General features: G+C 62.9%; 36 protein-coding genes and 1 riboswitch. Of the genes, 18 read left to right on the top strand and 18 right to left on the bottom strand.

Annotated elements, in window-relative coordinates:
• Nucleotides 1-261 precede the first annotated feature (261 nt).
• Entirely contained in the window at nucleotides 262-1017 is a 756-nt protein-coding gene (locus MOD31_RS20935) for a ZIP family metal transporter (RefSeq protein ID WP_142937486.1), read from the top strand.
• A 46-nt stretch (nucleotides 1018-1063) separates the two neighbouring features.
• On the opposite strand, the gene MOD31_RS20930 is transcribed toward MOD31_RS20935, so the two are convergent.
• Nucleotides 1064-2338 carry a hypothetical protein gene (locus MOD31_RS20930; protein WP_250821587.1) on the bottom strand — a complete coding sequence of 425 codons (1275 nt, stop codon included), beginning with the start codon at nucleotides 2336-2338 and terminating at the stop codon, nucleotides 1064-1066.
• A gap of 313 nt (nucleotides 2339-2651) precedes the next feature.
• Between MOD31_RS20930 and MOD31_RS20925 the strand changes: the two genes are divergently transcribed.
• From MOD31_RS20925 to cls, 3 genes are read left to right on the top strand one after another with little or no spacing between them, the layout of a single operon-like run.
• The gene (locus tag MOD31_RS20925; protein WP_142937484.1) at nucleotides 2652-3029 is read left to right on the top strand and encodes a PLDc N-terminal domain-containing protein; all 378 of its coding nucleotides are present in this window, start codon (nucleotides 2652-2654) and stop codon (nucleotides 3027-3029) included.
• A 44-nt stretch (nucleotides 3030-3073) separates the two neighbouring features.
• Nucleotides 3074-4138: an AI-2E family transporter gene (locus tag MOD31_RS20920; RefSeq protein WP_250821586.1), complete on the top strand. Its 1065-nt coding sequence runs from the start codon at nucleotides 3074-3076 to the stop codon at nucleotides 4136-4138.
• A 6-nt stretch (nucleotides 4139-4144) separates the two neighbouring features.
• The gene (gene cls / locus MOD31_RS20915) at nucleotides 4145-5611 is read left to right on the top strand and encodes a cardiolipin synthase (RefSeq protein ID WP_223941210.1); all 1467 of its coding nucleotides are present in this window, start codon (nucleotides 4145-4147) and stop codon (nucleotides 5609-5611) included.
• Between the two features lie 10 nt (nucleotides 5612-5621).
• On the opposite strand, the gene MOD31_RS20910 is transcribed toward cls, so the two are convergent.
• Nucleotides 5622-6218 (bottom strand): DedA family protein, encoded by a 597-nt coding sequence (locus tag MOD31_RS20910; protein WP_165450157.1) that lies wholly within the window; start codon nucleotides 6216-6218, stop codon nucleotides 5622-5624.
• Nucleotides 6219-6425: 207 nt separating this feature from the next.
• On the opposite strand from MOD31_RS20910, the gene MOD31_RS20905 reads away from it, so the two are divergent.
• The 4 genes from MOD31_RS20905 (at nucleotide 6426) to MOD31_RS20890 (ending at nucleotide 14228) form a co-directional block, all read left to right on the top strand.
• Complete coding sequence (locus MOD31_RS20905; protein ID WP_250821585.1) at nucleotides 6426-8984, top strand: LuxR C-terminal-related transcriptional regulator; 2559 nt, start codon at nucleotides 6426-6428, stop codon at nucleotides 8982-8984.
• 115 nt (nucleotides 8985-9099) lie between these two features.
• Nucleotides 9100-10902, top strand: coding sequence for an SLC13 family permease (locus tag MOD31_RS20900; protein ID WP_250821584.1), 1803 nt, complete (start codon nucleotides 9100-9102; stop codon nucleotides 10900-10902).
• Between the two features lie 45 nt (nucleotides 10903-10947).
• Nucleotides 10948-12720: an MFS transporter gene (locus MOD31_RS20895; protein WP_250821583.1), complete on the top strand. Its 1773-nt coding sequence runs from the start codon at nucleotides 10948-10950 to the stop codon at nucleotides 12718-12720.
• Complete coding sequence (locus tag MOD31_RS20890; RefSeq protein ID WP_250821582.1) at nucleotides 12717-14228, top strand: leucyl aminopeptidase; 1512 nt, start codon at nucleotides 12717-12719, stop codon at nucleotides 14226-14228. Before MOD31_RS20895 ends, MOD31_RS20890 begins: the two co-directional genes overlap by 4 nt.
• A gap of 70 nt (nucleotides 14229-14298) precedes the next feature.
• Here the strand turns inward: MOD31_RS20890 and MOD31_RS20885 are convergent, their stop codons facing one another.
• From MOD31_RS20885 to MOD31_RS20810, 16 genes are all read right to left on the bottom strand, one after another.
• Nucleotides 14299-14559: a GlsB/YeaQ/YmgE family stress response membrane protein gene (locus MOD31_RS20885; RefSeq protein ID WP_142937478.1), complete on the bottom strand. Its 261-nt coding sequence runs from the start codon at nucleotides 14557-14559 to the stop codon at nucleotides 14299-14301.
• 75 nt (nucleotides 14560-14634) lie between these two features.
• Nucleotides 14635-15615 carry a serine/threonine-protein kinase gene (locus MOD31_RS20880; RefSeq protein WP_250821581.1) on the bottom strand — a complete coding sequence of 327 codons (981 nt, stop codon included), beginning with the start codon at nucleotides 15613-15615 and terminating at the stop codon, nucleotides 14635-14637.
• Nucleotides 15612-15977, bottom strand: coding sequence for a hypothetical protein (locus tag MOD31_RS20875; RefSeq protein WP_223941216.1), 366 nt, complete (start codon nucleotides 15975-15977; stop codon nucleotides 15612-15614). Before MOD31_RS20875 ends, MOD31_RS20880 begins: the two co-directional genes overlap by 4 nt.
• A gap of 116 nt (nucleotides 15978-16093) precedes the next feature.
• Complete coding sequence (locus MOD31_RS20870) at nucleotides 16094-16591, bottom strand: MarR family winged helix-turn-helix transcriptional regulator (RefSeq protein WP_223941217.1); 498 nt, start codon at nucleotides 16589-16591, stop codon at nucleotides 16094-16096.
• Between the two features lie 96 nt (nucleotides 16592-16687).
• Nucleotides 16688-17752: an FUSC family protein gene (locus tag MOD31_RS20865; protein WP_223941218.1), complete on the bottom strand. Its 1065-nt coding sequence runs from the start codon at nucleotides 17750-17752 to the stop codon at nucleotides 16688-16690.
• A gap of 166 nt (nucleotides 17753-17918) precedes the next feature.
• Complete coding sequence (locus tag MOD31_RS20860; protein WP_250821580.1) at nucleotides 17919-19157, bottom strand: Ig-like domain-containing protein; 1239 nt, start codon at nucleotides 19155-19157, stop codon at nucleotides 17919-17921.
• A complete protein-coding gene (locus tag MOD31_RS20855) occupies nucleotides 19154-19669 on the bottom strand; it encodes a hypothetical protein (protein ID WP_142937473.1) in 516 nt (171 codons plus the stop codon). Before MOD31_RS20855 ends, MOD31_RS20860 begins: the two co-directional genes overlap by 4 nt.
• A 1-nt stretch (nucleotide 19670) precedes the next feature.
• Nucleotides 19671-20522 carry a hypothetical protein gene (locus tag MOD31_RS20850; protein WP_250821579.1) on the bottom strand — a complete coding sequence of 284 codons (852 nt, stop codon included), beginning with the start codon at nucleotides 20520-20522 and terminating at the stop codon, nucleotides 19671-19673.
• Between the two features lie 86 nt (nucleotides 20523-20608).
• Nucleotides 20609-21061, bottom strand: a complete 453-nt coding sequence (locus MOD31_RS20845) for a hypothetical protein (RefSeq protein ID WP_250821578.1) — start codon at nucleotides 21059-21061, stop codon at nucleotides 20609-20611.
• Nucleotides 21062-21590: 529 nt separating this feature from the next.
• Entirely contained in the window at nucleotides 21591-22610 is a 1020-nt protein-coding gene (lipA, locus tag MOD31_RS20840; RefSeq protein WP_250821577.1) for a lipoyl synthase, read from the bottom strand.
• A 103-nt stretch (nucleotides 22611-22713) separates the two neighbouring features.
• Complete coding sequence (locus MOD31_RS20835; protein ID WP_250821576.1) at nucleotides 22714-24114, bottom strand: L-serine ammonia-lyase; 1401 nt, start codon at nucleotides 24112-24114, stop codon at nucleotides 22714-22716.
• Nucleotides 24115-24451: 337 nt separating this feature from the next.
• Nucleotides 24452-25774 carry a serine hydroxymethyltransferase gene (glyA, locus tag MOD31_RS20830; protein ID WP_308196392.1) on the bottom strand — a complete coding sequence of 441 codons (1323 nt, stop codon included), beginning with the start codon at nucleotides 25772-25774 and terminating at the stop codon, nucleotides 24452-24454.
• Nucleotides 25771-26154 carry a glycine cleavage system protein GcvH gene (gcvH, locus tag MOD31_RS20825; protein WP_017197389.1) on the bottom strand — a complete coding sequence of 128 codons (384 nt, stop codon included), beginning with the start codon at nucleotides 26152-26154 and terminating at the stop codon, nucleotides 25771-25773. Before gcvH ends, glyA begins: the two co-directional genes overlap by 4 nt.
• Before the next feature lie 84 nt (nucleotides 26155-26238).
• A complete protein-coding gene (gene gcvT / locus MOD31_RS20820; RefSeq protein WP_250821575.1) occupies nucleotides 26239-27384 on the bottom strand; it encodes a glycine cleavage system aminomethyltransferase GcvT in 1146 nt (381 codons plus the stop codon).
• 11 nt (nucleotides 27385-27395) lie between these two features.
• A complete protein-coding gene (gcvP, locus tag MOD31_RS20815) occupies nucleotides 27396-30248 on the bottom strand; it encodes an aminomethyl-transferring glycine dehydrogenase (protein ID WP_250821574.1) in 2853 nt (950 codons plus the stop codon).
• Nucleotides 30249-30397: 149 nt separating this feature from the next.
• Nucleotides 30398-30496, bottom strand: a riboswitch (glycine riboswitch).
• Nucleotides 30497-30570: 74 nt separating this feature from the next.
• Nucleotides 30571-32100, bottom strand: a complete 1530-nt coding sequence (locus tag MOD31_RS20810) for a PucR family transcriptional regulator (RefSeq protein WP_250821573.1) — start codon at nucleotides 32098-32100, stop codon at nucleotides 30571-30573.
• A gap of 163 nt (nucleotides 32101-32263) precedes the next feature.
• Between MOD31_RS20810 and MOD31_RS20805 the strand changes: the two genes are divergently transcribed.
• The 10 genes from MOD31_RS20805 to MOD31_RS20760 all read left to right on the top strand — a co-directional run bounded on the left by MOD31_RS20805 (nucleotide 32264) and on the right by MOD31_RS20760 (nucleotide 41681).
• Nucleotides 32264-33646, top strand: coding sequence for an MFS transporter (locus MOD31_RS20805; RefSeq protein WP_142937460.1), 1383 nt, complete (start codon nucleotides 32264-32266; stop codon nucleotides 33644-33646).
• Nucleotides 33643-34638, top strand: a complete 996-nt coding sequence (gene speB, locus MOD31_RS20800) for an agmatinase (RefSeq protein WP_142937459.1) — start codon at nucleotides 33643-33645, stop codon at nucleotides 34636-34638. Before MOD31_RS20805 ends, speB begins: the two co-directional genes overlap by 4 nt.
• Before the next feature lie 132 nt (nucleotides 34639-34770).
• Nucleotides 34771-35235 carry a large conductance mechanosensitive channel protein MscL gene (gene mscL, locus MOD31_RS20795; RefSeq protein ID WP_166841890.1) on the top strand — a complete coding sequence of 155 codons (465 nt, stop codon included), beginning with the start codon at nucleotides 34771-34773 and terminating at the stop codon, nucleotides 35233-35235.
• Between the two features lie 169 nt (nucleotides 35236-35404).
• Nucleotides 35405-36283 (top strand): amino acid-binding protein, encoded by an 879-nt coding sequence (locus MOD31_RS20790; RefSeq protein WP_166841891.1) that lies wholly within the window; start codon nucleotides 35405-35407, stop codon nucleotides 36281-36283.
• Nucleotides 36284-36548: 265 nt separating this feature from the next.
• Entirely contained in the window at nucleotides 36549-37898 is a 1350-nt protein-coding gene (locus tag MOD31_RS20785; protein WP_223941225.1) for an MFS transporter, read from the top strand.
• A 104-nt stretch (nucleotides 37899-38002) separates the two neighbouring features.
• On the top strand, nucleotides 38003-38686 hold the full coding sequence (locus MOD31_RS20780) for a GntR family transcriptional regulator (protein ID WP_142937456.1): 684 nt from the start codon (nucleotides 38003-38005) through the stop codon (nucleotides 38684-38686).
• Nucleotides 38683-39492 (top strand): aspartate/glutamate racemase family protein, encoded by an 810-nt coding sequence (locus tag MOD31_RS20775; protein WP_142937455.1) that lies wholly within the window; start codon nucleotides 38683-38685, stop codon nucleotides 39490-39492. The genes MOD31_RS20780 and MOD31_RS20775 overlap by 4 nt, the downstream gene beginning before the upstream one ends.
• 28 nt (nucleotides 39493-39520) lie before the next feature.
• Nucleotides 39521-40273 (top strand): amidohydrolase family protein, encoded by a 753-nt coding sequence (locus MOD31_RS20770; protein ID WP_250821572.1) that lies wholly within the window; start codon nucleotides 39521-39523, stop codon nucleotides 40271-40273.
• Nucleotides 40237-40938 carry a dihydroorotase family protein gene (locus MOD31_RS20765; RefSeq protein ID WP_250821571.1) on the top strand — a complete coding sequence of 234 codons (702 nt, stop codon included), beginning with the start codon at nucleotides 40237-40239 and terminating at the stop codon, nucleotides 40936-40938. Before MOD31_RS20770 ends, MOD31_RS20765 begins: the two co-directional genes overlap by 37 nt.
• 8 nt (nucleotides 40939-40946) lie before the next feature.
• Nucleotides 40947-41681: an aspartate/glutamate racemase family protein gene (locus MOD31_RS20760; protein ID WP_142937453.1), complete on the top strand. Its 735-nt coding sequence runs from the start codon at nucleotides 40947-40949 to the stop codon at nucleotides 41679-41681.
• Nucleotides 41682-41741: the final 60 nt, after the last annotated feature.

Genomic DNA, 41741 nt, shown 5'->3' with positions numbered 1-41741 from the left:
CCGTGAGACCGGCCGGCCGTTCGTTTCCAGCCTGTGTGGCTGACAAGAACTACTGTGCCGGGCCCGGATCAAGAACAAATCCTGCATACCCGCAACACTTCCTCAGGAAAACCTCAAGACTCCCGCAGCCCAATACAACCCAGCCCAGTCCAGCCCAACCCAGCCGGACCCCGGGCAATCTACGCACGTCGGGATAGCCCATCGAACCCCATGTGCAACACTTCTTGATGCACATGAACGGCCAATGGAAGGGTGGGACTCATGCCAATGTGGTTGCAGGCCTTGATGTGGGGAACACTTGCCGGTGGCGCTTTGGTCCTCGGAGCGGGCATAGCGTGGATCTGGAAAGTGCCGGCCAAAATCGTGTCCACGGTGATGGCATTCGGCGCCGGCGTCCTGATCTCTGCATTGTCGTTCGAACTTGTGGATGAAGCCGTTGAGGGCGGCGGACTGATCCCCACCATCTTTGGCTTCCTTTTGGGAGCGGTGATCTTTGTGGGCTCCAACGTCTTGCTGGCCCGGGCTGGAGCCAAGCATCGGAAACGTTCCGGTGGACCTCAGCCCTCGGAGAAGGACTCCCCGGGAAGCGGCACGGCCATCGCAGTAGGGGCACTTATTGACGGCATCCCGGAATCAGTGGTCCTTGGTGTTGGCCTTCTCGCCGGCGGAGCAGTGAGTCCGGCCATGCTCGCCGCCGTCTTCATATCCAACGTCCCGGAAGGCCTCTCCAGCACAGCAGGCATGAAGAAGGCCGGACGCAGCCCCGCCTACGTCTTTGGCACCTGGGCCGGCATTGCAGTGTTCAGCGGGCTTGCTGCCCTGCTGGGATACACCGCCTTGGAAAATGCACCGGAGAGCGTGATCGCGTTTATCACGGCCATTGCCGCTGGCGGAATCCTCGCCATGCTCGCGGACACCATGATTCCCGAGGCCTTCGAGGAGCACCATAATCTGACCGGGCTAACGGCCGCCGTGGGATTCCTGAGTGCGTTCACGATTCATCACGTCGGCGGCTAAACACCGGCCGGGTTGGCTCCACGTCACTTGGGCGGGGACACAGGAACTACGGCAGCAGCCCAATCAGGGGCAAGGCGACCGCCGTCGAGATTGCCATGGCGGCCGTGTTGCCGATGACGGGATGGAAGCCGGTGGGCAGCCGCGCGGAAATCGCCTTTGCTATCGGCGGTGCCAGGATGGCACCTATCACGGCACCACCCACCATTCCCTGCGAGGAGCCGCCGTACGCGAGGACTGCCGCCGGGGCAACCGACACAACGGACGCGTAGGTGGCCGCCCATCCGCCCTCGCGGTACCAGCCCCGCCACAGCGTGACACCGATGGCCGAGGTCAGTGCCTGGGCAAACAGTATGTGCGGCAGCAGGCCGGTCCCGTACGACGGCAGTCCCGGGTTCAGGACAAATGCCGCGGCCACAGCAAGGATTACACCGGCGCCGGCGAGCTCGTTGGCGAAGAAATGAGTTTCCGTGAAGTCCTTGAGGACCCGCCGCGCAGCCCAAACGGCGTCGGCGGGAACGCGCCGGTTGAGGCTCGACGGCGGCAGCTCCGCTTGCGTGGCAGGGCGAACCTCCCGAGCCTCCCGCAGGACAAGCCACGGCAGACGCCGGGCTATCAGGAATGAGATGACCGAGCCCACTGACATGGCGAGCACGCTTGCCACCACAGCCGGCAGGGCAAGCGGGGCTGAAACAGTGGGGATAAACAGCAACGCCAACGGTGTGGTGGTAGCTGCACCCAGGATCGCTCCGGTGATGCAGGTCCGCCAACCAGCCCCGTACAGCAGGACCATAGCGGGAGCGACGCAAACGAACGGAACGAACGTTGGCTGCCACCCGTCGTCGAGCACCCAACCGAACACCAGGTTGGACAGCAACAAACTCATCGAAGCGGAAGCCAAAACCCAGGGCCACAGCCCGGAATCGTAGCTAAGTGTGCCGACCCACTTCACACCGCGGCGGCCAACGCACCACGCTAACGCGGCACCCGTGAGCAGTCCGACCGCTCCGAGATCGGACTTGTAGAACAGCGGCTCGGTCATGTCACCGAGGAACCAGCGCACCGCGGCCAGAGCGGAACCGATGGTTTCCTGCGCCCAGCCGGCGTAACCGGGACCCACTCGCGGAGAATGCTCCGCGAGCATGTGGAGGAGGAGTGCGATCACGCCGATGAGTGCCACCATTCCGAAGGCTCCCAGAGCGGTGCCGGCCGCGGAGCGCTCGGGGCTGCGCTCGGGGCTGCGTTCGGCGTTGCCTTCGGGCGTCGGTCCCGGCGAATGTTGCGACTGCGGGAGGGCGTTGTCGGCTGCGAAAGAGTGCGTCATTGGTGGCCCTATGCGTGCGGATTGGCGTGGCTCTGAGCAGCGTAGCGGACCTCCGGATGCGAGCTGCAGCCACGGCGCTACGGGGGATTTGTGACCGGCAGCGGGCACGTATCAATCCGTCAGTCGTCCAACGCCATCAACCCGCTCACCCTTAGTGGGTGATCTTTCTACCCATTCGATACCGATCCACCGAAGGCACGCGCGCTGGGGGCGCGGGCGAATCGAGAATGGTGGTGTGGTCCAGCCGGGGAGCGAATCCCCAGCCGGAGGACGGCGGTCCAGCCCCGGGCCGAACGAACGATGGGAAGACACCATGAGCTTTTTGGAATCGTTGTGGAGCATCATTGTTGCGTTTTTCTTTGTTGCCTATTTGATCCTCCTCTTTCAGATCATCTCCGATCTTCTCCGCGATAAAGCCCTGAGTGGTGGCGTAAAAGCATTGTGGATCCTATGCCTGTTCGTGGCTCCTTTCATCTCCGCATTGATCTACGTGATCATGCGTGGAAAGGGCATGGCTCTGCGTAGTGAGATTCGGGTCAGGGAATCGGTGGAAGAGGCGGAGAACTACATCCGCGACGTCGCCGGAGCCCCCTCCCCCACCCAACAAATCGAAGCGGCCAAAGCGCTGCTTGCCGCTGGAGACATTAACGAAGCCGAGTACGCTCGCCTCAAGGAGATCGCTTTGGCCTGACCCAGGCTACGGTCTGCTCTTCACGTACAGCCGAAAGGGACCGCATGACGCGATTGAAGGCATTCCCCCTGTTGGAAGGCGGACCGTTCCGCTTCGGCCTCATCGCGGCGCTCGGTGTACTGGTAGCCCTGGCTTTGGGCTCCGCAGTCATCACATTGCGGTATTCGCTGACCTTGATCTTTGCCGCATTGTTCATCTCCCTGGGCCTCTATCCCCTGGTTCGTTGGCTGGAACGGTGGAAATTCTCCCGCGGCGGCGCAGTCCTTGCCGTGGCGGTTGGCTTCCTGCTGCTGGTGGCCGTGCTGATACGGTTCATCGTCCCCATCCTGGTGGAGGAAGGCGCAGCGCTGGTCAGTTTGCTGCCATCTAGTTTCGAAGCAGTCAGTGAACAGGAATGGTTCCTGGAATTTAACGGAACCTTAGGAGGAGCGCTGACCCCGCTCTTGGAGTGGCTGGAAACCTCGGCGGCGGATCCCAATGTTTGGCTCGCCATTGGCGGGGGTGCCGTGCAGGTGGGCTACAACGTGGTGAATGGCACCTTCGCCGTAATTTTTGTTGTTGTCCTGACCCTCTATTTTGTGGCTGGGCACGAAATGATGAAAGCCAGCCTTTACTCCCTGGTTCCCGCATCACGACGGGAATCATTCGCGGAGATAACCGACACAATTGTTGCTTCGGTGGGTAAATACCTCAGCGGCATGTCCATCCTTGCGTTGTTCAATGCGATCTTCACCTTCATTCTCCTGTCTGTTGCAGGAGTCAGGTACGCGGCGGTCCTCGCCGTCCTGGCGTTCCCCATCACCCTCATACCTTTGGTGGGCAGCGCCATCAGCACGTCAATCATTACCGTGGTGTCACTTTTCACCTCTCCCTCGACGGCCCTTGTGGTCTTCCTCGTCATGCTGGCGTACATGCAAGTGGAAGCCTACGTGCTCACCCCACGCATAGTGGGAAAGGCGATCAGCATCCCAGGCTCCCTGGTCCTCATTGGCGCGATGGTGGGCGGGACGCTCCTGGGCCTGCTGGGGGCGCTGATAGCTTGCCCCACCACGGCCTCTATTCTGCTGATCATCAAAAAGGTGGTCATACCGCAGCAGAACGCCAAGTAGCGCGGCATGCAAGGACTACTGAACGACGCCGATGCTGTCGCCTGGATCTTGTTGGCGCTCCACATTGTGCTCGGATCAATCGCGGCAGTGATGGTCTCCGCAAACAGGCGGCCGTCCTCTGCCATTGCCTGGGTGCTGGCGATCATCTTCATCCCCTACTTGGGAATGGTGGCATTCCTGCTGGTGGGCCGCGGCAAACTTCCCAAGGCCAGGCGCGATAAGCAGCGCGCCGTCAACGAGCTCATGCTGGCACGGACGCCTGGCCTCTCAGCAGTGAGCCACAGTGAGGACTGGCCCGCCTGGCTGCGCTCCGCCGTCGAACTTAACCTCCGGCTGGGCGCGCTGCCCATGGTGGGCGGCAACCGGGCCGAATTACTGGAGGACTACAAGGGATGTTTTGATCGCATGATCGAGGACATCGATGCCGCCACGGAGTACGTGCACGTGGAGTTCTACATCTTGGCGTTGGACCCCACAACTGAGCCGTTCTTCGAGGCCATGGCCAGGGCTTGCCGGCGGGGAGTTCCGGTCCGCGTCCTCTTCGACCATTTGGCAGCGGTCCGCGACCCCACGTATCGGGACATGCTGAGCGCTTTTGATGGGATGGGCGCCGAATGGCATGCCATGCTCCCCTTGCGTCCTTTCAAAGGACAGTGGCAGCGCCCGGATCTGCGCAATCATCGCAAGCTGGTGGTAGTGGACGGCAGCGTGGGATACACGGGCTCGCAAAACCTCATTGATGCGTCCTATAACAAGAAAAGCAACATCAAGCGGGGCCTCCAATGGCACGAATTGATGGTGCGGTTGGAAGGCCCCGTGGTGCGGGAACTGGACGCAGTGTTCGTCACTGACTGGTACAGCGAATCCGAGACACTGCTGCCGTTGGACACTTCGCCGGTGGTCCTTGGTTCCGCACCCGAGCTCATCGACGCACAGGTCCTTCCCAGTGGCCCCAGCTTCGACAATGACAACAACCTCAAGCTCTACACCACACTCATCTACAAGGCCGAGCACCGCGTCAGCATCACCAGCCCATACTTCGTACCGGACGAGGCCATCCAGTTGGCCATCATCACAGCAGCCTCCCGTGGCCTCAACGTGGAGCTCTTCGTCTCGGAAGTGGGCGACCAAGCCATGGTCTACCACGCACAGCGTTCCTACTACGAGGTTCTACTGCGGGCAGGCGTCCGAATTTACCTGTACAAGGCACCGCAAGTCCTGCATGCCAAGCACTTCACCGTGGACTACGACGTCGCTGTGATCGGCTCGAGCAATATGGATGTCCGATCCTTCAGCCTCAACATGGAAGTTTCCGTACTGGTTCATGGACGCTCAATAGTCGACCAAATGCGGGCAGTCGAGGACAGCTACCGCGCGGCCAGCACGGAGTTGCTGCTGGAGGATTGGCTCCGCCGGCCAGTAGGCCACAAGGCACTGGATAACCTGGCGCGGTTGACGTCCTCGCTTCAGTAACGTGGCTTGGTTAGTCATCCAACTGCAGATACCAGGTCACTCCAGCGCTGATGGCCCGGCCCAGAAGCAATGAGAACGCTATGGCAATCACCACGGCGAACTCAGTGGAAAGCCCGGGCAGGAGCCCGGAGAGGGCACCAATACCCACGGAGTATGCGGACCACACGATGCCTGCCACCACCGAATACAGGACGAACCTCCCCCGTGGAACCGGGGTGATCGCGCTGGCCACGTTCATGGTCAGCCGCCCCATAGGCACGAACCTGGACGTCAGGACCCACGAGGCCGCATGCTTGGCCAAGCGTTCCCGGGATGCGTGCAGAGCCTTCTGGGGGCGGGGACCCTGAAGCATCCTCCAGTTGGCCATATCCCGGCGACGGACCAATTCGTAGGCGCCCACGTCGCCGGCCACGGCACCGGCGAGCATGGCTGCGAACAACAGGAACGCGTTGGGGAGGTTATCCGTGGCCGCGAGCGCACCCAAGGCCACGAACAATGACGTCGTGGGAATCGGCGGGAAGATGGCCGAGAGCGCAACAAAGATCGCCCCAAGCGGGTAGACCCACCCGGAGTCCGCGGCACTCATGATGTCCTTGAAAAACTGCATGGTGAAACCCCTCTCGCGGGCCTTCTCCAAGCGTCTCACGGCCGCCAAGATCATCCTTACGTCCCATGGCCGCCACGCGGATCGTCTATACCGGGTGAATCCTCGAAGCCCCGCCCCTACACTGAAGGTGTGGACGACCTAGGTGGTACCCGCCCGGACCTCTTAAGCCCGAAGCCAACTGCGGTCCCACGGCCGCCCTTGGCATTGATGGCACGCCCCCGACTCGTGGCCAAGCTTGATTGCACGGCCAGCACCGTGCTGATCTGCGCCCCCGCAGGGTACGGAAAAACAGTGCTCTTGAGCCAGTGGCTGGACGGTCAGTTGCACGACGTCGCGTGGCTCGGCCCCGACCAACACAACAGGGAAGCCCTATGGCCCGCCATATTGGGGGCGCTCCGGCGATGCCCTGCCGTTCCACCGGGCGCTTTGGAGCAATTTTCCGGAGCCGAAGACTGTGCTGTGGACGTCCTGGGAGATCTTGCCCAAGTACTGACTGCATCCGGCACCACCATTCGTCTGGTGATCGACGGCGTGGACGGCTTTGCTCCGGTTGAACGAGATTACTGGATACCCGCATTGCTCAACCAAGCGGGCCTGCCCCTTCAACTGGCCCTCGCTTTCCGGGACAGCTCTGCGGTTGACCCGGGACCTGCCCGGCTGAGCGGACGCGTCATTGAGTTGGGCGCGAAAGACCTGGCTTTCACTGTGAACGACATCAACGTACTGGCAGCAAGGACAACCACCCTGGTGGGGGTGCAGCAACTGCCTGAGCTTTTCAGGCAGACCCAGGGGTGGCCGGCCTGTGTGGTCCTCGCCTTGCGTTATCTTCGCGAGGCTGCCAATCCGGACGCCGCTCTGGGAGACCTCGCTGCCAACGACCGGCAGCTCTCCGATTACCTGGACCACCAGATCCTCAGTGCTCTTTCCCGTGAGGAACGGCATGTACTGTCCAGTTCCAGCGTGTGCCGCGAGGTGGTTGCGGCACAGGCCAACATCCTTGCTGGCAACACGAACGCCGGCTGCATCCTCTCGCGCCTGGCCGATGACAAGGGAATCGTTGAGTCGTCAGGCATCGGGCGGAATGTCTTCCTGGTCCACCCTCTGATCCGCGGCTATTTCAAAACCAGGCTGGCCCGGAAGCACCCCGACGAACTACTGCGCTTCAGCCGGATTGCTGCGCGGTGGCATGAGTGTGCCGGCGAGCCTGTTGCGGCGCTCAGGCACGCCATGGACTCCGCGGACAATGATCTGATCATCGACGTCCTTGAACGGCATGGCGCGGCGCTCTTGGGGTCGGGTGAAGTGGTGCACGTCCGCCGTGCGATTGCTGCTTTGCCTGACGCCCTCTTCGCTGTGAATCCCAAACTCTGCGTGGTTGCCGCACTGGCCTATGTTGAAAGCCGTCAGCCCACCACCGCTACCCGTTATTTAGCTGCGGCTAACCGGCATCGGACTGCCGACCCTCCTGCCGAACTCCGAGAGCTGCAGGCTCTGGCAAAAGCGCGACTTTCCTGGTTCAGCGACGCGTGGGAGAGCCATGACCCGCAGGCCACCGTGGATCACGCTGCGCTCCGTTTCTCGGGGCACAGCGACGTCCGTATCGAGGCGAGGATGGTTACGGTCACTGCCGCGTTGGTGGAAGGCAGCTATGGGATTGCCGAGAACGAAGCTTCCGCAGCCCTCATCGAAGCCAGCGAGGCAGGCAACGCTTACCTCGCCGGCAAGGTCTATCTCAAACTGGCAGCCATGTATTCGCTGCAAGGCCAGCTCCGCCGTGCCGGTGAAGTTCTGCGGCTCTCAGAGGAAAAGCTGCCGAGACAACTGTGGACGGCCGGCGCCGGAAGGTCTGCTGGCGCACTCATGCATGCCTCGGCCGCGCTCCTCCGTGCTGAACCGAACAAGGCCCTGCAGTTTGCCGCGGCAGGCCTTTCCGAACTCGGACAACTCGGGTCTTCCTCCACGGGAGTCGGGGGTGCCATGCGAGCCACGCTGGAGATCATTACAGCATGCGCGCACCTGGATTCCGGGAACAGGCGCAACGCCCTTGGCGACCTGCGGCAAGCCAGGCTGCGGATCAGCAGGGACCATGTCTTTGCCCGGCCGCTGGCTGCCAGCATCGCTGTGATAGAGCACACCGCTGCACTGGCATTTGGCCATGCCGACCAAGCCCGTGAGGTGTTGGAATGGGCGGAAGAGCGAATTCCAGGAACGGGTGAACTTTGCCTCCTGCGTGCTCAGGGGCCAGCCGGGATCAGCCGCTTCGACGCTGCTTCGGACCGCCTCAGGCCATTGCACGCCGGCACAATAACGCCGCTGCTGGAATGGACCAGGCTCCACGTGACCGTTCTGGAATGCTCCATGGCCCTACGAACCGGACGACGCACACTGGCCGGCAAACTCCTGGAAGAAGCCCTCCACACGGCAGCCGAACTGGACGTCCTCCGACCCCTGGCCATCGCTCCCCGGGAAGTGATGGACTTCCTGGTGGAAAGGGTAGGCGCCTATGGGCCGCGAGAGGCCCTGGCCCAGCGGCTGCTGACTTTACGGCCGCCCACTGACACCCGGCAAGCGCAGTCGTTGACTCCCCGGGAACGGGAGGTCCTCGCTCTCCTTCCATCGCATTTGTCGCAGGAACAGATGGCAGCGGAACTCCACTTGTCCGTGAACACGGTGAAGACTCACATTCGCATTATCTATTCGAAGCTGGGGGCCGGTTCACGGCATGACGCGGTGGCAGCGGCCTATAAGACCGGATATTTACCCTAGCCGTGACCTCGGAAAACGCCCATCACTCACCTGTTTGGGGTGACCCTGCGGCGGGAACACGGATCTAGTCTGAGAGAATGCTGGCCAAAGATCCTGCGGGTTACCGAAGGCACTCATGACAGACGTCGCCCTCACGTTGCTGGTGCTCGTCGTGGTGATTGCGGCGTTCGTGTGGAACCGCCTGCCGGTTGAGGTAGTGGCACTCGGAGCGGCCTTGGCCTTGTATGGCACCGGCATTGTGGGGTTGGACGATACGTTTGCCGGTTTCGGGAGCGGGACCGTGGTGTTGATTGCGGCGCTGTTCGTGGTGGCGGAGGCCATTGATGCCGCAGGCGTTACTACGTGGTTGGGAAGCCTGCTCATCAGGTTTTCGGGGACGAGCCGGACCCGGCTGATGGTGTTGATGATGGTTCTTACGGCCCTATTAACGGCACTCATCAGTGTCAATGGGGCAGTTGCCGCGCTGCTTCCCATGGTGGTTGTGCTGGCGGTTCGCCTGGGCAGGCGGCCTTCCGAGCTGTTGATGCCCATGGCCTTTGCCGCTCACGCGGGTTCACTGCTGATCCTGACCGGTTCACCGGTGAACATCCTCATTCTCAATGCGGCGCTGGACACTACCGGAACGGGGATCGGGTTCTTCGAGTTCGGGCTGGTGGGGCTTCCGCTGTTGTTGGGAACCATCGGTTTGACCCTTTGGCTGGGGCCACGGCTTTTGCCCACCAGGACCCCTGAGGCACTCCCAAAGGATCTGGGTTCCCATGGTGTGACGCTCATGAACCATTATCTGGATGGCGATGGGTTGAGCCGGCTCAGCATCCCCGCCGGCTCGGCCTTGGTGGGCCAGCCGGTTGCGTGTCTTCAGGACGAGCACGACGGCGGTCATCTCCACCTCATCAGCGTTCAGGACCCGGCCGGCAAGCCGTCCGAGAGCGATGTGTTCGAAGGGGGCGATGAGATTGTGGTGCGAGGGGGACAGCAAACCATCAACGCCCTTGCCGCCCGGTATGGCCTGAAACAAGACGACGACGCGACGTGCGGGCTCATCAGCAGCAGCTACGGAGTAGCCGAGGTGGTGGTCGCACCCCGTTCGGACCTCGTTGGCACGGAGGCTTACCCCGGCATGGTCACCGAAAGCGGCGACCTGGTGGTGCTGGCCCACCATCATCCGGGCGAGCCGGAATCGTCGGGACGCACTCTCATCACCGCCGGAGACAGGCTGCTTCTGCAGGGAACCTGGTCTGCCTTGGACCAGCACACAGTGGATCACAACGTCTTGCTGGTGGACTCGCCGGATACCATCCGCAGGCAGACCGTCCCGTTGGGGCCCCGCGCCACACCGGCGCTGATCGTCGTCGGCGTCATGGTTGTCCTGTTGGCCACCAATCTCGTCCCTGCGCCGGTCGCCGCGCTCCTGGCCGCGCTGGCCATGGTGGTACTCCGCGTGGTAACTGTTCAGCAGGCCCACCGTTCCATGGCGTGGACCACGCTCATCCTGGTGGCAGGAATGATCCCGTTGTCCACGGCGATCACCTCGACGGGCACTGCGGAGATCCTGGCTGAAGGCATGGTGTCCGTAGTGGGAGATGGCGGCCCGTTGTTGTTGCTGGTGGGACTGTTCGTGGTCACCGCCGTCCTGGGGCAGTTGATCAGCAACACGGCCACGGCGCTGATCATCATCCCCATTGCCCTGTCCGTGGCGCAGGAGTCCTCCATCAACCCCTACGCAGTGCTGATGTGTGTGTCGGTGGCGTCCTCCGCTGCCTTACTGACGCCGGTGGCGACTCCGGCCAACATGATGATCATGCAACCGGCAGGCTATCGGTTCGGCGACTACTGGAAGTTCGGGCTGGCGATCATGGCCCTCTACGCAGCTGTGGCCATCCTGTTGGTGCCCGTGATCTGGCCGCTTCAGAACTAGCACCAATAAACCCATGCAACCAACAGAGCACACCAGGAGCAAGACATGGCCAGTGAGCGCACCACCAAAGAAACCCCACCACCCGTCAAGGCGGCTTCCTGGCTGCCCCTGATCGTGGTGGTCCTCACCCAGATCCAGGCATCGTTCGCCGTCAACGCTTTGACGGTTTCAATGCAAGGCATCACTACCGACCTGGACACTGCGGCTACATCCGTGGGCACTGCCATCACTGCCGGAACGTTTTCAATGGCGGCCTTCATCCTGTTGGGAGCGAAGCTGGGCGCGCGGTTCGGAACGCGCAAGGTGTTCCAGATCGCCGTGGCCATCCATGCGGCCGCCATGGCGGGTGTGGCACTGAGTCTCAGTCCCGCAATGCTGTTCATTGCCCAGGCTTCTTCAGGCGCGGTGATTGCACTGATCGCACCGGCCCTCACGGTCTTCATCGCCACCAATTACAAGGACCAGCAACAAGCCAAAGCCATCGGGCTCCTGGCCGCGGCCATCCCGGCAGCGGGTGTTTTGGCGCTGCTCATTGCCGGCTGGTTCGCAACCACCATCGGCTGGCGTTACTCGTTCGGACTCATGGTGGTCCTTGGTGCCATCAACCTGCTGCTGAGTTTCAGGCTCAAGACTGTCCCGGCGCAACCGAACCTGAAGATCGACTGGACGGGGTCGATCATCGCCGCGGTGGCCGTCATTCTGCTGAGCTTCGGTTTCAGCGGCCTGTCCTCCTGGGGTACGTGGTTCGCCACCAGCCAGGCACCCTTCGAGATCCTCGGCCTCTCACCCGCGCCACTCCTGATCATCCTGGGGCTCATCATGTGCCAGGTGTTCTTCACGTGGATCAGGAAGCGCCAGGATGCCAAGCTTCCGCGGATCTTCGACCTCAGGGTGCTCGCTTCCAGTTCCGAGCTCGCAGTCACGGCGTGCATGGCCATCATGCTGTTTGTTGGTACGGCCGCAAACTTCCTGATCCCCCTGTATATACAGATCGTTCAGGGCCGTTCCAGCATTGAGACCTCGTTTTCGATCATCCCTTACACCCTGTCGATCTTCCTCGCGAGCACCTTTGTGGCTTTCCTGTACGACAAATTCCCGCCACGTGTCATCGCCCAGGGCGGCTTCGTGGTGGTGGCCGGCGCACTCATCCTGCTCGCCTTCACCATCCGCAATGACTGGGGTCAGATCTTCGTGGTGCTGGGGCTGATTCTGCTGGGACTTGGCCAAGGCGCAATCGTCGCCTTGGTGTTCAACACGCTGCTCAGCGCGGTTCCCCGCGAGTTGGCCGGCGACGTCGGAGCTTGGCGCGGGCTGGTCCATAACCTCTCCGGCAGTGTGGGCATCGCGGTGGCGAGCGCGTTCGCCGTCGGAATGTTGTCCAGCCTGATAGCCAGCGGCGCCGCCGCGCATCCGGAGGTGTCCCAGGAGTTGATCTACAAGGTGAACATCAACGAGGCCGATTTCATGACCAATGCCCAAGTTGAAGGCGTCATCGGCGACCGGGTCAGCAGTCCCGCCGAGTTGGAGGCCGCGATCGAAGTCAATGAGGAAGCTCGCCTTCGGGCCCTGCAGATCTCCCTCCTCGGGTTGTCCGGGCTTGCCTTGCTGGCGATTGTCCCGGCAGGCCGCATGCCCGGACGCATGAAGGGTGACCTCCCTGAGCAACTCGAACCGGACGATCCGGATGCCATCCCGGAACCCGGCCTCCCGGCGGACCAAGCGGTTATGGCGCATCCCACCACTACAGCGGCGCAAGGCACCACGGCGGCTCAAACCACTACAGCGGCTCAAACCACTACAGAACAGGCGAAACGGTGAATCACGAACCCTACAAACTCATCCCTGAAGGTTTCACGGCTGTCCCGTCCCTTGAGGCCGACGAACCGGAGCTGCACTTCGTGGACGGCTTTGGCCAGCTGGATGCCCTTGCCGTGGTTGTCCCCTCCGAGGGTGAGGTTCCGGCGTCCGTCGGACTGCACCGGGAAACCTTGGAAAGTGCGGGCTTCGACGGCAAACCCGGAACCACGCTGCAGTTGGCAAACGCCTCGGGCACGCTGGTGGTTGCGGTCGGCGGCGGCAAACCCGGCTCATTGGACGCTGACGGCTGGCGGAAGGCCGCCGCGGCGTTGGTTCGCGCCACGCAGCGCCACGCGCGGATTGGATTTGAGCTTTCCGATACTGCGGGAATCGATGCCGAGCACCTGGGGCAGGTTTTGGCCGAGGGCGTGCTGCTGGCCCGCTACCGCTACGACACACTAAAGAGCAAGGCCAAGCCAACGGCTCTGAGCGAGGTGCAGTTCCTCGCCCCGGGCGTAGACACAGCCGCAGCGGAACGGGGGCTGACCACGGGTCGGGTGAAGGTCCGCGCCACCAACATAGCCCGCGATTTGTGCAATGCACCGCCGAGCCACCTGACGGCTGCGGGTTTGGGCGAGGTGTCGCAGGAGCTTGCCAATCGGTTCGGTTTCACGGTGGAGGAGTTCAACAAGCAACAACTCATCGACCTCAGGTGCGGCGGCCTGCTCGGCGTCAATGCCGGCAGCGCCCAAGAGCCCCGCATGATCAAGCTCAGCTACCGACCGGAGGGATCGCCAACAGGACACCTCGGATTGGTGGGCAAGGGCATCATGTACGACTCCGGCGGCGTCAGCCTGAAACCGAGCGACCCCATGCACCTGCTCATGAAAATGGACATGGGCGGGGCGGCAGCGGTCTTGGCCGTTTTCACCGCTCTCCGTGACCTCGGCTGCAAGGCCGCCGTTACCGGGTTTCTGATGTGCACGGACAATATGCCCTCCGGTTCGGCGTACAAGTTAGGAGATGTCCTCACCACCCGCAGCGGCCTCACCATCGAGGTGAAGAATACCGACGCCGAAGGTCGCCTCGTGATGTGCGATGCCATGACGCTGGCGGTGGAGGACGACGTGGACGGCATTGTGGATATAGCCACCCTCACCGGCGCCGCACTGATGTCCTTGGGGCAGCTCACCGCTCCGGTGTTCGGGAACGATCAACGCCTGGTGGACCTGGTGCTTGAGTCCGGGAGCCGTGCTGACGAGCAGGTGTGGCAGCTTCCCCTGGAGCGGGCCTACCGTCCCCAGCTGGATTCCGACGTTGCTGATATCTCCAATCTGGGCGGACCCTACGCGGGGTCCACCACAGCTGCGCTGTTCTTGGCCGAGTTCGTTGGGGAGACCCCTTGGGCGCACATCGACATTGCCGGCACCATGCAGTCGGACAAGGACGACTTGTGGAGAAGCAAAGGTGCCACTGGCTTCGGCGCCCGCCTCTTGATCGACCTGGCCCTCGGCTACCCGGCGGGGTGAGGTGCGGAGGGCAGCAAAGAGGCCCCCCACTGCAGAACGTGCAGCGGCGGGGCCTCTTGGGCTTGGGCAGTTACGCCTTCTTGCGCGTGAACAGTCCCCAGATGATGAGGACCAGCAGTGCGCCACCGATTGCCAGCAGCCACGTGGAAAGCGACCAGAACTCGTTGATGCCCACCTTGAAGAGTGCGCTGCCGATCCAACCACCCAGCACGGCGCCAACGACGCCAAGGAGGATGGTGGTGATCCAGCCGCCGCCCTGCTTACCGGGCATGATGGCCTTTGCGATGGCGCCGGCAATCAAACCCAAGACGATCCAACCAATGATTCCCATTTTTCATTCTCTCTTTCCTGAAGGAGGCCCCAGTTCGGCACGGGGACGTGTGCCGCTATCTGCCTGATTGTTTGGCTACCAGCTGAGGCGTCGGAGCATGCCGACGGTTTGGCTGGCAGACGGCCTGCTGGCAGGGCGGGGATCAGTCATGGCGTGAAGCACCATGGACCAGCGCCGCCGCACCGTGCCGGGAATTCGGGGTTCCCCAAGAGTCCTTGCCACCATGGACTCCAAGGGTGTGCCTGGGAACGCTTTGGTCCCGGTCAGGCATTCGAGCGCAACCAAACCCAGTGAGTAGATGTCGCTGGCGGTGGTGGATGCTTCGCCGCACACCTCCTCGGGGCTGAGGTAGTGAGGTGTGCCCGAAGAAGAGTTGGGCGCCGCGTGGCGTCCGTTGAGCGCGATTCCGAAGTCGGTCAGTTTCGCAATTCCCGGCCCTTGCGGGTCGGAAGCGAAGTCCACCAGGATATTGCCGGGTTTGATGTCATTGTGGACGATTCCCCTGCGATGAACGTGGGCCAAGGCACGGGCAATGTCCGTCATCCAGGCAGCCGTTTGTTCAGGGGAAGCCGGGTTATGGTGCATGATCCCGCGCAAATCCTTGCCGCCCACCAGCTCCAGCACCACGTAACTGCGGCTTTCCTGATGGTGGATTCCTGCGTCGCGGGAGTCTCCCGAGTCCAAGACCCTGACAATGTTTTTGTGCCGCAGCCGTCCGTGGATTTCCAGCTCTCGCCGGAAAGGGGCGTTATCCGCTGAATCCGTGGACCTGAAAATCTTGACCGCAACCGCTTTGCCGGTAGCCAGGTCCCAGGCCTCATTGACGTAAGCCTCCGAGCCTCCGCCCAGTTGGGTGCCGAGCCGGTAGCGGCCTCCAAGGACCACGTCCGGTTGGCTGTCACTTGAGGCTACGGCGATTGCGGCGGGAGTCCCGGCGACGATGCTCGTGGACGTTGCTGTTGCGACTGCCGTGGTTGATGTTTCCCTCTTAGCGGCGCGTTCGGTACAGACGGCCCCGCGATCAGCGCGGACGGCCGCCCGTTCAAGGAGCGTCACTTGAGGAGGAGGTCGACTTCGGTGACCGGGACTCCGGTCACCTCGGCCAGAGCGCGAGGGTCGACACCGGCGTCGACCGCTTTTTTGAACGCCAGCTCCAGCGTGTTCTGCGCAATTGCCAGTTCATGCTGCAGGCTCTGGCGGCGGAGAGCCGCGATCCAGACGCCACTCACGGGGTCCAAAGCGTCGATGTCCATGCGGAAGCCGCACCCGCAGGCCCATTCTGGCCAGATCGGCTCCACTGCGACCCACTGCATGGAGTCGTAGGATGGTCCGGCGGAGATTGCCATATGCGAACCGCAGTGCACGGGTCCACTGGGAATTGTCTGTTCCGTGACGGTATCCACGGTGTTTTCAGCCACTGGTTTAGAACTTGGTTCACGCAGCGCGACTGTCATCGTTCTCTCCCACACATTCCCTAGTAAGTAGCTTGGCTATCTAGTTATATGTGTACTTACTACTTAATGTCCAGTCCGGATTATTTGGCCACGCTGTCTATGGCTCCGCGCATTCGCCGCAGGAAGTCCACCACTACTGCCGATTCCTCGGGATCCAGGGTCTCGGCGACCTCCATCATCCGGGCATGCATGTCACCCAGGGTGCTACGAACTTCCTGATCGGACCCGGGTGTGGGCTTGAGAATAAGGGCGCGCCGATCAGTTGGATGCGGCTCACGGGTGACGTAGCCGGAACGGACCAAGCGGTCCACCAGGGACGTCATGGAGGCAGACGTCATCCCCAAACGCACCGTCAGCTCCTTGGGGCCCACGTCCCTTCCAGCGCGCTCGGCCTCCAGCAGATACCTCAATGCCATGAGGTCCGTCTCACCCATGCCCATGGCCGCCTGGGTTCGACGACGCATGTCAGCCTCGGCCGTGCGATAGTCCCTCAGTGCATTCAACACGTCAACAGCACCCATCCGCTTGCGGCTTTCCAGCCCGTACCAATAGCCCTGACGTTCACTTTTGTCGCTCATCACCGGTCCTTTGGTAGACATGTATCTAGATTGTCTAAGCAATTGATACTAAGTGATTTGCCCGGGCGGCGCTGACCGCATCCTTTTTTCCTGAGGCTAAGCGCCCGAATTTGCCGCCCGTAAACGCCGCCAAACAGCCGGCGCCACTACCACGGCAACACCGACGGCGGCGCCAATGACGGTCTCGATGATGCGGTCCCGCAGCAGCAAAGCAGGATCCACCGGCGCGGCCAGCAGAGTAGCAATCAACGCCAACGGCGTCACGAAGACCTGGGCCACCAGATACTGGCGTGCAATGAACATCTCCGCCCCGAACTGGCACGCTGCAATGACCAAAACCATGGCCCACGGCGCGGGATTCAGCCAGAGAATGCCAGCGAGCAAGACCAGCCCAATCACCGTTCCTGCGATCCTTTGAATGCCACGGCTCACCCTGTGCCGTGTGGAGTGACCCACCAACGGAACAACAGCTGCCACCATGGCCCAGTACGTATGCCCGAACCCCAGCCGTTCCCCCACCAACGTAGCGATGGTTCCCGCCAGCCCTGCGGCCACCAAGTAGCCGGCACCCTCAAGCCAGATGGCACGCTTTTCGGCCGCAGTGTGACGAATGGGCGGGGGCCGCTTCCACGGAGTCCGGTGGCTCTTGAGGATCCGCGATGACATACCGATCAGCAGGCACAACACGGTAGTGGCCACCGCCACCAGCATGGCTTCCCAGAGGGGAGGCTGAGCCGTGATCGAGGCAATGGCAGCGAAGGCGAAGATGTGAAACAAGGAGCCACCGGGCCGGAGCCGCCACGCTGCAACCACCACGGAGCAGGCGCCGGCAACCAGTGTGGTCGCTGCCGTGAGTAGCCAGGAGTATGCTGCACCATCCATGCCCCCTGCTTGCGCCAGGCGGGCAACCATCGTGGCCAGAAGAATAATGAGAAGCATGAAGCCGCCGGCGCGCAACTGACTGCGGAAGCGCACGCTGTGAGGTTCGTTCCTGCCGTAAATACCGGTGAACGCCCCGAACGAAGCAAACACGGCCAGATCCAGCCGCCCCAGCAGCGTCAACGTAATCAACGGAACAAACACACCTACAGCGCAGCGGAGTGCGGGATGGTGGTCCTTGTTTCCAGGACCCATCGTGAACATTTCCGCTACAGCCTTCAAGGGGCGGCTCGCCTTTCGTCGCAGGATCAAACGTACGACGGCGGCGCTGGCGTCCGCTTCAAGGTTACGCCCGGCATTTAGGGCTACCCGGGTATTGGGCGCAGATAGTGCCCCTCATCACGTGTACGAGGGGCACTATCTTTGAAACATGGCCGGGACCCTGGGACTAGAAGTTTGACGCTGCTCCAGCCAACGGGGTTGTCGCCAGTAGGTTGCCGGCCAAGTCCGTGATTCCAGATGCGGGCGTGTACGTCGCCGCTAGCGCGCTTCGATTTGCGTTGCTTGGGGTGCCCGAAACAGTTGCACCCAAGGTGATGGTGAGTGTTTTTGCCGTGGCATCCCAACCCAGGGTTGACCCGGAGTACGTCAGGACTCCTGGTGACGGCCCGTAGATGGCTCCCAGATCCACGCTGCCCACCGTAAGTGTCGGCGAGCTGCCGGCGCTGACCGTGAGCACGTTGCCTGAGTTGATACTGACCGTCACATTTTGGGTAGGTGATCCACCCGGCGAATCAGTCCATGCGGTGTTGACTGTACTGACTTTAAGAACCTCGGAGTACGTCAGCGTCACGGTATCGCCCGGGTCGATCTTCCCATCCCTGCTCCCACCGTTGTTCAGTCTGACGCCCGTAACCTTGGGCGCTGTTGCGTCCTTTGATGAGGTCGCAGACCCTGCGAGGCTGACGTTTCCTGCTGCGTCCGTTGCCCTCGCAGAATAGGTGATGGTTCCGTCACCGAAGCCACGGAGATCAACCACTGCAGCCGTCCACTTGCCAGAGCTGTCGGTGCCTATTTGTTGGATTTTGGGCTGCGCTCCTGCGCCGGAGATGGTCAGGGTGATCGTCGAGTTCGGTTCGGCTGCGCCCTTGACCAGAACTTCCGCAGCAGTTGTCCCGTTAAGGGCGGCGGGTGCGTTCACACTGGGCGCGTCCGGCGCAGTGGTGTCCGTAACCGGAGTGGTTGCGTTGCTGCGAAGGCTTTCGGCTCCTTGCCAGAGGGACAGCAGGGGAGTCACCGCGTAGTACCAGGTCCCGGCCGGGACGCCAACTTCAACGCAGCTCAATGCTGCAACGGTTGCGCTGCAGCTGCCCGTTGCCGGAACCTTCGTCCCGCCGGTCGCCGTACTGTAGCGGGAGATGCTGTAGCCGGTTACGGACCGTCCTGCCGCCGTCGTACTAGCGGTCCAGGCGACCGTCACGCTGGTGCCGGAAACGGTAGTAGTTGGCCTCGCGCCTTGGCTAAGGGCATCAGCTTTTGCCACTCCGGAGCCGGCACTGACCGAACCCCAGAAAGCAACGGCAGCGGGCCCTCCCCAGGAGACGAAGAGGATTCCCACCACGATTAAGGCAATGCGATGCCACCGGCCAAAGGTGCCGATGTTGGTGGTCTGACGATGCCGACTCACTTCCGCACCTCCATGGTGACGGGAACAGTGAACTGGGCGCCCTGGCAGGCAGACGGCGAAGCAGCGCTCATGCTTGCCGCCCCCTGAAGCGTGAGCGGGATGGAGCTGTTTGCCTGAATAGTTATCGGCGGTGACAAAGGAATGGGAGGCGGCGTGAAGGTGACGCCTGTGGTGGCACAACCTGGGTGGGCTGCGTCGGCGGTGACGGCACCATTGCCCGCGATGCCATAAATGGTCACCGCGTGGGAATTGGGGTTTGTGGCTCGCAAGATGACGTCGGCGGTCCCACCGGGTGCAAGGCTGGTTTGCAGGGTATCGCCCGGAATGAGCGCGTCCACCGTGACGGTCTGCATGGTGCCATTCGTTGCTGATCCACTGCCAGTTCCGCTGGTAGCCCAGTAGGCGTACGCGGTCCCTGCGCCGCCCAGGATGCAGAGGGCCACGGTGGCAGCGGCTGTTCGTGCCAGGCGTCCTGTGTTTGGAGTGCGCGGAGTTCGGGCTGTCGCAGTCATGTCAGTTCGCCTGTCCCGTGCCGGAGTACGTGAGCTTGAGGGTCGCGCCTTTGCAACCATCCTGAAGCTGGGCGGTGTCCAGCATTTTGAGCTGCGGCCACTTCCCTGGCGGCACGTTCAAGCGTGAAAGTGAACTGGTGCCCGGCTCAACGGTGAGTGGGTATGACCCTGTGTATTGGGCGATGTGGTAGTCCGCGGCCGTGCACGGTAGGTTAGCGGCCACAGCGGCGGGCGTCCTGACCACTTGGCTGATCTGCACGCTCAAGTTCGTCACCGCGATGCTCTTGTTGTTGGTGTTGTTGATCTGCAGGTCCACTCCGCGGGAGACCCCCGGGGCCAGGAGCCCGACGACGGAACCGGAAACTCCGAAGTTCCGTTTGACCTCCAAAACCTGCAGCTGTCCCGGTGCCGTGTTGGACATGGTTGTCCCGCTGCTGGCCTTGATGGTGAAGTCGGTCTTCGTGGCCGGCGTCGTGGTTGCCGTGGCAACGGTCAGCGTCACCTGTGCGGTGCTACCGGACGTGAGGTTGACCAACGACGGCGACTGGCTGGCAGTCGCTCCTGCCGGCAGTCCCGCGACCGCGAAGGTCACCGGGCCGGCGAAGCCCCCGGTGGATGTCGCAGCCACCGTGAACGTGACGGACTGCCCCTGGTCCACGGTGCGGCTGGAGGGTGACAGCGTCACGGTCATTCCCTTGCTGTCCTTCGCCTGGTTCCCTTGCGAGGTCCCCTGCCCGCTGCTTGCCGCGAGGGCCGCCACCGGGACGAAAGCAACTACGAGCGCAAGTATCAGCGCGCGGAGTGGCACTCGTGTTCGGTGGAACGGCGTTGTTCGCGTTGGCCGGTGGTCCATGGAAGCTCTTTTCGGACGTGTTCGGTGCTGCGGGCAGAAATGCGTAGGCCGGGGACCACTGGCAAAGTGGTCCCCGGCGCGCGACCTTAGACGCTGCCGACGGTGATCGTTACCACCGCGGACTTGCAGGCGTCCTGGTTCACCGTTTCGTCCTTGAATTTCAGGACGCCGGCGCCCACGGATGTTCCTGTGGTGTTGGCCGCGACCGGGCTGTTGCTGGTGACGGCCGTGACCTGGAACCACTCCGGAAGACAGCCAGCCACGTTTGTGGTCACGCTGGCGGTGAGGGCGCCCACCACGGTGCTGGAAGTGGTCGAATTGTCGGCCGTGTAGGCAACATCAACCTGGTTGCCCGGCGCGAGTCCTCCTGCGAAGTTAGCGTGAAGGGTGACCGTTCCGCCGCCGGCCGAGTTGGTTGCCGTGCCGTTGCCTGAACCGGTGGTGGTCCAGTAGGCGTAGGCGGCTCCGCCACCCACTGCTACCAATGCCACACCTGCGACGGCTGCGGTGACCCGGCTCTTCTTGGAAAGCTTGCGCATGATAAGACTCCTTGGTTGATCTACGTCCCGGGGAGCCGCGTCGCAACCCCCAAGCATCCGATCGTTGTTGTCGGATGAAGCGATGTCCCCAATGGTTCAGTCAGCGCAAGTGCCGTGGCTAGGTTTCCGGGTACCTCTCTTTTCATTCGAACAGGGAGTCGAAAGATACCCACCTGTGCGATGCCGGTACTTAGTTTTTCCGCCTCACTACTTGGCCCCCCGCAGGTATACCCAGCTTCGGCGGTGCGTCGAGTACTCACCTTCCCCGGGCTGTGTCCAAAATATGGACACAGCCGTCGCCGCCGCCAACGCCCGAACCGTGGCGCGAGTGCGCGAATATTGTGCTCGTCTTGAGCAAAAACTGCGCTGGTGTTCGATTGTGTCGGCTCCTTGACGGACAGTTTTACTAGTGTCTAGGACTCACGCCCGACGGCGGCCGGTCGCCCCTGAGAGGCAACCGACCGCCGTCGTACTTCTGCTGTTGTGATGGCCAGCAACGTGGTGGCCAGCGAAATGCTTGTGCGGGTGTTTAGCCGTGTGCGGCGAGGATGGTGGAGGCTTCCTGGCGAGTGGTGCCGGAGTCCTGGATGCCCTCGGCGATGTGGGCGAGCTCGTCGGGGATGTCCCGGCCTTTCTTCCGCATCGCGGTTGCCCAGAGGCGCCCGGCCCGGTACGAGGACCGCACCAAGGGTCCGGACATGACGCCGAGGAACCCGATTTCTTCGGCCTCGTGCTGGAGGTCCACGAACTCCTGCGGCTTGACCCACCGGTCCACCGGCAAGTGACGCTCGGACGGGCGCAGGTACTGGGTGATCGTGATCAGGTCACAGCCGGCCTGGTGCAGGTCACGCAGGGCTTCGGAGATTTCCTCGTGGGTCTCGCCCATGCCCAGGATCAGGTTGGACTTGGTCACCATGCCCAAATCCCGGCCCTGGGTGATCACGTCCAGGGACCTCTCGTACCGGAACGCCGGACGGATGCGCTTGAAAATCCTCGGCACGGTCTCCACGTTATGGGCGAACACCTCGGGCTTGGAATCACAGATCGCCGCGATGTGCTCGGGCTTGCCGGAGAAATCAGGGATCAGCAACTCCACCCCCGTACCCGGGTTCAGCTCATGGATCTTCCGGACCGTTTCGGCGTACAGCCACACACCTTCATCGGCCAGGTCATCACGGGCTACCCCGGTCACCGTGGCGTAGCGCAACTGCATCGCTTGGACACTGCGGGCCACCTTGGTGGGTTCGAACATGTCCACCGGGGACGGTTTACCCGTATCGATCTGGCAGAAATCACAACGCCGGGTGCACTCGGACCCGCCGATCAGGAACGTCGCTTCCTTGTCTTCCCAGCACTCAAAAATGTTCGGGCAGCCGGCCTCCTCACACACCGTGTGCAGGCCTTCCTTCTTCACCAGGTTCTTGAGCTGGACAAACTCCGGCCCCATCTGGACCTTGGCCTTGATCCACTCAGGCTTACGTTCAACCGGGACCGCCGAGTTCCGCTGCTCAACGCGCAGCAACTTACGGCCTTCAGGTGCGAGTGTCATGACGTTCCTTTGTGTTGATTTCCAAGGTGTGAGGCCTGCTCTGCACGTTCAGCGTGCGTTTTAGGGCGCAGAGCGGGCCTCGCAATGCATGGTGGTGTGCCACTTAGCATTCGACGACGTTGACGGCCAGGCCGCCCATCGCGGTTTCCTTATACTTATGGGACATGTCCTTGCCCGTCTCCCGCATGGTCACGATCACCTCGTCCAACGACACCCGATGCGTCCCATCCCCCCACAACGCCATCTTCGCCGCGTTGATGGCCTTCGCCGCCGCGATCGCGTTCCGCTCAATACACGGAATCTGCACCAACCCCCCGATCGGATCACACGTCAGCCCCAAATTATGCTCCATGGCGATCTCCGCCGCGTTCTCCACCTGACCCGGCGTACCGCCCATCACTTCAGCCAACCCGGCAGCAGCCATGGACGACGCCGACCCCACCTCACCCTGACACCCCACCTCAGCACCCGAAATGGACGCCTGCTCCTTATACAACACACCCACAGCACCGGCAGCCAGCAGGAACTTCACCACCACATCATCCCGGTCCTGCTGGGTAGCTTTGTCCATGCCCGGGGCGTAGTTCAACGCGTAATACAACACCGCCGGAATAATGCCCGCCGCACCATTAGTCGGCGCCGTCACCACCCGGCCACCGGAAGCGTTCTCCTCATTGACCGCCAACGCGATCAAATTCACCCACTCCTGCCAATACTTCGGATCATTCCGGTCCTTGTCCTCCTTCAGGAGCCGCTCCAACCAATCAGGAGAACGACGACGAACCTTCAAACCCCCGGGCAACACACCCTCACGCTTCAACGACGTTTCAACACAGGCCTCCATCACGGCCCAGATATGCAGAAGACCCTCACGGATCTCCTCCTCAGACCTGCTGGCACGCTCATTGATGAACATGATGTCGCTAATGCCCAACCCCTTGGACGAACACCGGCCCATCAACTCCGCCGCCGTCCTAAACGGCAACGGCAACTCCTTCTTCGACTCCTCAAGATCCTCCAGAGCCGCGTCTTCCTCACCCTCCCGAACAATGAACCCACCACCCACCGAAAAGAACGTCGCCTCCCTGAGAACGTTCCCCTCAGCATCACAGACCTGAAACTTCATCCCATTCGTATGCCGCGGCAACACCGTCAACGGATGAAGAACCATATCCTCCAGGGTGTAGTCGAGGAGGATCCCGCCGGCCAGATTGAGCTTGCCCGTGTCAGCAATGGATGCCAGCCGCTCCTCTACCTCAGCGGGCAGGATCTTTTCGGGGTCGAAGCCCTCAAGTCCAAGCAAGACAGCTGTGAACGTCCCGTGTCCCTTGCCCGTGGCGGCCAAGGAGCCGTAGAGATCAACCCGCAAGCCTGCAACGGATTCGAGCACCCCGGACTCACGGAGCTCCCGGGCAAACACCGCCCCAGCCCGCATCGGCCCCACAGTATGAGAACTCGACGGGCCAATACCCACAGTAAACAGATCAAAGACCCCAACGGCCATGGTCATTTCCTAACGACGTACAACGAATAGAACCCGCCCCGCCCCCAACAAACGGAGCGGACCCTCAAACCCCAAACACCAACCACCAACCACGAGCCCGACTGCCCCCTCCGACGCCGCCCCTCGGCACCGCGCCTCGCCATTCCGGGGGTTCGCTGCCCAACATGCCGTTCGCACGGCATACTGCGCAGGGAACCCCCGAATCGGCCAGGAATAATCTCCCAAGCAAACGGACAAGCGCGCCCGGCCCCAACACTGGTGAGTGGAACGTCGGCCCCTGTGGACCTGGCAACCCGAGCGAATCCAACAGGCGAACCCGAGGGGCGAACCCGCCGGGCTACTGCGAGAGGTTAGCGACACCCGGGTACAGCGGGTGCGCCTTCGCAAGAACATCAACCCGGCGCCTCAACCCGGAAAGGTCGGCATCGGCGTCGGCGATCAACACTTCGGCGATGATGTCCGCGACCTCCCGGAAGGCTGCTTCGCCGAATCCGCGCGTAGCCAACGCCGGGGTGCCGATGCGGAGGCCGGAGGTGACCATGGGCGGGCGCGGGTCGAACGGGACGGCGTTGCGGTTGACGGTGATATCGATCGCGGCAAGCCGGTCTTCGGCTTGTTGGCCGTTGAGTTCGCAGTTGCGCAGGTCCACGAGGACCAGGTGCACATCTGTTCCACCGGACACCACGGAGATGCCCTTGGCTGCCACATCTTCCTGGATCAGGCGCTCGGCGAGGATGCGGGAACCGGCCAGGACGCGTTCCTGGCGCTCACGGAACTCCTCCGAAGCGGCAATCTTGAACGCGACAGCCTTGCCCGCGATGACGTGCTCAAGTGGTCCGCCCTGCTGGCCCGGGAACACGGCCGAGTTGATCTTCTTGGCGATGTCGGCGTCGTTGGAGAGGATGATGCCGCCGCGCGGACCGGCGAGGGTCTTGTGCGTGGTGGACGTGGTGACGTGCGCGTGCGGGACCGGGGACGGGTGCAGCCCGGCGGCCACCAGCCCGGCGAAGTGGGCCATATCCACCATCAGGTAAGCGCCCACAGAATCAGCGATCCGGCGGAATTCAGCGAAGTCCAGCTGCCGCGCGTATGCGGACCAGCCGGCAACGATCAGTGCCGGTTTGTGTTCCTGCGCCAGGCGCTCAACCTCGGCCATGTCCACGGTGTGCGTATCCTCGCGAACGCCGTACGGGACCACGTTGTAGAGCTTGCCGGAGAAGTTGATGCGCATGCCGTGCGTCAGGTGCCCGCCGTGGGCGAGGTTCAACCCCATGATGGTGTCGCCGGGCTTGATCAGCGCGTGCATCACCGAGGCGTTGGCCTGCGCTCCGGAGTGCGGCTGCACGTTCGCGTACCCGGCCCCGAACAAGGACTTGATCCGGTCGATGGCCAGCTGCTCGATCACGTCTACGTGCTCGCAGCCACCGTAGTAACGCTTGCCCGGGTAACCTTCGGCGTACTTATTGGTCAACACCGAGCCCTGAGCCTGCATCACAGCGACGGCTGTGTGGTTCTCGGACGCGATCATTTCCAGGCCGTCGCGCTGGCGACCCAGTTCGTCGTCGATCTTCGCAGCGATCTCGGGGTCCAGCTCGGCGAGCTGTGCGTCCAACGACGCCGACACCACCTGCTGGTAGTCAGTTACAGATACCGGGTTCACAGTTCTCCACCGTTCGTTGCAGCGTATTCTTCGGCCGACATGAGCGGCCCTTCTTCCGTTGCGGCCACCTTGAACAGCCAGCCTGCACCGTAGGGATCGTTGTTGATGAGCGCCGGATCGCTGACAACGGCGTCGTTGATCTCGGTCACCTCCCCCGTCACGGGCGAGTACAGATCGGACACGGACTTGGTGGATTCCACCTCGCCGCAGGTCTCCCCCGCGGTCACAGTGGAACCAACCTCGGGCAGGTCCACATACACAATGTCGCCCAAGGCATCAGCGGCAACCGCGGAAATCCCGATCCCCACCGGCCCGTCCCCATCGACGGCAACCCACTCGTGCTCAGCCGAGTACTTCAATTCAGCAACTACCTTGCTCATTTCAATTCCTTCTCTCTCTTCGAGTTTTTGTACAGTTGATGCCCTCAAAAGGGCCTCATCGGGGCGTTATGTGTACAAAAACTCCTATTTTTGGCGCTTGTAGAACGGCAGCTGAACAACCTCGAAGGCTTCTGCCTTGCCGCGGAGGTCGACGTCCACCATCGTGCCGGGTTTTGAATGTTCGACGTCGACATACGCCAACGCGATCGGGTAGCCGAGCGTGGGGCTTGGCTGGCCGGAGGTGACTTCGCCGATCAGGGAACCGTCCTTGAGGACGGAGTAGTGTCCGCGGGCAGCTCGACGACCGGTGCCCTTGAGGCCCACGAGCTTCTGGCCGAGGGTGGATCCGACGCCCGCGGCCTTGATAGCCGTGAGCGCGTCGCGGCCCACAAAGTCGCTTTCCTTGGCCAGGGAAACGACGGGGCCCAGGCCTGCGGCGTAGGCGTTGATGTGGCGGGAGAGCTCGTTGCCGTAGAGGGGCATTCCTGCTTCCAGGCGCAGGGAGTCACGGGCTGCGAGTCCGGCGGGGATAAGTCCGTGGCCTTCGCCTGCCTCGAGGAATGCTTCCCAGAGGCCAGGCGCATCGACGTTCGGGACGTAGATCTCGAAGCCGTCCTCGCCGGTGTAGCCAGTGCGGGCAAGAAGCAGGTCCTGGGTGCCGCCGTCGAAAGTAATGCCCACCTCCGCGGCCGCGTAGTACTTCAATTCAGTGACCAGGGCGTGCTGTTCGGCCGGGACGAGGGTCAGCAGGATGGCCTCGGCGTTGGGACCCTGTACGGCGATCAGTGAGGTCTGGGCTGAGGCGTTGTCCACCACGACGTCGAAGCCGGCTGCGCGCGCCAGCAGCTCCGAAGCAACCACCTCCGCGTTGCCCGCGTTGGGGACCACCAGGTACCTGTCCACGCCTTCTTCGGAGGGGCGGCGGTACGTAATGAGGTCGTCGATGATGCCGCCGTCGGCGTTGCAGATCAGTGAGTACTTGGCTTTGCCCACCGCGATGGCGGACAGCTTGCCCACCAGCGCGTAGTCCAGGAAAGCAGCCGCGTCGGGGCCGGACACCCAGACTTCTCCCATGTGGGAGAGGTCGAACAGGCCTGCCGACTTGCGGACTGCGTGGTGCTCGGCGAGCTCGGATTCGTATTTGAGGGGCATCTGCCAGCCGCCGAAGTCGGTGAAGGACGCGCCGGCCTTTTTGTGTTGCTCGTAGAGAGCGGTGTAGTTCTCAGACATGTGGGGAGTCCTTAGTTTTCAAAATCTTCGAGGGGCGGGCAGGAGCACACGAGGTTGCGGTCACCGGCGGCGCCGTCGATGCGGCCAACAGGAGGGAAGTACTTGTCCTGCTTGAGGTGGTGGACCGGGAAGGCGGCCTGCTCACGCGGGTAGTCACGGTCCCAGTCGGAACTCACGACGGCGGCAGCCGTGTGCGGCGCGTTGCGCAGCGGCGACTTCTCAACAGTGAAATCACCACCGGCCACCTGTTCGATCTCGGCACGGATGGTGATCATGGCTTCGATGAAGCGGTCGATCTCGGCAAGGTCTTCCGACTCCGTGGGCTCCACCATGAGCGTCCCCGCAACCGGGAACGCGAGCGTGGGAGCGTGGAAGCCAAAGTCGATGAGGCGCTTGGCAACGTCCTCGGCCGTGACACCCGTGCGTGCGGTCAGCTCGCGGAGGTCCAGGATGCACTCGTGGGCTACCAGTCCGCCCTCGCCCGTGTACAAAACCGGGAAGTGCTCATCCAGGCGGGAGGCAACGTAATTGGCTGCGAGCAGCGCGGACTTGGTGGCTTCGGTGAGACCCTGGCCGCCCATGAGCTTCACGTACGCCCAGGAAATCGGCAGAACGCCGGCAGAACCATAGCGGGACGCCGAGATGGCCACCCCGTGTCCTTCCTCGTGCGTCGCTTTGTTCGCATCGCCTGGCATGAACGGAGCCAGGTGTGCCTTCGCAGCAACAGGGCCAACGCCCGGTCCACCGCCACCGTGCGGGATGCAGAAGGTCTTGTGCAGGTTCAGGTGGGACACGTCGCCGCCGAACTTTCCCGGCTGGGCCAAGCCAACCAGGGCGTTGAGGTTGGCGCCGTCAACGTAGACCTGGCCGCCGGCTGCGTGGATCGCGTCGCAAACCTCGCGGACGTCGGCGTCGTACACACCGTGCGTGGACGGGTACGTGATCATGATGCAGGACAGCACGTCCTTGTTGGCCTCGATCTTGGCCGTCAGATCGGCATGATCAATAGTGCCGTCGGCAGCCGTAGCCACCACAACAACCTTCATGCCGGCCAGCACAGCCGAGGCAGCATTGGTCCCATGAGCCGAAGCAGGGATCAAGCAGACAGTGCGCTGCTCGTCGCCACGGGACAGGTGGTAGCCGCGGATCGCCAGCAAGCCGGCCAGCTCGCCCTGCGAACCGGCATTGGGCTGGATGGAGACCTGGTCGTAGCCGGTGATCTCCGTGAGGTCGGCCTCGAGGTCGGTGATCAGTTCACGCCAACCGGCCGTCTGGTGGTCGGGAGCGAACGGGTGGATGGAAGCGAACTCCGGCCACGAGATCGCTTCCATCTCGGCGGTCGCGTTGAGCTTCATGGTGCACGAGCCCAGCGGGATCATGGTTCGGTCCAGCGCGAGGTCCCGATCGGACAGCTTGCGGATATAGCGCAACAGCTGCGTCTCGGAACGGTGCGTATTGAACACCGGATGCTGCAGAAAATCGGAGGTGCGGACCACTTCAGAGGGCAGTTCGAACCCTGCGGCGTCCCTTACTGGACCGGCACCAAAGGCGACGGCCACCGCGGAGAGGACCTCCGGCGTCGTGGTTTCATCAACGGAAACGCCAACGGTGTCCGCGTCGATGAGCCGCAGGTTGATGCCGCGGGCTTCGGCGGCGGCGATGACCTTGTCAGCTTTGCCGGGAACGCGGACGGTGAGGGTGTCGAAGAAGGCCTCGGAGACGAGTTCGCGGCCGGCCTTCTGCAGTGCTGTAGCCAAAACACGGGCGTGCCCGTGGACTGTTTCGGCGATCGCCTTCAGGCCTTCGGGACCGTGGTACACGGCGTACATCGAGGCGACGATCGCGAGCAGAGCCTGAGCGGTGCAGATGTTGGACGTGGCCTTCTCGCGGCGGATGTGCTGCTCGCGGGTCTGGAGTGCCAGGCGGTAGGCAGGAACGCCGGCGTTGTCCTTGGAGACGCCCACGATGCGGCCGGGAAGCGTGCGCTCCATGCCTTCGCGGACGGCCATGTAGGCAGCGTGCGGGCCGCCGAAGAACAGCGGCACACCGAAGCGTTGCGCGGTTCCGACGGCGATGTCCGCACCTTGTTCACCCGGGGGCGTGATGAGGGTGAGCGCCAGAAGGTCGGCGGCAACCGTTACCAGGGCGCCGCGTTCCTTCGCGTCGGCAATGACGCCGGAGTGGTTGAAGACTCGGCCCGAAACGCCCGGCTGCTGCAGGACGACGCCATTGATGTCGCCGTCGGGAAGTCCGGCCGACAGGTCCGCGATCTCAACCTCAAAGCCCAACGCCTCGGCACGTCCCTTCACGATCGCGATGGTCTGCGGGAGGAGGTCGGAGTCCAGGACAGTCTTGCCGTCCTTGGCAGCCTTGTTCTTGTTGGCCCGGCGCATCAGCAACACGGCCTCGGCAACGGCGGTGGCTTCATCCAGCAACGAAGCGTTGGCAACAGGCAGCCCCGTGAGGTCCTGCACCATGGTCTGGAAATTCAGGAGTGCTTCAAGGCGGCCCTGGGAAATTTCCGGCTGGTACGGGGTGTAGGCCGTGTACCAAGCGGGAGCTTCGAGGATGTTGCGGCGGATAACCGGGGGCGTGACGGTGTCGTAGTAGCCCTGGCCGATCATCTGCACGGCGGTCTTGTTCTTCGAAGCCAGCTTGCGCAACTCTGTGAGGACCTGCACCTCGGTGAGGGCATCGTTCAGCTTCAGCGCTGTGTCCTGGCGGATGGAATCGGGGACCGCGACGTCCACCAAGCCGTCGACAGAGTCGTAGCCGATGGCCTTGAGCATGGTGTCAACGTCGGCCTGGCGACGGGCGCCGATATGCCGGTCCGCGAAGGCGGTGGGGGTTGATTTAACAGTCAAGAGGAACTCCATGATTCAGGCGCCCACTGAGCGCCACGATGATGTGGGGTTCCTCCCCGCTCTGTATTGGACCTGAGAGATTCCGCAGGGATGGTCTCCTGCTTGCACCGTCGGTGAGCCCGGTTGCCCGGACTGCTTTCCAGAGTTGCCTAACCGCGGCGGTACATGGGCCTGAGAGATTCCTGGGGAGGATTTGCTCCTACGGCGCCTGACTGGATGTACCGGCAGGACTCTCCCGCCGCAGATCAAAAGCGTTGCGCCACCTGAGTGACACGCTTCACACCATAGCGGGTAGTTTCGAAAAAGCGCAAGCAAGGTGCGGCTACTGGTGCATGGTCTCGTGAATCTGCAACGCGAACCAGAGTTGCGCCACCGTGGAGGTCTCACCCATGTCCAGCCCCGTCAGCTCACCGATTTTTCGTATGCGGTAGATGATTGTTTGCCGGTGCGCGAACAGGGCGGCAGCCGTCTTTTGCCAGGAACGCTGCGAGTTCAGATAGGTCCGCAAGGTGACGATGAGATCGCCGTCCTGGCTCTGCTCGTAGTCAAAAATTGGGCCCAGCAGTCGCCGGACCAGCGCCGTTCCTTCCTCAAAACCCGTCATGCCCAACCACGATGGTCCCTGCGCATAGTGGGCGACGTCCAGCTTGTTGGCCTTGGCCGAGCCGAGAGCCCAAAGGGACTCCTGAAGAGCCCGTTGCAGCCCCGCAACGGCGGCCGGGGCACTGATGCCGATGACGGTTTCCGCGCCGGCGCAGTGCGCCAGGACGTCGTCGTCCGCATCAGCTGGGACCACCACATGCAGCCTGTTGTTCCGCTTCAAGGACGCTGACGCAACCCCGTGCCGCCACAGTTCGATGTGCACGCCAGCCAGCCCACCGCCGTCGTCCGCTTGCTTGACAGCGTCCAATTCCCTGGCAGCGTCCGCCGACATGGAGGCGAGCACGAAATCCCGGGCCGGCACCTCAAAAGCCGTCAGCCGGCTCTCCATCTCGGCCACTCCGAGGCGTCCCTCCATGGCCTGCATCAGGAACTCGCCGGCCAGCCGGTGGCGGCCTTCCAACGACAGGACGATGCGCGAAAGCTGCAGTCCCAGCACGGTCGCGGCATGGAGAAGTACGACGGCGTCCGGGTGCGGTTCGCTGTTGGGCAGCACCACCAGAAGCGCGTTTGCATGGGTGGGAATGTCCATGGTCAGCACGTGCCTGCCGCGGATCCGGTGCCACTGGAAGTTCTTGCCGGCCACAGAGACCCGGCCGGGAAGCGGGGCCCATTCGTCGGCCAGGAAGTCCGGGAGCCGCTGACCTTCGGGATGCCACGGATGCAGGCAGCGGCGGTCCACCACGAACAGCTCTGCGTCGAGCTCCGTGGCAAGCCGCTGGACAAGGCTCTGCCAATGATCCTCGGATGCGCCGACAGTCCGGAGTAGATCGTAGACCCGCGCTGTCTGCCGGAGTCGTCGGGATTCTTCCACCAACGACGCCTCAGCAACCGAGCGGGCGATCGCGATGAACGGCAAGGGATACGGGATGTTGAGCAGGGGCAACGGCAGCCTGTCGCAAGCGGCCAGGAATTCCGCGGTCAGGGGCGGCGCGTGCATCTTCTCGCCGATGGCCAAGGCGCTGGCGCCGGAGTCCATCAAGGCTTCGGCGAGCGCCACTTGCCCGTCAGCGTCAGCTGGAATCGAGAGGCCATTGGTCATCATGAGCTCGCCGCCTGTGACCCATTCCCAGAGCCGTGGCAGGTCCGAGGTGTGGGCCCACGTGATGCGGTTGTCGGCGCCGCCAGATCCGGCCAGGAGCGTGAGGCCAAGCTGCGGCTCGGCGACGAGTTCGGCGACGGTGATTGCCATTGGTGGACTCCTGTTCTGTACGTTGATGGGGCGCTTTAGACAAAGGTATAAGAGACTTCATCATTTGTATTCAAAGTGCAGATAGCCGGAGTGACGCGGGTCACCAAGAATTGAAGTACTTACTCCCCCCGCTCCCCAAGAGCACTCACGAGAGAGGGTTGCAATGAGCGCAACAAGCAACCTCATTGACGATGCCCCACTGACCACGTTTCACAAGAAGCTGACGTTCTTCGCCTCCGGCGGACCGTTCATTGATGGGTATGCCCTATCCATCATCGGCATCGCCCTGATCACCATGACGCCGGGGCTGCAGCTCAGCACGGCTGAAATCGGTTTGATCGGCGCGGCCAGCTTAGTGGGCATTTTCTTCGGCGGTGCCGTCTTTGGGTGGCTCACCGACAAGATCGGCCGGCACAAGATGTACATAGCCGATCTCATCGCGCTGGCCGTCTTCTCCCTCTTGAACGGCTTCGCGACCGAAGTGTGGCAGGTTGTCCTGTGCCGCTTCTTCCTTGGAATGGCCATTGGCGCCGACTACCCCATCGCCACCTCCCTTCTGGCAGAGTTCCTGCCGAAGAAGCACCGCGGCCGTCTGCTGGGCGCCACCTTCGTGGTCTGGGCCGTTGGCGCGGCCGTCGCGTACGCCGTCGGTTATCTGCTTCGGGACATGGGTCCGGACGCCTGGCGCTGGATGGTCGCCAGCCCTGCGATCTTCGCCATCATTACCCTGCTGTGCCGTCTCGGCACCCCAGAGTCGCCTCGCTGGCTGCTCTCCCGAGGCCGACGTGATGAGGCTGACGCAGTCATCAAGAAGGTCTACGGGCAGCAATACGGGCTGAGCGATATCGCTTCTGACAGCGAGGGTCCCGCCAAGCAGGGCCGGTTCCTGGATATCTTCAGGGGCCAGTATTGGAAGCGCACGTTGTTTGTCTCCATCTTCTGGACGGCCCAGGTGATCCCGCTCTTCGCCGTCTACACGTTCGCCCCGGACCTTCTGGCATCTTTCGGGATGCACGGCGACGCCAACCTCTACGGGGGATCGTTCCTGATCTCCATGTTGTTCGTGGTGGGTGGCATTCCCGGCCTCTGGCTCGTGGAAAGAATAGGTCGACGCAAGTTGCTCCTTTGGAGCTTCGGCGTCATCGTGGTGGCACTCGCCATCCCGGCCTTCATTCCCGACGTCCAGGCCGCACCGCTGTTCATCGCGTTGGCGATCTTCGCGCTGGCTTCCGGCGCCTCCAGCTTCCTCGAAGTTGTCTACCCCAACGAGCTCTTCCCTACGGAGGTCCGCGCAACGGCAGTGGGCTTCGGCACGGCAATCAGCCGCATCGGCTCGGCGGCCAGCACGTACTTGATGCCCATCGCCATTGTGAGCTTTGGTGCCGCCGGTTCCCTGCTCATCGGCGCCGTCATCTCTCTGGCTGGCCTGATAGCGACGTTCTTGCTCGCGCCGGAAACGGCCAACAAGTCCCTCTCAGAACTCACCAGTAAAAAGAAGCCGGGCACCCCGGAGTCCCACAAAGTAACCGAAGGATCCCTGTCATGACCACTCACCAGCCCATTGGCCCCGTCGATGCCACCAAGGTTCCCCGCTTCGCAGGATTGGGTACCTTCGCGAGGCTGCCGCAGATCGATCGCGTTCCCGACTACGACATCGCGATCGTCGGCGTCCCGTTCGACGGCGGTACCTCCTACCGTCCCGGCGCCCGGTTTGGCCCGGCCGCAGTCCGCGAGGCCTCCCGCCTGTTGCGCCCCGGATACCACCCCGAGCTGGACGTCGAGCCGGTCAACGAAGTCCAGGTAGTGGATGCCGGCGATATCGCGTGTACGCCCTACGACATCAGCCGGGCAGTGCGCGAGATCGAGGAGCAGGCCCGCCCGCTGATCAGCCAGGACAAGAAATTGATCTCCATCGGCGGCGACCACACCATTGCCCTCCCCATGTTGCGGGCCCTCAACACAGTGCACGGCCCCGTTGCACTGCTTCACTTCGATGCCCACCTGGACACGTGGGACACCTACTTTGACCAGCCGGTCACTCACGGGACCATCTTCCGCAGGGCCTTCGAAGAGGGGCTCCTGATTGAAGACAAATCCATGCATGTAGGCATCCGTGGCCCGGTTTACGATCGCAACGACTTCCTTAAGGACCACGAGTTCGGCTTCCAGATCATTCGCTGTTCTGACCTGGATGTCATCGGCGTCCCGGCGGCCATTGACCAGGTCAAGCAGCGGTTGGGCGATACTCCCGTGTACGTTTCCATCGACATCGACGTCCTGGATCCGTCCTACGCACCGGGCACTGGCACGCCTGAAATGGGCGGACTGCATTCCCGCGAACTTCTGGCACTGCTCCGCGGCCTGAACGGCATCAACATCGTAGGCGCCGACGTCGTTGAAGTAGCGCCCGCCTATGACCACGCCGACATCACCAGCGTGGCCGCGGCAACCGTGGTGTTCGACCTGCTGGCTCTCATGGTGAACAGAGGGAAGGGCGCAAGGGTTTCCCAGCGCGATCTGGAAGCAACGTCCGCCTGATCCGGAACGCCCAAGCTGGAATCCAGTGGGGGTCCGGCGGCCAAAGACACCGCTTGACCCCCACGTGAAACCCCGGAGTGGTAGTTTGATCTCTGCTGAGGCAGACACCCGCACCCAATCGGAGGACCATCCATGTTTAAGGGTTTCAAGGACTTCATACTTCGCGGCAACGTGATTGAGCTGGCCATTGCCGTCGTCATCGGCAGTGCCTTCACCGCTCTTGTCGGAGCCTTCACCAACCACATCATCAACCCCGTGATCGCTGCCGCCGGCGGCATGAACGCCGAAGGACTGGGCTTCAAGATCTGGGAGAACAACCCCGCTACGTTCGTTGATTTCGGCGCCGTGCTGACCGCCCTGGTGACGTTCGTGATCACCGCGGCCGTGGTGTACTTCATCTTCGTGGCACCCATGAACAAAATCAACTCCCTGGTCAAGGACCGGCTCTCCACCGAGGAGCCCGAGGAGGAGCCGCTGCCTGCAGATACTGCGCTGCTGGCCGAAATCCGCGATCTCCTGAAGGACGCGGCCGCCGCCCGCAACGCAGGCCAGGGTTCGGACCTCGACCCGGACCTCGATTCGGACCGCATCCGCTAGGCCCCGCTCTCCGCGATCGCCCCTTTCCGGTTGCTTCACTGAACCCGGTTGCTTGAAGAACCCGGCGTTCTCCTCGCGAGAACGCCGGGTTCTTTGCGTTCACTGGGCTGTCCCCGGAACGTGACGCACAGGCAATCGGTTCGAAACAGGGGCAGGGCAGCATGAAAGCATGAAGCCCAACCCGAGCACTCCCGTCACCGCGGACCTCCTCTGTGATGTCTGCGGCCAGTTGCCCGAACCGCCCAAGGCCCGCCTCACCCTCGCCAACATCGCGGTCATGCTTCCCATCGAGCTCCTGGTCCATGCCGCAGTGGTGGAAACCCATCTGCCCTACGTGGCCAAGGTCCTGTTGCTGGCGGTCACGGCCACCGTGCTGGTCATCTGGGTGGCTGAGCCGTCTGCCGCGAAGGTTCTGCGGCGTTGGCTGCACGGCGCAGCCCTTCACCAGCGCAGGCAGCTTCATCTGGCGCCCTCGCTGTGGCGCGCGCGTACCCTGCTCCACGACCAGCCGGGATCACTGCAGAAAATCACCCAATCACTCGCGAAGTTGGACAGCAACATCCTCAGCCTGCATGTCCATGTGACGGCCGGAGCCGGTATGGAGGGTGCGGTGATGGACGAGTTCGTGCTCTCGGCACCGGGGAGCGTCACCGAACAGGAACTGCTGAAGGCACTGCACGACGGCGGCGGGCGTGAGTCCCAGGTTTGGCCCACCACCGCACTGGCCATGGCCGATGGCCAAACCAAGGCGCTGAGCCTCGCCACAAGGGTCGCCGGGAATCCGCAGGAACTCCCCCTGGCTGTCGCCGAGCTTCTTTCCGCGAAAGTAGTTCCCATCGATCCGGAACGCCCGGGCAGCGAGGCGACAACCGGCGTCGGGCCTTCAACAGACATCCTCAAGATCCCGACGGCCTGGCATGGACCACTGGTCTTCTCTCGTGCTGGCGAGCCGTTCACTCCGGCAGAATCGGCGCGTGCGCACCGGCTCGCCGAGCTGGCAGAGATTCTGGCATACAGTTCGGCCTCAACGGAGGGACAGCGGGGTTAGGCAGGGCGCCGCAACGGGCTCGGTCACATTCGGCGGGGAGCGCAGGTATACCAAAACCCTTGACAGTGCCGCACATCACATCTAGTTTTGTTTTTGGGATCCCAAAGCGGGATCCCAAATGATCCCGCTTCCGGCTGTGGTTCCGCCCCATCGATGGGCAGGCCCACAACAGCTGCCGCCGGCGCGGGTCAGGCTGCAGCGGTATCCCGCCCGGCTCATCCCCCCAAGACATTCCATCCCGTTGACTCCTAATGAAGGAGAAGCTGTGTCTCCCCAAAACACCCAACTGGCAACCGAGGAAACCCAGGAGAACGAGCCCACATCCGGCAAGAACGGCGTGCAGCGACGCACGAACGTCCGCTGGAAGCTCTTCATCCTGCTTCTGGTCCTCGTCGCGGTCAATTACATAGACCGTGGTTCCATCTCCGTAGCCCTCCCCATCATCCAGAAGGAATTCAACCTGCCTCCCGAGCTCGTCGGGCTCTTGTTGTCGGCCTTCTTCTGGACCTATGCCCTGATGCAGATCCCCGTCGGTTGGCTGATCGATAAGTTCGGCCCCCGCAAAATGGTCACCGCTTCCTGCATCGGCTGGGGCGCGGCCACGGCCGCTTCCGGTTTCGCTGGCGGATTCGTCAGCATGTTCATCGCCCGCCTGGGTATCGGCGTCACTGAAGCCGGCGTCATGCCGGCAGGTGGCAAGCTCAATGCCATCTGGATGCACAAGAAGGAACGTGGCCGCGGCGCCACCATCCTCGACGCCGGAGCTCCCCTTGGCGCGGGCCTGGGCGGCATCCTCATCACCTGGCTGATCGCGTCCACCGGCAGCTGGCGGATGTCCTTCATCATCGCCGGAGCAGCCACCATCCTCATGGGCCTTGCAGTCTGGTGGTACATCCGCGACAACCCCCGCCAGCACAAGGGCGTCAATGAGGCAGAAGCCGCCTACATCGAGGCTTCCCACGCCGAGGACGATGCCGAGGCCGCAAAGGAAGGCGCCCAAGGCAAGCGCGCGCTCCTCCCCTACTTGAAGTTCCGGTCCTTCTGGGCCATGTGCTTCGGCTGGCTTGGCTTCAACGGCGTCTTCTACGGTCTGCTGACCTGGGGTCCGCTTTACCTGGCACAAGCCAAGGGCTTCGACCTCAAGACCATCGGCTGGTCCACGTTCGTCATCTTCGGTGCCGGCTTCGTCGGTGAAATCCTCGGCGGCATCATCGCCGACAAGTGGCGCGCCTCCGGCGCATCCGCGAACCTCGTCATGCGTACGCTGCTGGGCATCTCCAGCGTCGTCGTGGTGAGCGGCCTCGTAGGTGTCACCATTGTCGCGGACCCGATCACCGCCGTCGTGCTTCTCTCGGTGGTCCTGTTCTTCCTGCGCTGGGTTGGCCTGTTCTGGTCCATCCCGTCCATCCTTGGTGGCCGGACCAACGCCGGTGTCCTGGGCGGTGCCATGAACTTCAGCGGCAACATTGCCGGATTCGTCACCCCGATTGTGGTAGGCCTGATTGTCGGGGCCACCGGCTCCTACACCTGGGCACTGCTGTACTTTGTTGGATCCGCCGTCATCATGGGCATCTCGGTGCTGGCACTGGATTACAACAAGCGACTCCCGGTCTGACTCGCATCGACCGGTCCGGCCGGACGGTCCTGAACCGCCGGATGGCCGGATGCCCGTCGGGTCGCCGGGCGCACTGCCTCACACATTACGAATTGGAGCTGGACATGCTTGCCGCAGAAGACACGAAGAACACTGACCGCCCCCTCCGGGAGTCTGTGCGTGACACGCTCCGTTCCAGGATTTTTGAGGGGCACTATGCGCCCGGCACCCGGCTGGTGGAACGCGATCTCGCCGCCGAATTCAATGTCTCCCGCCTTCCCATCCGCGAAGCCCTGAGGATGCTCCGGCAGGAGGGCCTGATCCGCGACCGCGCCGGCCGCGGCTCCGAGGTCAGCGGGCTGAGCCCCAAGGACGTGGAAGATCTCTTCGATGTCCGCCAATCCCTTGAGGTGCTTGCCTGCCGCCTGGCCGCCAAACGAGCCACCGTGACAGATCTCGAACACCTCCAAGGCCTCCTGAACGAGGCCGACCGCTGCCTGGCCAAGGGCTCCATTCTGGAAGCCCACCGCGCCAACAGCGAATTCCACGATGCCATCACGCGCATCGCCAACAACGATTTCCTCCGCTCCGCACTGGAACCCCTGCAGGGACGCATGCATTGGCTCTTCCGCCATGTCAGCGACCTCCCGGAACTCATCCAGGAACACCGCGACCTCTACGCCGCCATCGCCAGCGGCGATCCAGACCGCGCCGCCGCGCAATCGGCGTCGCACATCGGCAAGTACCGCGAGCAGTTCCCGCAGGAGTCCAGCGCGACGGAGCCCAAGCTGCAACGGAAGAAACCATGAAACTCCTGGTCATCAATCCCAATATCAGTGACGACGTCACAGCCCTGATCGAAGCCGAAGCACAGCGGTCGGCGGGTCCGGATACCGAGTTGATCGTGCGGACCGCCGGGCACGGCGTCGAATATATCGAGACGCGCTTCGAGGCACTGATCGCTGCGGGTGCGGTTGCCGAACTCATCGCCGAATACGGGCACGACGGCGGCACTCACGCCGGGGACGAACCCGGCGGAACCGCGGTGGACGGCGTTGTGGTGGCTGCCTTCGGAGACCCCGGCATGCCGGCCTTGAAAGAGCTGGTGGACGTACCGGTCATCGGCATCACCGAGGCCGCCCTGTGCGCAGCAGCACTGCAAGGCCACAGGTTCTCCATCATCGCCATTTCGGACCGCATACAAGCCTGGTACCTCGACTGTGTTGAACGATTCGGCTTCGGTGGCCGCCTGGCCTCCATTCGCTCCATCAACCAGAGCCTGAACTCGATCGGCTCCGTACAAGCCGATTTCAAGGAAACCCTCTTGGCACTTAGCCGGCAGGCCGTCGACGAGGACGGCGCCGACGTCGTGATCCTCGCGGGTGCACCGCTCGCCGGACTGGCCCGGGAACTTGAAGGCCACATCCCCGTGCCGGTGGTTGACGGTATCTCGGCCGGCATTCGTATGACGGAGGCCGTGGTGGCCCTGCGTTCCGGCGCCCATCGCAGCGGTTCGTTCGCAGCACCGCCGGTGAAGGCCAGGCGGGGCCTGTCGCAAGACCTCGACGCCGCCTTGGCCACAGCGCAGTCGGCCCACCGCCCTGCCACTGTCTAGAACTTTTCAAGAACAAAGGAGGACGACGATGTCCCAACTCCCCGATCTCGTCATTGCCCACGGCACCGTGGTCAACAGCTTTGGCCGACAGGACGCCCATGTAGTGGTGGACGGAGGCCGCATCATCGAGCTCATTGACGCCACCGAGCCCGTTCCTGCCGCCGTCCGCACCGTAGAAGCGGTGGGTCAACTGGTCATTCCCGGCGGCGTGGACGGCCACTGCCACGTGGCCCAAGTGACCGGCCGCTTCCGCACCCTGGATGACTACCGGACCACCTCCACCGCTGCGCTGTGGGGTGGGACCACCACCATCATTGACTTCGGTATTCCACGCGACGCCCAGGAAACTCCCCTGGATGCCGTCCTGAACAAGAAACGGCTCGCCGCCGATTCACGCTGCGACGTCGCACTGCACGGGGCAGTGGTCACGTGGGACGAGACCGTCCCGTGGCAACTGGAGCAACTGGCCGCCGAGGGTATTCGGTCCGTGAAGATGTACACCACCAACCGTGGTTCCACCATGGCCGATGGAGATACGGTCCTGAAGGTCATGCGCGAAATGGTTCGCCTGGACGGCCTGACCTACATCCACGCCGAGCACGACGCCATCATCACCGACTGCACGGAACAACACGCCTCCGATGGCCTGATCGGGATCGAGCACCTGCACCGGACCCGGCCGGAACTCGCCGAGGAAGTATCCGTCAAAGAGACGCTTGCCATGGCCGAGTACACCGGGGCTTCGTGCACCAGTCAACACCCGGCGCCGTGGACCTGGTGACCGAGGCCCGCGAGCGCGGGCAGGAGGCGTACTCCGAGACGTGCCCGCACTATCTGACCCTCGATGACACTGTCTACGGTTCGACGTTTCCCGAGTGGTACGCGTGCTGCCCGCCCATGCGCAGCGCCGAAACAGTGGCCGCTCTCAAAGACCGCCTTGCAGCCGGAGCCATCCACACGGTTTCCTCGGACCACTCCTGCTACGACCTCTCCCAAAAACGCGAGCGCACCGACGATGTCCGCTACATGCCGCACGGCCTGCCCGGCGTTGAGACCCGCATGCCGGTGAGCTTCACCGCTTTGGTTTCCGAAGCCGGCGGATCCGTGGAGGACTTCGTGGAGGTCTTCTCTGCCGGCCCCGCACGGATCAACGCCGTGCCGCGCAAGGGCGCAATCGTGGAAGGTTTCGACGCCGATCTGGTGGTCTTCGATCCCGTCAAACAGCAAACCGTCGACGGCGGCGCGCTGCACATGGGAACTGATTTCTCGCCCTTCGAGGGGAAGACGCTGAACGGCTGGCCCGCCGTCGTCGTCTCCGCTGGTCGCGTGGTACTCGACGGCGACGGTTTCCATGATCCAGGGCCCGTGGGACGTTTCGTTGCCCGAAACGGCTTCACCGAACACCGCGACTCGCTGGCCGTGCCCGTTTCTACGCTTACTCTCTAGGAGCCACCATGCCTTCCAACAATCGCGCCACCCGGATCGGAATGATCGTGCCGTCCTCCAACACCTGCCTGGAGCCGCAGACGTACCGGATCCTCGGCGATCGCCAGGACGTCACCATCCACTCAACGCGCATCCCGGTAACCCGCATTGCCTTGGACGATTCCTCGGACAAGCAGTTCGATTCCTCGGTGATGCGTGCTGCGGCCGAGCTGCTGGCCACGGCTAATGTGGACGTGATCGCCTGGAACGGTACCTCGGGATCGTGGCTTGGCGCTGCGCATGACCATGCTTTGGTCCGCGAGATCACAGAGGCCACGGGCATCCCTGCCACCACGTCCACGCTCGCTTATCTTGACGCGTTCGCGTCGTTTGGAACCGAGCGGATCGGGCTGTTCACGCCCTACACCGCCGACGTGAACGAGTCCGTGATCTCGTCCTATGCCCGTGAAGGGATCAAGACGGTCGACCACCGGCACCTGGACCTCAGCGACAACGAGTCCTTCGCGCGGGTCACCGACCAAGAGATGCTTCCTGGGTCACTCGAGTTGGCAGCTTCGCACCCGGATGCCTTGGTCTACCTATGCACCAACCTGTACGGCGCCAACATCACGGCGGAGGTGGAAAGCCGCACCGGAGTACCCGTTCTCGATTCCGTGGCGGTCACCCTCTGGCATGCCCTGAAGTTGGCGGGAGCCCCACTGCTCGACGCGAAGTGGGGCCGTTTGCTGGCTGACGCTGTGTAGCGTCAGCCAGCTCTCCGGATCCAGCTCAGTTGATGAGCTGGATCCGGATGCCTGCGCCGC

Source organism: Paenarthrobacter sp. TYUT067 (assembly GCF_023656375.1).
GTDB lineage: Bacteria > Actinomycetota > Actinomycetes > Actinomycetales > Micrococcaceae > Arthrobacter.
The sequence above is the reverse complement of the archived record's forward strand: the minus strand, read 5'-3'. Positions and strand labels throughout refer to the sequence as shown.

Bases quoted from the DNA above. Each gene is read 5' to 3' on its own strand.
- MOD31_RS20790 (WP_166841891.1), top strand. From the start codon at position 35,405: ATGAAGCCCAACCCGAGCACTCCCGTCACCGCGGACCTCCTCTGTGAT.
- MOD31_RS20905 (WP_250821585.1), top strand. From the start codon at position 6,426: ATGGCACGCCCCCGACTCGTGGCCAAGCTTGATTGCACGGCCAGCACC.
- MOD31_RS20805 (WP_142937460.1), top strand. From the start codon at position 32,264: ATGAGCGCAACAAGCAACCTCATTGACGATGCCCCACTGACCACGTTT.
- MOD31_RS20775 (WP_142937455.1), top strand. From the start codon at position 38,683: ATGAAACTCCTGGTCATCAATCCCAATATCAGTGACGACGTCACAGCC.
- MOD31_RS20780 (WP_142937456.1), top strand. From the start codon at position 38,003: ATGCTTGCCGCAGAAGACACGAAGAACACTGACCGCCCCCTCCGGGAG.
- MOD31_RS20885 (WP_142937478.1), bottom strand. From the start codon at position 14,559: ATGGGAATCATTGGTTGGATCGTCTTGGGTTTGATTGCCGGCGCCATC.
- MOD31_RS20810 (WP_250821573.1), bottom strand. From the start codon at position 32,100: ATGGCAATCACCGTCGCCGAACTCGTCGCCGAGCCGCAGCTTGGCCTC.
- MOD31_RS20910 (WP_165450157.1), bottom strand. From the start codon at position 6,218: ATGCAGTTTTTCAAGGACATCATGAGTGCCGCGGACTCCGGGTGGGTC.
- MOD31_RS20770 (WP_250821572.1), top strand. From the start codon at position 39,521: ATGTCCCAACTCCCCGATCTCGTCATTGCCCACGGCACCGTGGTCAAC.
- MOD31_RS20920 (WP_250821586.1), top strand. From the start codon at position 3,074: ATGACGCGATTGAAGGCATTCCCCCTGTTGGAAGGCGGACCGTTCCGC.
- mscL (WP_166841890.1), top strand. From the start codon at position 34,771: ATGTTTAAGGGTTTCAAGGACTTCATACTTCGCGGCAACGTGATTGAG.
- MOD31_RS20845 (WP_250821578.1), bottom strand. From the start codon at position 21,061: ATGCGCAAGCTTTCCAAGAAGAGCCGGGTCACCGCAGCCGTCGCAGGT.
- MOD31_RS20760 (WP_142937453.1), top strand. From the start codon at position 40,947: ATGCCTTCCAACAATCGCGCCACCCGGATCGGAATGATCGTGCCGTCC.
- MOD31_RS20895 (WP_250821583.1), top strand. From the start codon at position 10,948: ATGGCCAGTGAGCGCACCACCAAAGAAACCCCACCACCCGTCAAGGCG.
- lipA (WP_250821577.1), bottom strand. From the start codon at position 22,610: ATGACACTCGCACCTGAAGGCCGTAAGTTGCTGCGCGTTGAGCAGCGG.
- MOD31_RS20850 (WP_250821579.1), bottom strand. From the start codon at position 20,522: ATGGACCACCGGCCAACGCGAACAACGCCGTTCCACCGAACACGAGTG.
- MOD31_RS20930 (WP_250821587.1), bottom strand. From the start codon at position 2,338: ATGACGCACTCTTTCGCAGCCGACAACGCCCTCCCGCAGTCGCAACAT.
- MOD31_RS20870 (WP_223941217.1), bottom strand. From the start codon at position 16,591: ATGAGCGACAAAAGTGAACGTCAGGGCTATTGGTACGGGCTGGAAAGC.
- cls (WP_223941210.1), top strand. From the start codon at position 4,145: ATGCAAGGACTACTGAACGACGCCGATGCTGTCGCCTGGATCTTGTTG.
- gcvH (WP_017197389.1), bottom strand. From the start codon at position 26,154: ATGAGCAAGGTAGTTGCTGAATTGAAGTACTCGGCTGAGCACGAGTGG.
- MOD31_RS20835 (WP_250821576.1), bottom strand. From the start codon at position 24,114: ATGGCCGTTGGGGTCTTTGATCTGTTTACTGTGGGTATTGGCCCGTCG.
- MOD31_RS20900 (WP_250821584.1), top strand. From the start codon at position 9,100: ATGACAGACGTCGCCCTCACGTTGCTGGTGCTCGTCGTGGTGATTGCG.
- gcvT (WP_250821575.1), bottom strand. From the start codon at position 27,384: ATGTCTGAGAACTACACCGCTCTCTACGAGCAACACAAAAAGGCCGGC.
- MOD31_RS20855 (WP_142937473.1), bottom strand. From the start codon at position 19,669: ATGACTGCGACAGCCCGAACTCCGCGCACTCCAAACACAGGACGCCTG.
- MOD31_RS20935 (WP_142937486.1), top strand. From the start codon at position 262: ATGCCAATGTGGTTGCAGGCCTTGATGTGGGGAACACTTGCCGGTGGC.
- speB (WP_142937459.1), top strand. From the start codon at position 33,643: ATGACCACTCACCAGCCCATTGGCCCCGTCGATGCCACCAAGGTTCCC.
- MOD31_RS20925 (WP_142937484.1), top strand. From the start codon at position 2,652: ATGAGCTTTTTGGAATCGTTGTGGAGCATCATTGTTGCGTTTTTCTTT.